This window comes from Pseudomonas sp. EggHat1 (genome assembly GCF_014892995.1).
GTDB lineage: Bacteria > Pseudomonadota > Gammaproteobacteria > Pseudomonadales > Pseudomonadaceae > Aquipseudomonas > Aquipseudomonas chaetocerotis.
This window is the reverse complement of sequence record NZ_JACKQK010000002.1, coordinates 281,538-336,333: the sequence shown is the minus strand read 5'-3', so window position 1 is coordinate 336,333 and position 54,796 is coordinate 281,538. Positions and strand designations below refer to the sequence as shown.

Annotated in this window: 58 protein-coding genes and 1 riboswitch (2 of these 59 only partly in view); of the genes, 35 read left to right on the top strand and 23 right to left on the bottom strand. The window is 63.5% G+C overall.

The window, feature by feature from the left end; all coding sequences use genetic code 11:
• Positions 1-143, top strand: the 3' portion of a protein-coding gene (locus INS93_RS05835) for an acetyl-CoA C-acyltransferase (protein ID WP_192980646.1). Its footprint begins 1,033 nt before the window's first position; 143 of the gene's 1,176 nt are visible here — the last part of the coding sequence; its start codon lies beyond the left edge, outside the window; the stop codon is at positions 141-143.
• 67 nt (positions 144-210) lie between these two features.
• Here INS93_RS05835 and INS93_RS05830 read toward each other — a convergent pair whose 3' ends face one another.
• Positions 211-840 carry a LysE family translocator gene (locus INS93_RS05830; protein WP_192980645.1) on the bottom strand — a complete coding sequence of 210 codons (630 nt, stop codon included), beginning with the start codon at positions 838-840 and terminating at the stop codon, positions 211-213.
• A gap of 79 nt (positions 841-919) precedes the next feature.
• Here INS93_RS05830 and INS93_RS05825 point away from each other — a divergent pair, with 79 nt between their 5' ends.
• From INS93_RS05825 to INS93_RS05810, 4 genes are all read left to right on the top strand, one after another.
• Positions 920-1,885 carry a 2-hydroxyacid dehydrogenase gene (locus tag INS93_RS05825; protein ID WP_192980644.1) on the top strand — a complete coding sequence of 322 codons (966 nt, stop codon included), beginning with the start codon at positions 920-922 and terminating at the stop codon, positions 1,883-1,885.
• Between the two features lie 124 nt (positions 1,886-2,009).
• Entirely contained in the window at positions 2,010-3,005 is a 996-nt protein-coding gene (locus INS93_RS05820; protein ID WP_192980643.1) for a class I SAM-dependent methyltransferase, read from the top strand.
• Between the two features lie 37 nt (positions 3,006-3,042).
• Positions 3,043-3,230: riboswitch (yybP-ykoY riboswitch) on the top strand.
• Positions 3,231-3,257: 27 nt separating this feature from the next.
• Positions 3,258-3,839: a TMEM165/GDT1 family protein gene (locus INS93_RS05815; protein ID WP_160018874.1), complete on the top strand. Its 582-nt coding sequence runs from the start codon at positions 3,258-3,260 to the stop codon at positions 3,837-3,839.
• Between the two features lie 106 nt (positions 3,840-3,945).
• Positions 3,946-4,389, top strand: a complete 444-nt coding sequence (locus INS93_RS05810; protein WP_160017236.1) for an ester cyclase — start codon at positions 3,946-3,948, stop codon at positions 4,387-4,389.
• 53 nt (positions 4,390-4,442) lie between these two features.
• Here the strand turns inward: INS93_RS05810 and INS93_RS05805 are convergent, their stop codons facing one another.
• Positions 4,443-5,264 carry a M48 family metallopeptidase gene (locus INS93_RS05805; RefSeq protein ID WP_192980642.1) on the bottom strand — a complete coding sequence of 274 codons (822 nt, stop codon included), beginning with the start codon at positions 5,262-5,264 and terminating at the stop codon, positions 4,443-4,445.
• A 194-nt stretch (positions 5,265-5,458) separates the two neighbouring features.
• Here INS93_RS05805 and INS93_RS05800 point away from each other — a divergent pair, with 194 nt between their 5' ends.
• The gene (locus INS93_RS05800) at positions 5,459-7,609 is read left to right on the top strand and encodes a methyl-accepting chemotaxis protein (protein ID WP_160017234.1); all 2,151 of its coding nucleotides are present in this window, start codon (positions 5,459-5,461) and stop codon (positions 7,607-7,609) included.
• 94 nt (positions 7,610-7,703) lie between these two features.
• Here the strand turns inward: INS93_RS05800 and INS93_RS05795 are convergent, their stop codons facing one another.
• Genes INS93_RS05795 through INS93_RS05785 form a run of 3 tightly spaced genes read right to left on the bottom strand, consistent with a single transcriptional unit; the run spans position 7,704 to position 8,791 of the window.
• On the bottom strand, positions 7,704-8,321 hold the full coding sequence (locus tag INS93_RS05795) for an SOS response-associated peptidase (RefSeq protein ID WP_192980641.1): 618 nt from the start codon (positions 8,319-8,321) through the stop codon (positions 7,704-7,706).
• Between the two features lie 27 nt (positions 8,322-8,348).
• Entirely contained in the window at positions 8,349-8,609 is a 261-nt protein-coding gene (locus INS93_RS05790; protein ID WP_160017232.1) for a putative signal transducing protein, read from the bottom strand.
• Positions 8,609-8,791, bottom strand: coding sequence for a CPXCG motif-containing cysteine-rich protein (locus INS93_RS05785; protein WP_160017231.1), 183 nt, complete (start codon positions 8,789-8,791; stop codon positions 8,609-8,611). The genes INS93_RS05790 and INS93_RS05785 overlap by 1 nt, the downstream gene beginning before the upstream one ends.
• A gap of 99 nt (positions 8,792-8,890) precedes the next feature.
• On the opposite strand from INS93_RS05785, the gene INS93_RS05780 reads away from it, so the two are divergent.
• Positions 8,891-10,054 (top strand): 1-acyl-sn-glycerol-3-phosphate acyltransferase, encoded by a 1,164-nt coding sequence (locus INS93_RS05780; RefSeq protein WP_192980640.1) that lies wholly within the window; start codon positions 8,891-8,893, stop codon positions 10,052-10,054.
• Positions 10,055-10,118: 64 nt separating this feature from the next.
• Here the strand turns inward: INS93_RS05780 and INS93_RS05775 are convergent, their stop codons facing one another.
• The gene (locus INS93_RS05775) at positions 10,119-10,394 is read right to left on the bottom strand and encodes a hypothetical protein (protein WP_160017229.1); all 276 of its coding nucleotides are present in this window, start codon (positions 10,392-10,394) and stop codon (positions 10,119-10,121) included.
• 274 nt (positions 10,395-10,668) lie between these two features.
• Here INS93_RS05775 and INS93_RS05770 point away from each other — a divergent pair, with 274 nt between their 5' ends.
• Positions 10,669-10,875: a hypothetical protein gene (locus INS93_RS05770; RefSeq protein ID WP_004424534.1), complete on the top strand. Its 207-nt coding sequence runs from the start codon at positions 10,669-10,671 to the stop codon at positions 10,873-10,875.
• A gap of 61 nt (positions 10,876-10,936) precedes the next feature.
• Here the strand turns inward: INS93_RS05770 and INS93_RS05765 are convergent, their stop codons facing one another.
• Positions 10,937-11,521: a YajG family lipoprotein gene (locus tag INS93_RS05765; RefSeq protein WP_192980714.1), complete on the bottom strand. Its 585-nt coding sequence runs from the start codon at positions 11,519-11,521 to the stop codon at positions 10,937-10,939.
• Between the two features lie 166 nt (positions 11,522-11,687).
• Between INS93_RS05765 and INS93_RS05760 the strand changes: the two genes are divergently transcribed.
• Both INS93_RS05760 and mqo read left to right on the top strand, forming a co-directional pair.
• Complete coding sequence (locus tag INS93_RS05760) at positions 11,688-11,918, top strand: hypothetical protein (protein ID WP_160017227.1); 231 nt, start codon at positions 11,688-11,690, stop codon at positions 11,916-11,918.
• A gap of 461 nt (positions 11,919-12,379) precedes the next feature.
• On the top strand, positions 12,380-13,879 hold the full coding sequence (gene mqo / locus INS93_RS05755) for a malate dehydrogenase (quinone) (RefSeq protein WP_192980639.1): 1,500 nt from the start codon (positions 12,380-12,382) through the stop codon (positions 13,877-13,879).
• 56 nt (positions 13,880-13,935) lie between these two features.
• On the opposite strand, the gene INS93_RS05750 is transcribed toward mqo, so the two are convergent.
• From INS93_RS05750 to rplU, 5 genes are all read right to left on the bottom strand, one after another.
• Positions 13,936-14,397 carry a CreA family protein gene (locus tag INS93_RS05750; RefSeq protein ID WP_017675395.1) on the bottom strand — a complete coding sequence of 154 codons (462 nt, stop codon included), beginning with the start codon at positions 14,395-14,397 and terminating at the stop codon, positions 13,936-13,938.
• Positions 14,398-14,406: 9 nt separating this feature from the next.
• On the bottom strand, positions 14,407-15,525 hold the full coding sequence (gene proB / locus INS93_RS05745; protein WP_192980638.1) for a glutamate 5-kinase: 1,119 nt from the start codon (positions 15,523-15,525) through the stop codon (positions 14,407-14,409).
• 81 nt (positions 15,526-15,606) lie between these two features.
• Positions 15,607-16,827, bottom strand: a complete 1,221-nt coding sequence (gene cgtA / locus INS93_RS05740; RefSeq protein WP_055986966.1) for an Obg family GTPase CgtA — start codon at positions 16,825-16,827, stop codon at positions 15,607-15,609.
• A gap of 242 nt (positions 16,828-17,069) precedes the next feature.
• Positions 17,070-17,327, bottom strand: coding sequence for a 50S ribosomal protein L27 (gene rpmA / locus INS93_RS05735; protein WP_004424545.1), 258 nt, complete (start codon positions 17,325-17,327; stop codon positions 17,070-17,072).
• 36 nt (positions 17,328-17,363) lie between these two features.
• Positions 17,364-17,675 (bottom strand): 50S ribosomal protein L21, encoded by a 312-nt coding sequence (gene rplU / locus INS93_RS05730; RefSeq protein ID WP_004424548.1) that lies wholly within the window; start codon positions 17,673-17,675, stop codon positions 17,364-17,366.
• A 246-nt stretch (positions 17,676-17,921) separates the two neighbouring features.
• Between rplU and INS93_RS05725 the strand changes: the two genes are divergently transcribed.
• Positions 17,922-18,890: a polyprenyl synthetase family protein gene (locus INS93_RS05725; RefSeq protein ID WP_192980637.1), complete on the top strand. Its 969-nt coding sequence runs from the start codon at positions 17,922-17,924 to the stop codon at positions 18,888-18,890.
• A 133-nt stretch (positions 18,891-19,023) separates the two neighbouring features.
• Here INS93_RS05725 and INS93_RS05720 read toward each other — a convergent pair whose 3' ends face one another.
• Positions 19,024-19,782, bottom strand: a complete 759-nt coding sequence (locus tag INS93_RS05720) for an SDR family oxidoreductase (RefSeq protein ID WP_106733578.1) — start codon at positions 19,780-19,782, stop codon at positions 19,024-19,026.
• 108 nt (positions 19,783-19,890) lie between these two features.
• On the opposite strand from INS93_RS05720, the gene INS93_RS05715 reads away from it, so the two are divergent.
• The 8 genes from INS93_RS05715 to INS93_RS05680 all read left to right on the top strand — a co-directional run bounded on the left by INS93_RS05715 (position 19,891) and on the right by INS93_RS05680 (position 27,664).
• Positions 19,891-20,625: a HugZ family protein gene (locus INS93_RS05715; protein ID WP_192980636.1), complete on the top strand. Its 735-nt coding sequence runs from the start codon at positions 19,891-19,893 to the stop codon at positions 20,623-20,625.
• Positions 20,626-20,690: 65 nt separating this feature from the next.
• Positions 20,691-21,140: an FxsA family protein gene (locus tag INS93_RS05710; RefSeq protein WP_160017221.1), complete on the top strand. Its 450-nt coding sequence runs from the start codon at positions 20,691-20,693 to the stop codon at positions 21,138-21,140.
• A 323-nt stretch (positions 21,141-21,463) separates the two neighbouring features.
• Positions 21,464-21,757, top strand: coding sequence for a co-chaperone GroES (locus tag INS93_RS05705; RefSeq protein WP_017675400.1), 294 nt, complete (start codon positions 21,464-21,466; stop codon positions 21,755-21,757).
• 49 nt (positions 21,758-21,806) lie between these two features.
• Positions 21,807-23,453 carry a chaperonin GroEL gene (gene groL / locus INS93_RS05700; RefSeq protein ID WP_125875036.1) on the top strand — a complete coding sequence of 549 codons (1,647 nt, stop codon included), beginning with the start codon at positions 21,807-21,809 and terminating at the stop codon, positions 23,451-23,453.
• Between the two features lie 278 nt (positions 23,454-23,731).
• The gene (locus tag INS93_RS05695) at positions 23,732-24,436 is read left to right on the top strand and encodes a lipopolysaccharide kinase InaA family protein (protein WP_192980635.1); all 705 of its coding nucleotides are present in this window, start codon (positions 23,732-23,734) and stop codon (positions 24,434-24,436) included.
• Positions 24,437-24,794: 358 nt separating this feature from the next.
• The gene (locus INS93_RS05690) at positions 24,795-25,031 is read left to right on the top strand and encodes a hypothetical protein (protein WP_192980634.1); all 237 of its coding nucleotides are present in this window, start codon (positions 24,795-24,797) and stop codon (positions 25,029-25,031) included.
• A 305-nt stretch (positions 25,032-25,336) separates the two neighbouring features.
• Complete coding sequence (locus INS93_RS05685; protein ID WP_319017538.1) at positions 25,337-26,068, top strand: carbonic anhydrase; 732 nt, start codon at positions 25,337-25,339, stop codon at positions 26,066-26,068.
• An 84-nt stretch (positions 26,069-26,152) separates the two neighbouring features.
• Positions 26,153-27,664 carry a SulP family inorganic anion transporter gene (locus tag INS93_RS05680; protein WP_192980633.1) on the top strand — a complete coding sequence of 504 codons (1,512 nt, stop codon included), beginning with the start codon at positions 26,153-26,155 and terminating at the stop codon, positions 27,662-27,664.
• Between the two features lie 560 nt (positions 27,665-28,224).
• Here INS93_RS05680 and INS93_RS05675 read toward each other — a convergent pair.
• Positions 28,225-29,052 (bottom strand): arylamine N-acetyltransferase family protein, encoded by an 828-nt coding sequence (locus INS93_RS05675; RefSeq protein WP_192980632.1) that lies wholly within the window; start codon positions 29,050-29,052, stop codon positions 28,225-28,227.
• Positions 29,053-29,228: 176 nt separating this feature from the next.
• Between INS93_RS05675 and INS93_RS05670 the strand changes: the two genes are divergently transcribed.
• Positions 29,229-29,435 carry a hypothetical protein gene (locus INS93_RS05670; RefSeq protein ID WP_178094598.1) on the top strand — a complete coding sequence of 69 codons (207 nt, stop codon included), beginning with the start codon at positions 29,229-29,231 and terminating at the stop codon, positions 29,433-29,435.
• Positions 29,436-29,650: 215 nt separating this feature from the next.
• Positions 29,651-30,046, top strand: coding sequence for a hypothetical protein (locus INS93_RS05665; protein WP_192980631.1), 396 nt, complete (start codon positions 29,651-29,653; stop codon positions 30,044-30,046).
• A 288-nt stretch (positions 30,047-30,334) separates the two neighbouring features.
• Here INS93_RS05665 and INS93_RS05660 read toward each other — a convergent pair whose 3' ends face one another.
• Entirely contained in the window at positions 30,335-31,831 is a 1,497-nt protein-coding gene (locus INS93_RS05660; protein WP_192980630.1) for a CoA-acylating methylmalonate-semialdehyde dehydrogenase, read from the bottom strand.
• A gap of 107 nt (positions 31,832-31,938) precedes the next feature.
• Positions 31,939-33,285, bottom strand: a complete 1,347-nt coding sequence (locus INS93_RS05655) for an aspartate aminotransferase family protein (RefSeq protein ID WP_192980629.1) — start codon at positions 33,283-33,285, stop codon at positions 31,939-31,941.
• Between the two features lie 196 nt (positions 33,286-33,481).
• On the opposite strand from INS93_RS05655, the gene INS93_RS05650 reads away from it, so the two are divergent.
• The 14 genes from INS93_RS05650 (at position 33,482) to INS93_RS05585 (ending at position 48,155) form a co-directional block, all read left to right on the top strand.
• Positions 33,482-34,399 carry a LysR family transcriptional regulator gene (locus INS93_RS05650; protein ID WP_017675412.1) on the top strand — a complete coding sequence of 306 codons (918 nt, stop codon included), beginning with the start codon at positions 33,482-33,484 and terminating at the stop codon, positions 34,397-34,399.
• Between the two features lie 170 nt (positions 34,400-34,569).
• A complete protein-coding gene (locus INS93_RS05645) occupies positions 34,570-35,232 on the top strand; it encodes a TetR/AcrR family transcriptional regulator (RefSeq protein ID WP_160017211.1) in 663 nt (220 codons plus the stop codon).
• Positions 35,232-35,816, top strand: a complete 585-nt coding sequence (locus INS93_RS05640) for an IMPACT family protein (RefSeq protein WP_192980628.1) — start codon at positions 35,232-35,234, stop codon at positions 35,814-35,816. Before INS93_RS05645 ends, INS93_RS05640 begins: the two co-directional genes overlap by 1 nt.
• The gene (locus INS93_RS05635) at positions 35,813-36,379 is read left to right on the top strand and encodes a DUF922 domain-containing protein (protein ID WP_192980627.1); all 567 of its coding nucleotides are present in this window, start codon (positions 35,813-35,815) and stop codon (positions 36,377-36,379) included. The genes INS93_RS05640 and INS93_RS05635 overlap by 4 nt, the downstream gene beginning before the upstream one ends.
• A 368-nt stretch (positions 36,380-36,747) precedes the next feature.
• Entirely contained in the window at positions 36,748-37,434 is a 687-nt protein-coding gene (locus tag INS93_RS05630) for an SDR family oxidoreductase (protein WP_192980626.1), read from the top strand.
• A gap of 203 nt (positions 37,435-37,637) precedes the next feature.
• Positions 37,638-38,198 (top strand): MFS transporter permease, encoded by a 561-nt coding sequence (locus tag INS93_RS05625; protein ID WP_192980625.1) that lies wholly within the window; start codon positions 37,638-37,640, stop codon positions 38,196-38,198.
• 250 nt (positions 38,199-38,448) lie between these two features.
• Positions 38,449-39,996 carry an ABC transporter ATP-binding protein gene (locus tag INS93_RS05620; RefSeq protein ID WP_192980624.1) on the top strand — a complete coding sequence of 516 codons (1,548 nt, stop codon included), beginning with the start codon at positions 38,449-38,451 and terminating at the stop codon, positions 39,994-39,996.
• An 11-nt stretch (positions 39,997-40,007) separates the two neighbouring features.
• Positions 40,008-41,105 (top strand): ABC transporter permease, encoded by a 1,098-nt coding sequence (locus tag INS93_RS05615; RefSeq protein ID WP_192980623.1) that lies wholly within the window; start codon positions 40,008-40,010, stop codon positions 41,103-41,105.
• 95 nt (positions 41,106-41,200) lie between these two features.
• On the top strand, positions 41,201-42,127 hold the full coding sequence (locus INS93_RS05610; protein WP_192980622.1) for an ABC transporter permease: 927 nt from the start codon (positions 41,201-41,203) through the stop codon (positions 42,125-42,127).
• A gap of 144 nt (positions 42,128-42,271) precedes the next feature.
• Positions 42,272-42,721: an REP-associated tyrosine transposase gene (locus tag INS93_RS05605; RefSeq protein ID WP_192980621.1), complete on the top strand. Its 450-nt coding sequence runs from the start codon at positions 42,272-42,274 to the stop codon at positions 42,719-42,721.
• A gap of 215 nt (positions 42,722-42,936) precedes the next feature.
• Positions 42,937-44,292 carry an 8-oxoguanine deaminase gene (locus INS93_RS05600; protein WP_192980620.1) on the top strand — a complete coding sequence of 452 codons (1,356 nt, stop codon included), beginning with the start codon at positions 42,937-42,939 and terminating at the stop codon, positions 44,290-44,292.
• 338 nt (positions 44,293-44,630) lie between these two features.
• The gene (locus tag INS93_RS05595; RefSeq protein ID WP_160017199.1) at positions 44,631-45,713 is read left to right on the top strand and encodes a BMP family ABC transporter substrate-binding protein; all 1,083 of its coding nucleotides are present in this window, start codon (positions 44,631-44,633) and stop codon (positions 45,711-45,713) included.
• A 180-nt stretch (positions 45,714-45,893) separates the two neighbouring features.
• Positions 45,894-46,853 (top strand): 2-oxoglutarate and iron-dependent oxygenase domain-containing protein, encoded by a 960-nt coding sequence (locus INS93_RS05590; RefSeq protein WP_160017198.1) that lies wholly within the window; start codon positions 45,894-45,896, stop codon positions 46,851-46,853.
• A 354-nt stretch (positions 46,854-47,207) separates the two neighbouring features.
• Positions 47,208-48,155, top strand: coding sequence for an adenosine deaminase (locus INS93_RS05585; protein ID WP_192980619.1), 948 nt, complete (start codon positions 47,208-47,210; stop codon positions 48,153-48,155).
• Positions 48,156-48,230: 75 nt separating this feature from the next.
• Here the strand turns inward: INS93_RS05585 and INS93_RS05580 are convergent, their stop codons facing one another.
• The 7 genes from INS93_RS05580 to INS93_RS05550 form a co-directional block, all read right to left on the bottom strand.
• The gene (locus INS93_RS05580; protein ID WP_192980618.1) at positions 48,231-48,767 is read right to left on the bottom strand and encodes a cytochrome b/b6 domain-containing protein; all 537 of its coding nucleotides are present in this window, start codon (positions 48,765-48,767) and stop codon (positions 48,231-48,233) included.
• On the bottom strand, positions 48,767-49,033 hold the full coding sequence (locus INS93_RS05575; protein ID WP_192980617.1) for a PepSY domain-containing protein: 267 nt from the start codon (positions 49,031-49,033) through the stop codon (positions 48,767-48,769). Before INS93_RS05575 ends, INS93_RS05580 begins: the two co-directional genes overlap by 1 nt.
• 244 nt (positions 49,034-49,277) lie before the next feature.
• Entirely contained in the window at positions 49,278-51,368 is a 2,091-nt protein-coding gene (locus INS93_RS05570) for a TonB-dependent copper receptor (protein WP_192980616.1), read from the bottom strand.
• Between the two features lie 62 nt (positions 51,369-51,430).
• On the bottom strand, positions 51,431-51,805 hold the full coding sequence (locus INS93_RS05565; RefSeq protein ID WP_192980615.1) for a DUF2946 domain-containing protein: 375 nt from the start codon (positions 51,803-51,805) through the stop codon (positions 51,431-51,433).
• Positions 51,805-52,299 (bottom strand): copper chaperone PCu(A)C, encoded by a 495-nt coding sequence (locus tag INS93_RS05560; protein WP_192980614.1) that lies wholly within the window; start codon positions 52,297-52,299, stop codon positions 51,805-51,807. The genes INS93_RS05565 and INS93_RS05560 overlap by 1 nt, the downstream gene beginning before the upstream one ends.
• 74 nt (positions 52,300-52,373) lie before the next feature.
• Positions 52,374-53,750 (bottom strand): PepSY-associated TM helix domain-containing protein, encoded by a 1,377-nt coding sequence (locus INS93_RS05555; protein WP_192980613.1) that lies wholly within the window; start codon positions 53,748-53,750, stop codon positions 52,374-52,376.
• 42 nt (positions 53,751-53,792) lie between these two features.
• A protein-coding gene (locus INS93_RS05550; protein WP_319017537.1) for a hypothetical protein crosses the window boundary here: on the bottom strand, positions 53,793-54,796 show its 3' portion. 442 nt of this gene lie beyond the right edge of the window; only the last 1,004 of its 1,446 coding nucleotides appear in the window; the start codon falls outside the window, past its right edge; its stop codon occupies positions 53,793-53,795.

Sequence of the window (54,796 nt, the reverse complement as noted above, 5' to 3'; positions counted from 1 at the left end):
AGGGCCATCCGGTTGGCTCCACCGGCTCGCGGATCATCCTCACCCTGATCAACGCCCTGCAGAAGAAAGGCGGCAAACGCGGCGTCGCCTCGCTGTGTATCGGTGGCGGCGAAGCCACCGCAGTCGCCATCGAACTGCTGTAAACCAGCCCACTACGAAAGAGCCCCGCAACTGCGGGGCTCTCGTTTAGCAGGCGTTGAGGACGACCAGCTAGCGCATCTCGCTCAGCGCCAGCTTCACACCGATCCCCACCAGTACCGCCCCCATCAGTCGATCGAACCAATGCCCCATACGGGCGAAACCGGCGCGCACGCGTGGCTGGCTGAACAGCCAGGCCACCAGGCAGAACCAGAAAGCCGTGGCCAAGGCCAGATAGAGACCATAGCCGGCCTGAACGGCCACCGGGGTATGCGGATTGATCACCACGGTGAACAGCGAAAGAAAGAACAGCGTCGCCTTGGGATTCAGGCCATTGGTGATGAACCCCGTGACGAAGGCGCCACGCCCGCTGCGCTCGCCTGCTGCCAGATTCAGCTCGGCGCTGGCCGGGTCGGCCGGGCGCGCGCGCAGGGCCTTGATGCCGATATACAGCAGATAAGCAGCTGCCAGCCATTTCAGCGCGTTGAACAGGACGATGGACTGCGACACGATCAGGCCGATACCCAGCAACGAATAAGTCACGTGGACCAGAATTCCGGTACCCACACCAAAAGCGGTGAACAACCCAGCGCGTCGACCGTAGCCGACGCTCTCGCGCACGACGATGGCGAAATCCGGTCCCGGGCTGGCCACCGCCAGCAGGTGAATCAGGGCAACGGTGAGAAATTCAGTCCAGTACATGGTGGCTCCGCATCGACGCTGAAGGTCTGGTAGGCTCGCCAATCTACTCTTGTGACCCTCCTGCGAAAAGGTACAGCTGATGAGCAACAGCCCACGCGCCGTCTTCCTCGACCATGCCTCCCTCGACCTTGGCGACCTCGACATGCAACCGCTGCATCAGGCGTTCGCCGAGCTGACCCTGCACGCGCACACGCGTCCGGATCAGGTCGCCGAACGCCTGCAAGGTGCCCAGGTCGCCATCAGCAACAAGGTGCCGCTGGACGCCACCACCTTCGCCGCCTGCCCTGACCTGAAACTGGTTCTGGTAACCGCTACCGGCACCAACAACATCGACCTGAAAGCCGCCAGTGCCCATGGCGTGACCGTCTGCAACTGCCAGGGCTACGGCACCCCGTCCGTGGCACAACACACCTTGATGCTGCTGCTGGCCCTGGCCACGCGCCTGCCCGATTACCAGCGCGACATCGCCGCAGGTCGTTGGCAGCAGGCCAGCCAGTTCTGCCTGCTCGATCACCCCATCGTCGAACTCGAAGGCAAGACTCTGGGCATGCTCGGCCATGGCGAACTGGGCGGCGCCGTCGCCCGTCTGGCCGAAGCCTTCGGCATGCGCGTGCTGCTTGGCCAACTGCCCGGCCGCCCGGCGCGAGCCGATCGCCTGCCGCTGCACGAACTGCTGCCGCAGGTCGATGCCCTGACCCTGCACTGCCCACTCAACGAACAGACGCGCAACATGATCGGCGCCGAGGAGCTGGCACTGATGAAGCCGCGCGCCTTCCTGATCAATACCGCACGCGGCGGTCTGGTCGATGAGCAGGCGTTGGCCGATGCCCTGCGCCGTGGCCATCTGGGCGGCGCGGCGACCGACGTGCTGCTGCAGGAGCCGCCGAAGGACGGCAACCCGCTGCTGGCTGCCGACATTCCCCGCCTGATCGTCACCCCGCACAGCGCCTGGGGCAGCCAGGAAGCGCGCCAGCGCATCGTCGGCCAGGTCGTGGAAAACGCCGCTGGTTTCTTCGCCGGTGCGCCGCTGCGAGTCGTCGGGTAAGCTGCGCAGCTTTTTCAGGGAGCGACGGGCCAGCGCTGCGCATTAACAGCGATGCCCAGATTTCGCGAGCCGAGATCGCTCCCGCCCCTCTTACTTTTCCGCATCACAGATTTCAGGAAGCACCATGGACCCGCGAAGCGAAGTTCTCCTGCGTCAGGCCGAGTTGTTCGGTGGCGAGCTGTTGCTGGCTGGCCTGCCGGCTGACGACCTGCTCGGCGCCCTGCCGCAGGCGCGCGGCTGGAACTGGCATGCGGGCGATCAGGCACTGCTCGCTGCGCGCTTTGCCGGTCGCAGCCACTTTGACACACGCATGCCGGAAGGCGACTACCGCGCCGCTGTGCTGTTCCTGCCCAAGTCACGCGAGCTGACTGACTACCTGCTTCAAGCACTGGCCTCACGCCTGGCAGGCAAAGCGCTGTACCTGGTCGGTGAAAAACGTGGCGGTATCGAACGCGCGGCGAAACAGCTGGCCGCCTATGGCAAGCCGCGCAAGCTCGACAGCGCGAGACATTGCCAACTCTGGTGCGTCGAGGTGGAACAGGCGCCAGCAGTACCCGACCTGCACGCTCTGGCGCAGAGCTATCCATTGCAGTTGGCCGACGATGCACTGGAGATCGTTACCCTGCCCGGTGTATTCGCCCATGGCCGCCTGGATCGCGGCAGCGCGCTGCTGCTCGAACACCTGGATGACCTACCGAGCGGCCACCTGCTGGACTTCGGCTGCGGCGCTGGCGTGCTCGGCGCCGCGCTCAAACGACGTTATCCAGACAGCGAGCTGAGCCTGCTGGATGTCGACGCCTTCGCCCTGGAAAGCAGCCGACTGACCCTCGCGCGCAATGGCCTGTCAGCCAACCTGATCGCCGGCACGGGCATCGAATCGGCGCCCGAGGGACTCAGCGCCATCGTCAGCAACCCGCCGTTCCATCAGGGCGTGCATACCGACTACCAGGCCAGCGAGAACCTGCTGAGCCAGGCGGCTCGCCACTTGGTAAAAGGTGGCGAGCTGCGCCTGGTGGCCAACAGCTTCCTCAAGTATCCCCCCCTGATCGAGCGTCATCTCGGCCCCTGCCGCACCCTGGCAGACACCGATGGATTTCGCATCTACAGCGCCAGACGCTGAATTGAGGTTGCTCCCAACGCGGCGCTTGGGCACAATTGCGCCCGTCCTAGGGGAGTAGTCTCCCGCGAGCGCCCTGCTCGCCCGGTATACGTCAACACACTTGCTCCGCAGAGCATGGCGTATACGACCCAAGGCCTTCACAGAGAGGCCTGCGGTTTGACAAGACCTATGACACGCACAACCTATACCCGGGGCGGGAAGGTCGTTCGTGTCATAAGCCGTGTTGACCCGCCCCCGTTAGGAAACCTGATGCTGGAATCGCTGTTCGTCCCCACCCTGATCGTTGCCCTCGCCGAAATCGGTGACAAGACCCAGTTGCTCGCCCTGCTGCTGGCAGCCCGCTTTCGCAAACCCTGGCCGATCATCTGGGGCATAGTCGTCGCCACCCTGGCCAACCACTTCGCCGCTGGCGCAGTCGGTAACTGGGTCGCCAGTTTCTTCTCCCCCGCCACTCTCAGCTGGATTCTCGCTGCCAGTTTCGTCGCCGTGGCAGCCTGGACCCTGGTACCGGACAAACTCGACGACGACGAGGCATCCGGCCTGAAGAAATATGGCCCCTTCCTCACCACCCTGATCGCCTTCTTTCTCGCCGAGATGGGCGACAAGACCCAGGTCGCGACCGTGATGCTGGCCGCGCAGTACCCGCACTTCATCCTGGTGGTGGTCGGCACCACCCTGGGCATGTTGATCGCCAACGTGCCGGTGGTACTGGCGGGCAATTTCGCGGCCGATCGCCTGCCGCTGACCCTGATCCGGCGTCTGGCCGCATGCGCCTTCGCCGCTCTGGCAATCTATGCCGGCTACCAGGCGTTGAAGCTGAGCGGCCTGACCTGACGAATCGCCGACGTCAACAGACCGGCACTTCGGCCAATCCCAGCCCCCTCCTGCCTGATGCTAAAGTGCCACATCACTGGTTCAGGCCTGCAGTCAGGAGGGCAGCATGTCATTGGATGATCGCAAGAAGGTGGTGTGCCAGCACATCGACCTGACCTGGAACAAGGGACGCCTGGCGCTGGCTGAACAACTGCACAGCCGCGATTTTCTCTATAAAAGCTCATTCATTGGCCGGCCACTTGGCAGCGCCGGCTTCGTGCAGATGGTGCAGGAAATCCGCCTTGCAATGCCGGACCTGCAGGTGGTGGTCGAAGAGTGCATCGCCGAGGGCTACAAGGTGGTGACCTGGAGCACGCTGATCGGCACTATCCAGAAACCAGCGCTGGGCTACCCGCCCAGCGACAAGGTGCTGAGCATCTCGGCCATGGCGTTCTGGACGCTCACCCCCGCTAACGAGGTCCAGGAAATCTGCACCATGTTCGACATGGAGAGCTTCCGCGCCCAGTTGGGCCTGCAAACCCGCCCACTTGCCGAAACCGCCCTGCCCTGAAACGCAAACGGCGCGCCGTGAGCCATCACGTCGCGCCGTTCCTTGGTCCGAAATTAACGCCCGGCTCTGGCCTGCTCGTACAGCGGCATCACCTTGGGGATCGCCGCCTGCAGTGCAGCGATTCGACTGCTGGACGATGGGTGAGTACTCATGAACTCGGGCGGCGCACCACCACCGGCGGCCTCCATCTTCTGCCACAGGCTGATGGCCGCATTCGGGTTGTAACCCGCACGGGCAGCCAGTTCCAGACCGATCAGGTCGGCTTCGTTCTCGTTACCCCGACTGTTGGGCAGGGTCAGGCTGTACTGCACCACGGTATCGGCCAGTGCCATGCCACTCTCACCCAGTCCGAGCAAGGCACTGGCGCCCTGTTTGGCCACCTCGATACCGTAAGCCTTGGACATAGCCTCACGGCTGTGCTCACGCAGGGCATGCGCCATCTCGTGGCCCATGATCGCTGCGATTTCATCGTCAGTCAGCTTTAGCTGCTCGATGATGCCGCTGTAGAAAATGATCTTGCCGCCCGGACCGCAGTTGGCATTGAGCTCGGGGCTCTTGATCAGATTGACCTCCCACTGCCAGTTGGCCGCATCCGGACGAAAACGCGGCGCCTGCGGAATCAGACGACCGGCGACGGTCTGCAGACGCTTGGCGTTAGCGCTGCTCTTGTCCAGCACGCCCTTGCCCGAGGCCTCGCTCAGCGTTTGCTGATAGGACTGCGCGTACATCTGATTGACTTCTTCGGCTGACAGCATGCTGAACATGTACTGCTTGCGCTCCACACCAACCGCACCACCACTGGTGGTATTGACGGCCTGACAACCAGCCAGCAGCACCGCCACCGCCAAGCCACTCAGATATAGAACCTTGCTCATCGAGCTACCTCCTTGAATCGAACGTCCTATGCTAGGCCGCCCAGGTAGTCCGAGCAACCGCGTCACTTGCGCGATGGCCGTGCGCCATCTTTGCTGAATGCAGCATCAGCCAGATGTTTCGCATCAGCCCATTAAGGTTTTTCCCTGCCACGGCCGATAGCCCGTAACAGGACACACTGCGCTCGGGAGCTCCCATGAAGTTCAAGTCGATCCAGTTTTCCGTCGCATTCCTCGCCGGAGCCAGTGTGCTGGCGGTGGTCGCGGCGCTGGTGCTCTACGCCCTGTTCGCCAGCGACCGAACCCAGAATCTGGTACAGCAACGCACCCAGGCACTGCTCGAGCAGAGTATCGAACAGCGCCTTTCCTCACTGGCGCAGGCTCAGGTCAGCGAGATCCAGCGAGAACTGGAAGCGCCCCTGCAGATCACCGCCGATCTGGCGCGGGTCAATGCCATGCTCGGCATGACCGATACCGGCGGTAGCCCACTGCTCAGCATAAGCCGCGAAGAACTTGCCAACCTGGTACATGAAACCACGGCACAGAACCCCAAGCTGCTCGGCAGCTACCTGGGCTGGGAACCAAACGCCTTCGACGCCAGCGACGATATGTATGCCGGCAGCAAGGAGAATGGTTACGACGGCACCGGCCGCTTCCTGACCTGGTGGTACCGCAATGCCGACGGCAGCCTTGGTGTCGATGCCATTGGCTCGACCGAAAGCGAGGAGCTACTACCGACCGGTGTGCGCGCCGGCGAGTACTACCTGTGCCCCAAGGAACGTAAACGCCCTTGCGTGATCGATCCGGCTCCCTACGATGTCGGCGGCAAGATGACCATGCTCGCCTCCTTTACCTCGCCAATTCTGGTCAACGGCGAGTTTCGTGGTATCGCCGGCGCCGACCTGGCGGTCAACTTCATTCAGGAACTGCTGGTCAAGGCCGACGCCCTGCTCTATGGCGGCGCCGGCGAGATCGCCCTGATCGCCAGCAATGGCCGCATAGTCGCCTCGACCCAGGCACCGGAAAAACTCGGTGAGCCAGCCACCGAGCTGCTCGACGCCAACGAGCTGGCCAACCTGAGCAGCCTGCAGCCAGGCCTGCCGAAGTACGACGTGCATGTCGAGGATGATCCCGCCGACAGCCACATCGAGCTGTTTCTCAGCTTCACCATCGGCCAGACTGACACGCGCTGGGTGCTGATGCTGGTACTGCCGCTGGACACCGTGATGGCTGACCTGCGCCAACTGCAGGCTGAGCTTGTCACCCAACGCAACGGCGACACGCTGGGCATGGCGCTGGTGGGACTGCTGATCGCCGGCCTGGGCCTGCTGGTGATCTGGTTCGTCGGCTACGGCATCGCCCGCCCGCTGCGGCAGATGGTCGGCATGCTCGATGATATTGCCAAGGGCGACGGCGACCTGACGGTGCGTCTGCAAGTTGATCGCAAGGACGAACTCGGACAGATCGCAGCCGGCTTCAACGCCTTCCTGAGCAAGCTGCAAAGCATGATCGCCTCCGTGGTGACGTCGGTGCAGCAGGTCAGCGACTCCTCCGAGCACACTGCCGACATCGCCATCCGCACCAACCAGGGTGTACAGAAGCAACTGGCCGAGATCGAACTCGTGGCCACTGCCGTGCATGAGATGACTGCCACCGCCCAGGACGTCGCGCGCAACGCCACTCATGCTGCCGAGGCGGCCAACCACGCCGACCGCGCGGCCAATCAGGGCAAGCAGGTGGTACAGGAAACCTCCACGGCCATCGCCGCCCTGGCCAGCGAGATCGGCCGCGCTGTGGGCGTGGTGCAGAACCTGGCCAAGGACAGCGAGAACATCAACGCCATCCTCATCGCCATTCGCGGCATTGCCGAGCAGACCAACCTGCTGGCACTCAATGCCGCCATCGAGGCAGCCCGCGCCGGTGAACAGGGTCGCGGCTTCGCCGTGGTCGCCGACGAGGTGCGCAATCTGGCGCAGAAGACCCAGCAAGCCACCGAAGAAATCCAGAACATGATCCAGCAGCTGCAGCAAGGCACGCGCGAAGTGGTCAAGGTGATGGAGCAGAGCCAGAGCAAGACCGACGACAGCGTGGAGCACGCCAACCAGGCCGCTCAATCGCTGGAGTCCATCACCCAGGCGGTGTCGGTGATCAATGACATGAACACGCAGATCGCCAGCGCGGCAGAGGAGCAGAGCGCCGTGGCCGAGGATATCAACCGCAACGTCACCAACATCGGCCAGGTCGCCAACGAGGTGGCCGGCGGCGCCAACGAAGCCAGTCAGGCCAGCGCCCAACTGACCAAGCTGGCCGAACAGCAACGCCGGCTGATCAACCAGTTCAAGGTGTGAGGGAGGCACAGCCAGTAGGGCGCGCCGCGCGCACCGCTTTCGCATCAGTCGCAGTCCGCACGACCCGGGCTGTAACGCGACACCCTACGCAAGCTCAAGCCGGCGTCAGGCACTCCGGCGCATCCAGCTTTGGATCGTTGACCAGCGTTGCCAGCGCGCGCTCACGCAACGCTATCTGCGGCTTGGCCAATAAAGCTGTCAGCTGTTGCGGCGGCGTGTCATTGCTCAACCACAATGCCTGTTCGTGTTCACCAAGAATCAACGGCCGCCGAAGCGTAGCGGCTTCCTGAGTGATCAACGCCACGCTCAGGTACTCCTGCCCGCCCACCGGATAAAGCTCCCACAACGCCGCGAAATACATCAGCGGGTCACCGTTGCTCATCCAGTAAGGCCGCTTGCGTGCGCCCCCGCGCCATTCATAGAAGCCGTTGGCCGGCAGCAGCGCACGGCGCTGACGAAAGGGCTCGCGGAACATCGGCTGCTCGGCCAGGGTTTCGGCACGCGCATGGGCCGGTGTTTTGGACAGATCCTTGAGCCAGGCCGGCGTCAGCCCCCAACGCGCCGCTGCCGCTTGTAGCCCTTGCTCGCCAGCGCGCAGCATCAGCACCTGGCCACTGGGTGCCAGGTTCCAGTGGGGCTTCTGGTCAGCGGGAAAACCGGGCAACGCCGCAAAAGCGGGCGACCAGCGGAACAGGGCATAACGTCCACACATGACACGACTCGACAGGCAGGGGGCGCGTCAACAGAGCAACACACCCTGAAAGGACTCTGGCTCATCGCCAGGCACAGGTTGCGCCGCATTGTACTCAGCGATCAGGGTACGCGCCCGCTCGGCGTAAGGATCAGCGACGACCAAACCGAGCAGGCCGCACGCCGGCAACTCCCCCACCGCGCCAACCAGATGCTGCCCGAGCAGGTGCGCCTCGACGCCCTCACTGGCCAGCATGTCCAGCAGCATCTGCCCTTCCAGGAGGTTTTCCGGTTCGTAGATTCGTTGCATCAGTCGTTCTCCCCGCGAACGTCCAACTCCCATTCGGTGCCGTCCGTACGCAACTCGAACTGAATCGGCCGACAGCATACCGGACAGTCTTCGATGTAAGACTGGTCCCCGCCGGACAGATCCAGCAGCGCCTCGGCCGGTTCGCCGCAATAAGGGCAATAATATGACTCGCTTTCCAGCATCGCGGCCTCCTTGTGACTTGGCGGTATAATCGCCGGTCTACTGCTCACCCTGTTTAAGCAGACACCCTTTCAACCTTAGCCGTTCTAGAACAAGAGAGCATGATGGGCGCATTCGATGCCATCCGACCCTATGCCGATGCAGAAGTGCGCCCCGTACTGGCGCGCCTGCTCGCCGACCCGGCGTTTCTCGGCACCCTCACCCGTTTTCGCTTCCCGCGCCTGGCCGGGCCGTTGGGCTGGCTGCTCAAGCCGCTGATCGCCGCACGCCTGCGCAGCGAGTTCGCCAGCGTCGATTCGGTCACCAAGCTACAAGAGAAGATCGAGCCCTACATCGACCGCACCATCGAGCACGCCAGTGATGGCATCAGCTATTCCGGCCTGGAACACCTGCAGCCCGGCAAGCCCTACCTGTACCTGGCCAACCACCGCGACATCGTCATGGACCCGGCCTTCGTCAATTACGCCGTCTACCATGCCGGCCTGCAGACGCCACGTATCGCCATCGGCGACAACCTGTTGCAGCGTCCCTTCGTCAGCGACCTGATGCGCCTGAACAAGAGTTTCATCGTGCACCGCTCGATCAGCGGGCGACGCGAGAAGCTGGCGGCCTATCAACTGCTCTCGGCCTATATCAACCACTCGATCCGCAATGATGGCGAGTCGATCTGGATCGCCCAGGCCGAGGGACGCGCCAAGGACGGTGACGACCGAACCGACTCGGCCATCCTCAAGATGTTCCACATGAGCCGCAAGGACGAGCCGTTCGCAGACGTGATCGCGTCGCTGAACCTGATCCCGGTATCGATCAGCTACGAGTACGATCCCTGCGACCTGGCCAAGGCCCGCGAACTCTGCGTGCGCGCTGCCACGGGCAGCTATACCAAGGCGCCGGGCGAGGACGACGCCAGCATCGCCCAGGGCATCACCGGTTACAAAGGGCGCGTGCATCTGCACTTCAGTCCGCCTGTCGCTGGCCTGGAAGACACCAAGCAGCTTGCACAGGAGATGGATCGTCACATTCTCGGCCAGTATCGCCTGTTCCCCGTACACTACCTGGCCTACGCCATGTGGGAAGGCCGCGAGGCCGAGCTGAACGTGCCAGCGGCAAGCGACATGTTCGATGCCGCGGAACTGGCCAAGGCCGAAGCTCAGTGGAACAAACGCCTGGTCGCCTGCAGCGCCGAAGAAAAACCATTCCTGATTCTTCAGTACGCCAATCCGGTGCGGAACCAGTACCGGATCAAGGCGGGGCTCCCCCTGTAAAAACCCTGCGCTACAAACGAAAACGGCAGCCATCAGGCTGCCGTTTTCGTTTATCGCTCAAGCATCAAAGCCGCGTGCTGGCCCAGGACAGTATCAGGGCTGCGCCCAGGCAGACGGCACCGAAACGATAGAAGAAGCGATTGATCCGCACGGTGCGCTCGTCCTGAATCTCGGCTTCATCCAGCTCGCCCTGAGCCAGCACTCGCGCCATGCCGCGCTGCTCACGCACGCGGGTCATCAGGCACAGCCAGGCACCCGCTACAGCGAAGAACAATGCCAACGAATTGACCGCTCCGGCCGGATGGGCGAGGAACAGCGACCACAACACCTGCAGCGACATGCAACACCTCGGGAACAGCATGGTGCAGCAACCTCGCCACTGCACCAGAATGGGGATTTCGACCGAGAAACGGTGCGTCTCAGCCCTCGAAAAGTCGTCGCGCAGTGTACTGAAATACCGCTTTTATAAGGTTCGTTTCCGACGAACGCAGCCCGCTATCCCGAAATCGTCTGAAAACTGTCATATGCCTGGCCTAGGGTTTGTATCTCCAATAGTGACCAAACAGTCACGACTGTTACTGGAGCCAAAACCCAACGTCCCTGGAGGACCTGCCATGCTTAATTCACAACCGCTGGATCGCGATTACCTGATCGACTCGCTGGATGAAGTGGACGCCGTGGTCGACGAACTCTCCTTCAACGTGCAGGACCAGCACTGGCTGGTGTACTGCGCCCTTGGCGGCCATGAGCATTACGACCTGCCGGACATCGACAACCGTACCGGCATGAGCCTGCCAGAGTTCTACGCGGAAGCGGCATGAAGCCCCAGGGCAAATGAAAACGCCCCGCAATGCGGGGCGTTTTTCGTAGCGTCGCCAGCAATTACTGAAGCAGAACCTGGCCGATGGTCGGGTCCTTGAACGCGCGGGTCAGCGCGTCGCTGAGCACGTCACCCACCAGCTTGGTGTTGGTCTGCTGATTCGGTGCGGTGCCGAAGCGCTGGTTCAACGAGGCACCGTAACGGCCGGTATAACGGCGGCTGCCACCTTGCACGTCGGCACGAATGGAGGCCGAGATATCTGCCTCGGTGACGTACATACCCTCTTTGGGCGACTGATACTTCAGTTCCGCCAGGGTGATGGTCAACTGCGGCGCGTTGTAGGCGTTGGCCGACGGGGTGAAGCCGAGCAGGCGCACAGCAGCCTCGGCCTCAGCCTGCAGCCTGGGCAGCACATATTCAGGGCTGACGCTGATGGAACTGGTTTCCGGATACAGGCCGCCGCGGGTGCCAAGCACCGGCGAAGGACGGCCGTCGACCACGCGCACCACCACCGGCTGGCCCTGACCCACAGCGGTCAGCGAGCTGGTGAGCTTGGGTTGCGGGGTGAGTTGCTGAGGGCTGAGGGCGCAACCGGCCAGAGTCAGGCTGGCGGCAGCAAGCAAGGCGATCAACGCACGGTGCAGCATGCTCATCTCTCCGAGTGAGGTAAAAGTGGCCGGCAGTATACCCACCGCGGCCTGAGGCCGACAGTAGTGCCGCATAGGACCGTCAGCACAGCGTCGCGGTTCCTGTCATCAGCCTGTCACCGCGCCCTGGCATAAAGGCACCTGTCAATTCGCTGGAGCCTTCGCCATGCTTTTGCGCCGCCTGTTCAGCCGCGCTCGCCCGATACGCCACTTTGCCCTGATCGATGGTGAGGGTCTTTGCCGCGCCCTGCGGCAGATGCAGGAACACCCGAGCCAGGCTGGCTGGGTGGAAGTTCACGAGCCGAGCATCACCTGGTTGGGCTGCCACCTGCCCGCCGGTGCCCGGATCACCCCGGTCGTCACACACGCACCAGCCGCTCGCCCGTTGGCGGCCTGACCGGCGGAAGAATAAAAGTCACGCAGGGGCGACCAATTTCCCCTCATTCACCGTTATAATCGCGCCCCGATTATAAGGACGTCTCCTGATCGGGCCGCACGACCTCGCCGATGCAACGTCATCGCCCCGCCCCAGAGAGTCGCCCACTTCGAGCTGCCGCTTCCGGCCAGCCGCTTTCAGCCCATATGCAGAGCCGATAGCAGCCATGCGTTGCATGATTTGCACGGGCAAAAGCGTGCCGAGGCAGTCGAGCTTTTGAGGTTCACCGCTCCAAAAGAGCGTGAAAAAACGGTTTTTACAACTTCACAAGAGTGTGGCGAACAAATGAACAGTTTTGCGTCCGCAAATCCCAGCCTTGACCCTCCCCGCCGAACGACAGGGCATCACGCCTGAGTCTGCCGGTATCGCCCTGAAAGGCCGAACGGCCGTCCATCTGGTGCAGTTTTCTTGGAGAGAGGTTAATGGCGCATAACGATTACCAAAGCGTAGATGTGGTGCTGGTTGGCGCTGGCATCATGAGCGCGACCCTGGGCGTGTTGCTCAAGGAACTCAACCCCGGCATCACGCTGGAAGTGGTAGAGCTGCGCGAGTCCGGCGCAGTGGAAAGCTCCAACCCCTGGAACAACGCCGGCACCGGTCACGCCGCGCTGTGCGAGCTGAACTACACCCCGGAAGGCGCTGACGGCAGCATCGACATCAAGAAGTCGGTGAACATCAACGCCCAGTTCGAGGAGTCCAAGCAGTTCTGGGCTTACCTGATCGAAAAAGGCGCGATCAACTCGCCGAAGTCCTTCATCAATCCGGTCCCGCACATGAGTTTCGTGCGCGGCAACAGCGGCATTGCCTTCCTCAAGAAGCGTTTCGAGGCGCTGCGTCAGCATCACGCCTTCACCGAGATGGAGTACACCGAGGATCGCGCCACCATCGCCGAATGGGCGCCGCTGCTGATCCCGGGCCGCGACACCAACGAGCCGCTGGCGATGACCCGTGTGCAGGCCGGTACCGACGTCAACTTCGGCGCGGTCACCGAGCAGATGCTCGCCTACCTGACTACCCAGCCCGACGCCAAGGTCACCTGCAACCAGAGGGTCACCGACCTCAAGCGCGACGGTGAAGGCTGGCTGGTGGACATCAAGGACACCCGCTCCGGCGCCACGCGCAAGCTCAAGAGCAAGTTCGTCTTCCTCGGTGCTGGCGGCGGCGCGCTGCCGCTGCTGCAGCTGTCCGGCATCCCGGAAGGCAAAGGCTTTGGTGGCTTCCCGGTGAGTGGTCAGTGGCTGCGTTGCGACAACCCGGAGATCGTCAAGCAGCACCAGGCCAAGGTCTACAGCCAGGCCGCCGTGGGCTCGCCACCGATGTCCGTGCCGCACCTCGATACGCGCGTGGTGGACGGCAAGAAATCCCTGCTGTTCGGCCCCTACGCCGGCTTCACCACCAAGTTCCTCAAGCACGGCTCGTTCCTCGACCTGCCGCTGTCGGTACGCCCCAACAACCTCGGGCCGATGCTGGCGGTGGCGCGCGACAACCTGGACCTGACCCGCTACCTGATCAAGGAAGTGATGCAGTCCGAGGAGCAGCGCCTGAACACCCTGCGCGGCTTCTACCCCGAAGCCAAGGCCGAGGACTGGCGCCTGGAAGTCGCTGGCCAGCGCGTGCAGATCATCAAGAAGGACAGCAAGAACGGCGGCGTGCTGCAGTTCGGCACCGAACTGGTGGCTGCAGTCGACGGCACCATCGCCGCATTGCTCGGCGCCTCGCCGGGCGCATCGGTCACCGTGTCGATCATGCTCGACCTGATTCGCCGTTGCTTCCCCGAGCAGGCCAAGAGCGACGACTGGCGCAGCAAGCTGGACGAGATCTTCCCGGCCATGGCCGATGTTCTGTCCAGCGACGCCGCGCGTTACCACGAAGTGCAGACGCAATCGAATCAGCGCCTGCAGCTCGACATCCCCAGCGCCTGATCGTCACGCACAAAAAACCGCCCTTCGGGGCGGTTTTTTTATAGGTGTTGATCGGGTTACGGCTGACCCCAAGGCAGGATCGGAATGGCCGTCACCGCATTCTGCGGGCTACCCTCGATCACCCGGTCGCTGTAGACCAGATACACCAGGGTGTTGCGCTTGCTGTCGAAGAAACGCACCACCTGCATGGTCTTGAACACCAGCGAAGTGCGCTCCTTGAACACCTCCTCGCCGTCCTTGAGCGTGCCCTTGAATGCAATGGGACCGACCTGGCGGCAGGCAATGGAAGCCTCGGCCCGATCCTCGGCCAGGCCCAGACCACCCTTCACCCCGCCGGTCTTGGCACGCGACAGGTAGCAGGTCACGCCCGATACCTTGGGGTCATCGAAGGCCTCGACGACGATCTTGTCGTTCGGCCCAACCCATTTGAATACCGTCGACACCTCGCCGATGGTTTCGGCCAGCGCCAGGCTGGGCAGCATCAGCAGGCTCAGCACATATCCCTTGAACAGACGCATACATGCTCCTTAGACGAGAATCAGATTGTCGCGATGCACCAGCTCCGGCTCATCGACATAGCCCAGCAGCTTCTCGATGGCATCCGACGGCTGGCCGATGATCTTCTGTGCTTCCAGCGCACTGTAGTTGACCAGGCCACGGGCGACCTCACGGCCGTCAGGCGATACGCAGACCACCATCTCGCCGCGGCGGAAACTGCCCTGCACAGCCTTCACGCCGACCGGCAGCAGGCTCTTGCGATCCTGGCTCAGCGCCTTCACTGCACCGGCGTCCAGCACCAGGGTGCCACGGGTTTGCAGGTGGCCAGCCAGCCACTGCTTGCGCGCCGCCAGCAAGCCACGCTCGGGGGCCAGCAGCGTGCCCAAACGTTCGCCAGCCTTGAGCCGCGCCAACACCTGCTCGATCGCGCCACCGACGATCACCGTGTGCGCGCCGGAGCGCGCAGCCAGACGCGAGGCGCGCAACTTGGTCTGCATGCCGCCACGCCCCAGCGCACCACCGACGCCACCGGCCACCGCATCCAGTGCCGGATCATCGGCGCGGGCTTCGAAGATCAGCTCGGCATCGGGGTTGTGGCGCGGGTCGGCGTTGTACATGCCGTCGCGGTCGGTGAGGATCACCAGCAGATCGGCTTCCACCAGGTTGGCCACCAGCGCGGCCAGGGTGTCGTTGTCGCCGAAGCGGATTTCATCGGTGACCACAGTGTCGTTCTCGTTGATCACCGGGATCACATCGAGATTCACCAAGGTGCGCAAGGTGCTGCGCGCGTTGAGATAGCGCTTGCGGTCGGAGAGATCGTCGTGCGTCAGCAGCACCTGTGCGGTACGGCGGCCGTGTTCGGCAAAGCTCGACTCCCAGGCCTGCACCAGGGCCATCTGGCCAATGGCGGCAGCAGCCTGCAACTCATGCATCGCACTGGGTCGGCTGGTCCAGCCCAGGCGACTCATACCGGCCGCCACAGCGCCGGAGGACACCAGCACCAGCTCCACGCCCTGCTCACGCAGCGCGACCATCTGCTTGACCCACACCGCCATGGCCGCACGATCCAGGCCACGCCCGTCGGCGGTCAGCAGCGCACTGCCGATCTTCACCACCCAGCGCCGTGCGCCGGTCACCTTGTCACGCATGATCTTCCAACCTTAGCCAGAAAATGATGGGGTCCACCCCACCTACAAAAACGCCGCAATTAAGCGGCGTTGGAAATTTGCTTAATCCCGGACGTAAATGATTTCCGGGCCATCGTCGTCTTCTTCGTCGAGGAAGTCATCGTCCTCGTCGATATCATCGACACTGCGCACACCGGATTTACGCAGCGCACGCTGATCGTCCAGCGCCTGCAGACGGGCACGCGCCTCGTCTTCGATGCGCTGATCCAGCTCGGCCAGCTCCTCGGCGAATACCGGGTCCTCGGCGATGCGCTCGGCACGTACTTCCAGGTAATGCATGATGTCGCGGCTGATACGCTCGGTGCCGTCGCGGCTGATGGCCGAAACCACGTAAACCGGGCCCTGCCAGTTCAGACGGGCAACGATATCGGCCTTGCGCGCCTCACGCTCGTCCTCGGGCACCTGGTCCATCTTGTTCAGCACCAGCCAGCGATCGCGCTCGGCCAACGCCGGGCTGAAGCGCCCGAGCTCGTCGATGATGACCTGTGCAGCCTCGGCCGGATCGCTCTCGTCCAGCGGCGCCATGTCCACCAGGTGCAGCAGCAGGCGGGTACGCGCCAGGTGCTTGAGGAAGCGAATACCCAGGCCGGCACCGTCCGAAGCGCCTTCGATCAGCCCCGGAATGTCGGCGACGACGAAGCTCTTGAAGCGATCGACGCTGACCACGCCCAGGTTCGGCACCAGGGTGGTGAAGGGGTAATCGGCGACTTTCGGCTTGGCAGCGGAAACGGCGCGGATGAAGGTGCTCTTGCCGGCATTGGGCAGACCGAGCAGGCCGACGTCGGCCAGCACTTTCAGCTCGAGCTTGAGATCGCGCGACTCGCCCGGCTTGCCCGGCGTGGTCTGGCGCGGCGCACGATTGGTACTGGATTTGAAGCGGGTGTTGCCCAGGCCGTGCCAGCCGCCCTGGGCGACCATCAGGCGTTGACCGGCCTTGACCAGGTCACCAATCACTTCCTGAGTCGCCACGTCGATCACCGTGGTGCCAATCGGCACCGGCAGAATCAGGTCTTCGCCCTTGGCGCCGGTGCAGTCGGTGCTGCCGCCCTTCTCGCCATTCTGCGCGTTGAATTTACGCGTGTAGCGGTAATCGATCAGGGTATTGAGGTTGGCGGTGGCCTCGAGGAATACCGAGCCACCGTCGCCACCGTCGCCACCGTTGGGGCCGCCCTTCTCGATGAATTTCTCGCGACGGAAGGCCATCATGCCGTTACCGCCGTCACCGGCTTTTACAAAAATCGAAACTTCGTCGACAAATTTCATGGATACGCCTCCCGCAAGCGCTGCGGGTCAACAGAACAACGTAAAGGCCCTTGCCGGATGACCCCACGCAAACAGCGTGGCGTTACGGGTGATCGGGCAAGAACCCAAGGATACAGAAACAAAAAAAACGCCTGGAGCGTTTTTTAACGTCGCTTGCGACGGCCCGGAGGGTTGCCGCCATGGACGGCGGGCCAATAAAAAAGCCCCGTCCTACGGACAGGGCTTTTCCAGCGCGTAGGCGATTAGGCCTGAACGACGCTCACGTAGCGACGGCCGAAAGCGCCCTTCACTTCGAACTTGACCACGCCTTCGACTTTAGCGAAGAGGGTGTGGTCTTTGCCCATGCCCACGCCGAAACCGGCATGGAACTCGGTGCCGCGCTGACGAACGATGATGTTGCCGGCCTTGATGACCTGACCACCATACATCTTCACGCCAAGGCGTTTACTTTCGGAATCGCGGCCGTTACGGGTAGAACCGCCAGCTTTTTTGTGTGCCATGAGTCAATACTCCTATAAAGGATCGGGGCCGACGAATCAGGCCTGGATACCGGTGATTTTGATCTCAGTGAACCACTGACGGTGGCCCTGACGCTTCATGTGGTGCTTACGACGGCGGAACTTGATGATGCGCACTTTGTCGTGACGGCCTTGCGAAACGACTTCGGCAACCACTTTAGCGCCGTCTACGACCGGAGCGCCGATCTGAACGTCGTCGCCATTGCCGATCAGCAGAACGCGATCGAAAGTCACGGCTTCGCCAGTGGCGACTTCGAGCTTCTCGATCTTGAGGAATTCGCCTTCGGTGACTTTGTATTGCTTGCCACCAGTAACAATTACTGCGTACATGGTAAATCTCCGTTGATCCTGCTCACCCAGCGCTTTAGAAAAGTCGTTATTGGCTGGCATGGCTGCTTGGGGCCGGAAGTGACACCCTTGCAATTGCGTAAGGCAGGGAAATGCCCAGGGGGAAGTTCAGGGTGCGCGATTGTACGCAAGCGCAGACCGCTTCGCAAGGCCCACAGGCACTTGCCTTGACAGCCCCCACCCCGCCACCTAGCATGCCGCGCAACCTCAAAGGAGCACCTGTCGCCGATGCAACCCCAGGCTTTCTACCGCGTGGTAGCGGACGATTTCACCGCCGTCGATGGCATCATTCGCCAACAGGTGGTTTCCCGCGTGCCGCTGGTGGAAAAGATCGGCGACTATATCATTTCCGCTGGCGGCAAACGCCTGCGCCCGCTGCTGGTGCTGCTCAGCGGTCGTGCGCTGGGCTACCAGGCCGACGACCTGCGCCTGCTGGCCGCCACCATCGAGTTTCTGCATACCGCCACCCTGCTGCATGATGACGTGGTCGACATGTCCGACATGCGCCGTGGCCGCAGCACCGCCAATGCCCAGTGGGGCAACGCACCGAGCGTACTGGTGGGCGACTTCCTTTATTCACGCTCGTTCGAAATGATGGTCGAGCTTGGCTCCATGCCGGTGATGAAGATTCTCTCCCACGCCACCCGCGTGATCGCCGAAGGCGAAGTGCTGCAACTGTCCAAGGTACGCGACGCCAGCACCACGGAAGAGACCTACATGGAAGTCATCCGCGGCAAGACCGCGATGCTGTTCGAAGCCTCGACTCACAGCGCCGCCGCGCTGGCCGGCGCCAACGAAGCACAGCGCGAAGCCCTGCGCACCTTCGGCGATCACCTGGGCATCGCCTTCCAACTGGTCGACGACCTGCTCGACTACAAGGGCGACGCAGCCGAGCTGGGCAAGAACGTCGGTGATGATCTCGCCGAGGGCAAGCCGACGCTGCCGCTGATCTACACCATGCGTGAAGGCACCGAGGAACAGGCAGCACTGGTGCGCCGCGCGATTCAGAAAGGCGGTATCGAAGACCTGGAAAGCATCCGCGCCGCCGTGGATGCCGCCGGCGCTCTGGATTACACCGCCAGACTCGCTCGCGACTACGCCGAACGCGCAATTGCCTGCCTGGAAGTGCTGCCGGCCGGGGAATATCGCGAGGCGCTGGTCGAGCTGAGCCGTTTCGCTGTCGCTCGCACGCATTGAAAGCTGCGGTGCGCACGGCGGCACCCTACGGAAAGCAAACAGAACGCCGCCAGTAGGGTGCGCCTTGCGCACCAGCTGTCGGAAACGAAAACGCCCCGAATCAGTCGGGGCGTTTTCGTTCAGGCCGGGTGGATTACAGGCGCAGGCCGCCGTCCAGCTCCAGAATGCGACCGGTGTAATAGTCGTTTTCCAGAATGTAGGCCACCGAATGCGCGATCTCGGCCGGCTTGCCCATGCGCTTGAGCGGAATGCCCGAGGTCATCTTCTCCAGGGCTTCCGGCTTCATGCTGCCGGTCATCTCGGTTTCGATGAAGCCCGGCGCCACGCCCGCTACGCGGATGCCGTAACGCGCCAGCTCCTTGGCCCAGACCACGGTGTCGGCAGCTACGCCCGCCTTGGCTGCGGAGTAGTTTGCCTGCCCCATGTTGCCGGCACGCGAGATCGAGGAAATGTTGACGATCGCGCCTTCATTCTTCAGTTCGATCATCTTCGCCGCCACTTCGCGAGTGCAAAGGAATACGCCGGTCAGGTTGACATCGATCACCGCCTGCCACTGCGCCAGGCTCATCTTGGTCATCTCGCCATCCTTCACGCGGATGGTCAGGCCATCGCGCAGGATGCCGGCGTTGTTGACCAGACCGTTGATGGCACCGAAGTCATCGGCCACCTGGGCGACCATATGGGTCACCTGCTCTTCATCGGCCACGTTGCACAGGTAGCTGCGGGCATCGCCACCGGCGGCCTTGCAGGCAGCCACGGCTTCGTCGAGTTTTTCCTGGTTCAGATCGACCAGCGCCAGCTTGGCGCCCTTGGCTGCCAGGTACTCACCCATGGCGCGGCCCAGTCCCTGGCAACCGCCAGTGATGATGATGACTTTGTCTTTCAGTTGCATCGCTTTATCCCCTCAAGGTGCAGCATTTACCGACCCCGCTGATGCCCGCTAACCGCTATGCTAGGGCGTCTGTCCGTTTCTGACGGATTCTTTGCGAGGAGTCATAAGGTGAGCGTGAAAGCCGGCAAGCATGCACGAGAATTGCTGCTCAAGGAATACCGTGGCGTGCTCAGCACCCACTCCAAGGCCATGCCGGGTTTCCCTTTCGGATCGGTGGTGCCCTACTGCCTGGACGCCGAGGGCCGGCCGCTGATCCTGATCAGTCGCATCGCCCAGCACACCCATAATCTCGGGCAGGACGCCAAATGCTCGCTATTGGTCGGCGAACGTGGCGCAGAGGATGTGCAGGCGGTTGGCCGCCTCACTTTGCTCGCCGAAGCACGACAGTTGCATGACGAAGACGCAATCGAAGCGGCCGCACAGCGTTACTACCGCTTTTTCCCCCAGTCGCGCGACTACCATCGGGCGCATGATTTCGATTTCTGGCGCCTGGAGCCAGTGCGCTGGCGTTTCATCGGCGGTTTCGGCGCCATTCACTGGCTCGACCACGTCGCCCTGGCCAATCCCTTTGCGACAGACGGCAGCGAAGCGAGCATGGTCGAGCACATGAACGACGACCACGCCAGCGCCATCGCGCATTACGTCGAACTGGCCGGCCTGCCGCAACACGAACCCGCGCAGATGGCCGGTGTCGACAGTGAAGGTTTTCATCTGCGCATCGGCCAGAGCCTGTACTGGCTGCCCTTTCCCGCACCCTGCAGCAATCCCGGCGCCGTGCGCCAGGCATTGGTGCAGCTGGCTCGAGCCGAAAGCTGGCCGACCAGCGGTACGCCTTCAGCTTGAATTCAGGCCATTACCCCATACTTAATTCCTACTGGAAGCTCGCTTCCGTCAAGGACCCTCTGAAAATGCGCGCGTTTCTATTCCTCTTCCTGCTGTTTCCGATCATCGAACTGGCCCTGCTGATCAAGGTCGGCAGCGCCATTGGCGTGCTGCCCACGCTCATGCTGGTGATCGGCACCGCCATCCTAGGTAGCGTGTTGCTGCGCGTTGCCGGCGTCGCCACTGCCTGGCGCGCCCGTGAAAAACTCTCGCGTGGCGAGCTGCCTGAGCAGGAAATGCTCGAAGGCCTGCTCATCGCCGTCGGCGGCGGCCTGCTGCTGCTGCCGGGCTTCATCAGCGACATCTTCGGCGTGCTCTGCCTGATCCCGTTCACCCGCCGCCTGTTGGTCGGCAAGATTCGTCGCCGCGCCGAGGAGCAGGCCCTGCGTCAACGTGCCTTCTTCGACGATGCCGCCGCTCGCTCCGGACAGACTAGGCCCAACGTGCTCGAAGGCGATTACGAGCGCCGCGACTGATCCCTACAGCACCTGCAGGAGCCGGCTTGCCGGCGATCTCTCTCTGGCTGATCGCCGACAAGCCGGCTCCTACGCAAAGTCGTCAGGCTGCGGTGCTTGCCGCGAGTGCCGCCCCCCTCTGCAGCGCAAAAAATTTCACCCCACCCCTTGAAATGCCCTTGCCCGCCCACATGTAGCAGTCACCGCAAGGTGCCTGCCCTCTGAGGCAATCCGACTTTCGCGGTGCGCCCAGCGTGCCGCGCCCGGCCTCGCCGGATTTTACAAACCCGCCGACCAATCAAGAGTCGGCAAGTTGGCCATTCAATTGTTAGGAGAGATCGACAATGAAGCTTCGTCCTCTGCATGACCGCGTCGTGATCCGTCGCAGCGAAGAAGAGACCAAAACCGCAGGCGGCATCGTGCTGCCGGGTTCGGCCGCCGAGAAGCCGAACCAGGGTGAAGTCGTTGCCGTCGGTACCGGTAAGGTTCTGGATAACGGCGAAGTCCGTCCGCTGGCCGTCAAGGTCGGTGACAAGGTGGTATTCGGCCCTTACTCCGGCAGCAACACCGTCAAGGTCGACGGCGAAGACCTGCTGGTAATGGGCGAGAACGAAATCCTCGCTGTCGTCGAAGCCTGATTCCCACGAATCTCCGTTTTAACCTTCAAGAATTTGAGGACTGATCAACATGGCTGCTAAAGAAGTCAAGTTTGGCGATTCCGCCCGCAAGAAAATGCTCATTGGCGTCAACGTACTGGCCGACGCCGTCAAAGCCACCCTCGGCCCGAAAGGCCGTAACGTGGTGCTGGCCAAATCCTTCGGCGCGCCGACCATCACCAAAGACGGTGTGTCGGTTGCCAAGGAAATCGAACTGAAAGACGCCTTCGAAAACATGGGCGCCCAGCTGGTCAAGGACGTCGCGTCCAAGGCCAACGACGCTGCCGGTGACGGCACCACCACCGCTACCGTTCTGGCTCAAGCCATCGTCAACGAAGGCCTGAAATCCGTCGCTGCCGGCATGAACCCGATGGACCTGAAGCGCGGCATCGACAAGGCCACCATCGCCATCGTTGCCCAATTGAAAGAGCTGGCCAAGCCGTGCACCGACACCAAGGCCATCGCTCAGGTAGGCACCATCTCCGCCAACTCCGACCACTCCATCGGTGACATCATCGCCGAAGCCATGGAAAAGGTCGGTAAAGAAGGCGTCATCACCGTTGAAGAAGGCTCGGGCCTGGAAAACGAACTGTCCGTCGTAGAAGGCATGCAGTTCGACCGTGGCTACCTGTCGCCGTACTTCATCAACAAGCCGGACACCATGGTTGCCGAGCTCGAAGGCCCGCTGCTGCTGCTGGTCGACAAGAAGATCAGCAACATCCGCGAACTGCTGCCTGTTCTGGAAGCCGTTGCCAAGGCTGGCCGTCCGCTGCTGATCGTGGCTGAAGACGTCGAAGGCGAAGCCCTGGCTACCCTGGTCGTCAACAACATGCGTGGCATCGTCAAAGTCGCTGCCGTCAAGGCTCCTGGCTTCGGCGACCGCCGCAAGGCCATGCTGCAGGACATCGCCATCCTGACCGGCGGTACCGTGATCTCCGAAGAAGTTGGCCTGTCCCTGGAAAGCGCCACTCTGGAGCACCTGGGTAACGCCAAGCGCGTCGTGCTGAACAAGGACAACACCACCATCATCGATGGTGCTGGTGCCCAGGTCGACATCGAAGCCCGCGTTGCACAGATCCGCAAGCAGGTCGAAGAAACCTCTTCCGACTACGACAAAGAGAAGCTGCAAGAGCGCCTGGCCAAACTGGCTGGCGGTGTTGCCGTGATCAAGGTTGGCGCTGCCACCGAAGTCGAGATGAAAGAGAAGAAGGCCCGCGTTGAAGACGCCCTGCACGCTACCCGCGCTGCTGTGGAAGAAGGCGTGGTACCTGGCGGTGGCGTGGCCCTGGTTCGCGCTCTGCTGGCCATCGACGAGCTGAAAGGCGACAACGAAGACCAGAACGTCGGTATCGCTCTGCTGCGCCGCGCTGTCGAAGCGCCGCTGCGTCAGATCGTTGCCAACGCCGGCGGCGAGCCGAGCGTAGTGGTCGACAAGGTCAAGCAGGGTTCGGGCAACTTCGGCTTCAACGCTGCTACCGACACCTACGGCGACATGATCGAGATGGGTATTCTCGACCCGGCCAAGGTCACCCGTTCGGCCCTGCAGGCTGCTGCCTCCATCGGCGGCCTGATGATCACCACCGAGGCTATGGTTGCCGAAGCGGCTGACGACAAGGCTCCGTCCATGCCTGACATGGGTGGCATGGGCGGCATGGGTGGTATGGGCGGCATGATGTAAGCCCCCCCCACGCAGCACAAAGAACCCCGCGCCAGTCGCGGGGTTTTTTTTGGCCTGTCATCCATGACGGCCACCCTGCGGGCCGTCGCTACGCAACGTTAAAAATTTCTCCCGGAAATTTTTTATTCCCGATGAAAAGCGATACAGGTCGAAAAATTCGATGTCATTGCCGGTGGACTCGGGAACGTTGCTTGCATATGTTTCGTTACCACCCTGAACGACGTAGCAGCCGTTCACGAGACGGGCGCTGCGCCAACCTCCAATAGAAGAACAAAAATATGGCCCTTTGCAGTACGAGCGAAATCCCTCAGCAGGCATTCCAACACTGGTGGCAACAGCAAGGTGATTGGGTCGAAGAGCCCAACGTTCGCCGTGGCGGCGAGAGTGGCGTGCAGCGCCTACTGGATGAAACCGGCGTGCTCTACGCCAAGAAACAGATCGGCCACATCTATCGCAGCCTGCTGCACCCAAAAGGACGCCCGACCGTACTGCGCGAACGCAGTGCATTGCTGGCTCTGGATGCACTCGGCGTGCCCGTACCCCAGCTGATCTACTGCGGCGTCCAACACGACCCACAGCAAGGCTGGCGCGGCCTGCTGGTGACCGCAGAGCTCGAAGGCTTCATGGATATCGAAAGCTGGTACGCCAAAGGCGGCCGCGAAGCCTGTGGCGAAGCCGTACATGCCCGGCTGCTGCAACTTGTTGGCGCGACTCTGGCGCGTATGCATCTGGGGCGCTGGCAGCACGGTTGCCTGTATGCCAAACATATCTTCGTCAACCTTGCAGGCGAAACGCCGCAGGTTGCCCTGCTGGATCTGGAGAAAAGCCGGCGCCGCCTGACTCGCGCCCGGGCGGCTCAGCACGACCTGTCTCAACTACGACGCCACAGCCCCTGGTCCGACGACGACTGGCAGCGACTGCTGCAGGGCCATCGCCAGATTTTCGCCGGCGGCGTCAAAGGCCTCGGCACGGCTATTGCCTGAGTAAACGGCTGCCGGCCCAGGGCCGGCAGTGTTTTATCCGCAACACCTCGTTCCATCCGCATCATCCCCACCAGGAAGTGGCTCTACCTTGCACCTTTGCGCTGGGTAGCAAGAAAAGCTGCAGGCGACTGCAACTGCCAGGGCCGGCTGTTACAGGGAGCCTTAACAGGCACTTAAGGTTACGTCGATACGTTACCCGCACCATTGTTGAACCACCCAACAAGGCCCGTGTCCCAGCACAGCCCCGGCTGGTGTCAGCTACGCGCCAAGACCGTTCGTCGCATGAGACGACGACAAGGCAATGGGTGATCTAGGTTTAGCGAACAGCGTTTGGCAGCGCTTTCAAGGGGTTAGCAAAATGAAATTAGAAATAGCACGAGGTTTGTTCCTTGGCCTCGCACTCAGCGTAACGGCAATCGCTGCCGCAGCCTGGCAGGAGCCCGGCCCGCGCGTGCTGGAAGCGCAGGCCTGCACCGCTGTGCAACCCTGCTCAACCGCGCCTTTGCGCAAGCAGGTGCAGCCCTCCGCAACCCCGGACGCCAACCTGCTGGTGCTGATGTTCGGCCTCAGTGGCGCGATGAAGGGCGAGCACTGAGCCCCCACGATCAGGCCTCGCCAAGCGGGCTGATCTGCATCTGCAGGTGGCCCGCCAGGCGTCAGCTCCTGACACTGGCACCCATGCAGCTCGCGCAACCGCACTGCTCATTCGTATCCCCCATTGCCCGCCCGGCAGCCACAAGGGCCACCCCTGAAAGTGCCCGCATAGTGGCGTTTTAGAGCCTCTCGTTCAGTTTTGATTAAGTAAGAATCCTTATCGTTGCCCTGGAAGTGACCGACTGGTCACAGGCGTTTGGCTGGCAGTCGAGAACGTCACCGATGAAAATCACAGGAGATGCAACGATGAACTCAACCGCTTCCCGAACCGGCAACACCCTGCGCCCCGTCGCCAAGGACAACGCTCAGGCCGCCCTGCAACAACTGCTGCAGGGTTTTCGGCGTTTCCGCCAGGAGGTTTACCCGCAGCAGCAGGCGCTGTTCAAGCGTCTTGCCTCGGCGCAATCGCCCAGCGCGATGTTCATCACCTGCGCCGACTCGCGGATCGTGCCGGAACTGATCACCCAGAGTGACCCCGGCACTCTGTTCGTCACCCGCAACGTGGGTAACGTGGTCCCGCCCTACGGACAGATGAACGGCGGCGTATCCACCGCCATCGAGTACGCCGTACTGGCGCTCGGCGTACAGCACATCATCGTCTGCGGCCATTCCGACTGTGGCGCGATGAAGGCGGTGCTCAACCCGGATAGCCTCGACGGCATGCCCACGGTACGCGCCTGGCTGCGTCACGCCGAGGTGGCCCACAGTGTGGTAGCGGACAACTGCAACTGCGGCAGCGCCCATGAAACCCTCGGTGTGCTGACCGAAGAGAACGTGGTGGCCCAACTCGACCACCTGCGCACTCACCCTTCCGTCGCCGCCCGTCTGGCCAGCGGCCAGTTGCAGATCCATGGCTGGGTCTACGACATCGACAGCGGCGGCATCCGCGCCTACGACGCCGCCTCGGGCCACTTCCTCGCGCTCGATGGCGACGAGCAGCCCTGCGCCACACCGCAACCGCGCTACGCCAGCGCCTGATCTATCCGTTTCCCCCGAGCCTGCGCGAACAGAGCGCGCGGGCACGGGCTGCTTTTGCCCGCGAGACGGGCAAGGAGATTCCCCATGAATGTATTTCGCACACTGCCACGGGACGCGCTGGCGTCCGTGGTGGTCTTTCTCGTCGCCCTGCCGCTGTGCATGGGCATCGCCATCGCCTCCGGCATGCCACCGGCCAAGGGACTGATCACCGGCATCATCGGCGGCCTGGTAGTCGGCTTCATCGCCGGAGCGCCACTACAGGTGAGCGGCCCGGCTGCCGGCCTCGCCGTACTGGTGTTCGAACTGGTGCGTACTCACGGCATGGCCGCGCTAGGCCCGGTATTGCTGCTGGCCGGACTGATCCAACTGGTCGCCGGCGCCTTGCGCCTGGGCGGCTGGTTTCGCGTCACCGCGCCTGCAGTGGTCTACGGCATGCTTGCCGGCATCGGCATCCTCATCGTGTTGTCGCAGGTGCACGTGATGATCGATGCCGCGCCCAAGGCCTCCGGCCTGGACAACCTGCTGGCCTTCCCGGGCGCCGTGCGTGATGCGCTGAGCCTGCTCGGCAGCAACGCCATGATCGCCGGTGCAGTGGGCCTCGGCACCATCGCCAGCATCTGGCTGTGGGAGCGTTTTCGTCCGGCACCGCTACGTTTTCTGCCTGGCGCACTGGTCGGCGTGACACTCGCCACCCTGGCCAGCCTGTGGCTAGCGTTACCGGTCAAGCGCGTGGAACTGCCAACCAATCTCGGCGATGCCATCGACTGGATCACCCCACAAGGGCTGGCCAGCCTGGCCGATCCGCAACTGCTGGTCGCGGCACTGGCGCTGGCCTTTATCGCCAGTGCCGAGACGCTGTTGTCTGCCGCCGCCGTCGACCGCATGCACGATGGCCCGCGTGCGCGCTTCAACCGCGAGCTGTCCGCCCAGGGCATCGGCAACATGCTCTGCGGCGCGGTCGGCGCCCTGCCGATGACCGGCGTAATCGTACGCAGCTCGGCTAACGTCCAGGCCGGCGCTCGCGGCCGCACCTCGACCATCCTCCACGGCGCCTGGCTACTGGCCCTGGTCGCTCTGCTGCCCGTCGTACTGCAGAGCATCCCGGTGGCCAGCCTCGGCGCGGTACTGGTGTACACCGGCTGCAAACTGGTCGACCCCAAGGCCATGCGCAACCTCGGCCAGTACGGCCGTGCCCCGGTGTTCATCTACGCCGCCACGGCGCTGTGCATCGTCTTCACCGACCTGCTGACCGGCGTGCTGGTGGGCTTCGGCCTGACGCTACTGAAACTGGTCTGGAGCGCCTCGCGCCTGCGCGTGAAACTGGTACCCACCGGCCCGAACAGCGCCGAACTGCGCATGAGCGGCGCCGCCACCTTCCTCCGTGTGCCACAACTGGCCAAGCTGCTGGCCAGCGTCGAACCGGGCACACGCCTGCATCTGAGCCTAGCGCGAGTCAGTTATATCGACCACGCCTGCATGGAACTGCTGGAAGACTGGGACCGCTCCGCCCGCGCCCAAGGTGGTGGGCTGGAGATCGTCGAAGGGGCGGCGCTGAAGCGCCGGGTGGAAGGTCGGCAGCGTACGGCGCTGGCCTGATTGCCAGGGCCAGGCGAAAGCCAAGAGTGCATGCAGCTGGAGCGGGGGGCAGGTGTGTCTGCAACACCAGACCAACCGACTGGGCGAACGCGTCCTGTCCCTGAATGAAACGGTGGACAAGCTTCGCGTTGTCCACCCTACGTAAATCCGGGCTACTTGCTTTTGGTTCCATTTGGGGCGTTTGCCAAAAGAGACTCGCCGTAAGGGCGATACGAAGCGAAGCGTAGTAACAGCCGCAGGCTGGCCCGGAGGGTGAGCGAAGCGAATCAACCGTAATTTCAGACAACGAATGTGCGGCGGCGGAGTGCAAAAGCCAAGAGCGCCCTCTCCCCTAGCCCCAGCCCTTCGCAGAGCTCAGGGCGCTTCAGCGGGCGAAGCAGTGCTTCGCTATCTCCGCTTACGCCCCGCAAGCGGGAGAGGGGAACTGATCGCTGTTCCGTCAGCAATCTCGGTTGGCTGAAAGATTTTCGCGGCTGAAGCCGCTCCTACAATTTGGTTGGCTTCGGGTCGCGGCTGAAGCCCCTCCCACAAGAGCATGGCGCTATCAGCCGCCCTTGCCTTCACACCCCCGCGATCAGCCGCTCGATGATCTCCCGCCGCTCAGGATGCTCCGGCACCTGAATACCAAACTCCTCGCGCAACACCCTCAGCACGTCATCGACACTCTGCAACTGCACCCGCTCACTCGCCTGCCCCAGGCGGTGAATGGCGAAGCTGCCGTTATTCAGGGTCTTGCGCAAGCCTGGGCCGGTGCGCGCAGCGATCATCTGGCCGAGGAAGGGCGAATCCGGGTGGGTGCACACGTACCAGTTGCCCACCACGTAATCGATATCCGCCACCTTCTGCAGATCGAACACGTACATTGCCCGCCAGCTACCCGCCACCAATGCGCGCAGGGTGTAGGTGCCGTCCACCAGCGTCAGCCGATAGGGCTCATGCGGCGTGGCCTGTTCGGCCTCGCTATCGAGCAGCAGGGGACCGGTCGGCACCATGCCGCCGAAACCAACGTCGGAGATGTAGCGCACGCCATCGATGGTCACCAGCACAAGCATATGGGTGCGCGCTGGCAGGGCATCTTCCGGGCCGCCCATGACCACGCGGCCGGTCAGCCCGCGCGCGTCGAAGCCCAGAGCCTGCAACAGCAGCAAGTACAGGCGGTTGAGTTCGAAGCAGTAACCGCCACGGCCCTGGCGCAGCAGCTTGTCCTGAATCGCGGCGGGTTCGACCTCGACCGGCACGCGCAGCATGCTCGCCAGGGTTTCGAAGGGGAACTCGGCGGTGTGCCGCGCCTGCAGTTCGCGCAAGGTGTCGAGAGTCGGTGGCGGCGCCGACGAGTAACCCAGGCGCTCGAGGTATGTGTGTAGATCCAGCATGAATGGCTCGGTCATCGTGCATCTCCCTTTTCTATCTGCCGGCTGTTTTACCAGAGGGCGTGGATGGACGATATGCAACGAACGGCATGGCGAACTCGAATCAGCACTTTCGGTTTGCGGCAGCCGGCACACACAAACCGGCATGAATGCGCCAATCTATCGCTTACCGCACGAGCTTGCCCGAGGACTCCATGATGCACCTGCGCCGTTTCTGTACCTTTTCCCTGTTACTCACCCTGGGCGGCTGCGGCGCTGGTGAGACGGCCGCTACGGCGACGCTCCAGGCTGAGCAGGCCAAACTGGCTCAGCAGCAGATGGAGCAGCTCAAGCAGCAGATCGACCAGGCCAATGCGGCGAACACGCAGCGCCTGCAGGAGGCCATCGATCAGGCGCAGTGACCGGCGCCTCGTGCAGGGCGCAGCTCCATCCAGCGGCGAGGGCTTGCAGCGAATAACACGTTCGCCTGAAAACAGGGAGGCCGGTCACAAGACTGGTCTTTTTCTTTAATGCCCTGCAGTTATCCACCTGTAGTGGACATTCGGCACTTCCATGATGGCTATAAGCCTTTATAGTACGCGCCCCTATCAGCACTCACGACAAGGATGTAATCCGGATGTCTTCCCTCAAGTCTGCCGCCATGCTGGCAGCCGCGCTGATCGTCAGCGGTTGCTCCACTGCCACCTGGGTCAAGCTCCCCGACGATAGCGCGCTCATCGTCAATGAGCGCCCAACTCTCCACAACCAGGGCCTGATCAAGACGCGCCCATTTTCATGGGGTGCAGCAGGAGGCGTACCTTATCGGCTGGAGGACAAGCAATCCCATGTCATCCAGAGTGGCCGCCTGAAAACACGCTTCCGCGTTGCCTCGATCTTCTGGCCCCCGGTCGGCATCGCTTATTGGCCGATGGGCTTCGGCCAGCGTTGCTATGACCTGACTGGACCGGCGCCACAAACCTGCACCTATCAGGATCTGGTCGACCTGCGGAAGAACCATCGCCTCTCCCGCTGACGGTTTAACCAGATAAGGCTTCCACAGCAGCGTTCGTAGGAGCCCCAACCCGGGGCGAAGCTTTTCGAAGCCTCGCAGCGCCGCTCCTACAGGTTCTGATCGTTCCCACGCTCCTCGTGGGCATGCAACCCGTGACGCTCCGCGTGGGAACGATCACGCAACTCCCAAGTGGCTGCCAGATTTTTCGCGGCTGAACGCGCTCCTGCCGGAAGCCCGATCACCACGACACTGCAACCAATAAAAAGGCCGATCTCGTGATCGGCCTTTTCGTTCAACGCATCAGCTCACTCAGCCATTGCTGGGGAAGGCGAACTGCGCCGCTTCGTGGCTCTTGCGTGCCGGCCAGCGCTGGGTGATGGCCTTCTTGCGGGTGTAGAAGCGCACGCCATCCGGGCCATAGGCATGCAGGTCGCCGAACAGCGAGCGCTTCCAGCCGCCGAAGCTGTGGTAGCTCACCGGCACCGGCAGCGGCACGTTGACGCCGACCATGCCCACTTCGATCTCGTCGCAGAACAGGCGCGCGGCTTCACCGTCACGAGTGAAGATGCAGGTGCCGTTGCCGTACTCGTGATCGTTGATCAGCTGCATGGCTTCTTCCAGGCTGCCAACGCGGACGATGCACAGCACCGGGCCGAAGATTTCGTCGGTGTAGATGGTCATCTCCGGTGTCACCTCGTCGAACAGGGTGCCGCCGACGAAGTAACCGTTCTCGTTGCCAGCGACCACCAGGCCGCGGCCGTCGACCACCAGCTTGGCGCCCTGCTCGACCCCGGCATCGATGTAGCCCTTGACCTTGTCACGTGCAGCCGCGGTGACCAGCGGGCCCATGTCCAGGCCGCAGGAGGTGCCGGCACCGATCTTCAGTGCCTGGATCTGCGGGACGATCTTCTCGACCAGCGCGTCAGCGATCTGGTCGCCCACGCACACGGCCACGGAGATGGCCATGCAGCGCTCGCCGCAGGAGCCGTAGGCCGCGCCCATCAGCGCGCTGACAGCGTTGTCCAGGTCAGCGTCGGGCATCAGCACGGCGTGGTTCTTGGCGCCGCCCAGGGCCTGCACGCGTTTGCCGCGCTTGGTGCCTTCGCTGTAGATGTATTCGGCGATCGGCGTCGAGCCGACGAAGCTCAGGGCCTTGACCTCGGGCGCTTCGATCAGCGCATCGACCGCATCCTTGTCGCCGTTGACCACGTTCAGCACGCCCTTGGGCAGGCCGGCCTGGTTCAGCAGTTCGGCGATGAACAGGGTGGAGCTGGGATCACGCTCGGACGGTTTGAGGATGAAGCAGTTACCGCAGACGATGGCCAGCGGGTACATCCACAGCGGCACCATGGCCGGGAAGTTGAACGGGGTAATTCCTGCCACGACACCGATAGGTTGCAGGTCGGTCCAGGCGTCGATGTTCGGGCCGACGTTGCGGCTGTACTCGCCCTTGAGAATTTCCGGGGCGGCGCAGGCGAACTCGACGTTCTCGATGCCGCGCTTGAGTTCACCGACGGCGTCTTCGAGGGTCTTGCCGTGTTCGGCGCTGATCAGCGCGGCGATCTCGTTCTCGTTCTGCTCCAGCAGTTGCTTGAAGCGGAACATGATCTGCGCGCGCTTGGCCGGCGGGGTATTGCGCCAGGCCGGGAAAGCGGCCTTGGCGGCGTCGATGGCCAGTTGCATGGTGGCGCGATCAGCCAGGCCAACGGCGCTGGTGGAGTCGCCGGTGGACGGGTTGTACACCGGGGCACTGCGACCGTTGCCGGCAACGCGCTCACCGTTGATCAGGTGCGGAATGTGGCTCATAGGGAAGCTCCTAGACGTAATTATTGTGGGTAGGAGCCGGCTTGCCGGCGATCCGTTTTACAACATCGCCCGCAAGCGGGCTCCTACATAAATGGGTGCGTTCGCTCTTAATCCAGCTTGTTCAGCACGTCGCCAACGGCGTTGAACACGCGGTCGAGGTCTTCCATCTTGGCGTTGAAGGTTGGGCCGAACTGCAGGGTGTCGCCACCGAAGCGTACGTAGAAACCCGCCTTCCACAGGGCCATGCCGGCCTCGAACGGACGGATCACCGCGTCGCCATCACGCGGGGCGATCTGCAGGGCGCCAGCCAGGCCGCAGTTGCGGATGTCGACGATGTGCTTGGTGCCCTTCAGGCCATGCAGCGCAGCCTCGAACTTCGGCGCCAGCTCGGCGGACTGCTGGATCAGGTTCTCGCGCTTGAGCAGCTCCAGGGTCGCCAGGCCAGCGGCGCAGGCAACCGGGTGCGCCGAATAAGTGTAGCCGTGGGTGAACTCGATCATGTGCTCCGGCGACGGCTGCTGCATGAAGGTGTTGTAGATCTCGCTGCTGGCGATGACGGCACCCAGCGGGATGGCGCCGTTGGTGATCTGCTTGGCGACGTTCATCAGGTCCGGGGTCACGCCGAAGAACTCTGCGCCGCTCCACTTGCCCATGCGGCCGAAGCCGGTGATCACTTCGTCGAAGATCAGCAGGATGTTGTGCTGCGTGCAGATCTCGCGCAGGCGCTGCAGGTAGCCCACCGGCGGCACGATGGCACCGGCCGAGCCGGACATCGGCTCGACGATCACCGCGGCGATGTTGGAAGCGTCGTGCAGTTCGATCAGCTTGAGCAGCTCGTTGGCCAGCTCCACACCGCCGGTCTCGGCCATGCCCCTGGTGAAGGCCATGCCCGGTTGCAGGGTGTGCGGCAGGTGGTCGGCGTCCATCAGCTGGCCATACATCTTGCGGTTGCCGCCGATACCGCCAAGGGCAGTGCCGGCGATGTTGACGCCGTGGTAACCACGGGCACGACCGATGAAGCGGGTCTTGGAGGCCTGGCCCTTGAGGCGCCAGTAGGCTTTGGCCATCTTCACCGCAGTGTCGGCGCACTCGGAGCCGGAGCTGGTGAAGAACACGTGGTTGAGCTCACCCGGCATCAGGTCGGCGACCTGCTCGGCCAGCTTGAACGACAGCGGATGGCCGTACTGGAAGCCCGGCGAATAATCGAGGGTGCCGAGCTGCTTGGCCACGGCTTCCTGGATTTCCTTGCGCGAGTGACCGGCGCCACAGGTCCACAGACCCGACAGGCTGTCGTAGATCTTGCGGCCCTGGTCGTCGGTCAGCCAATTGCCCTCGGCCGCCACGATCAGGCGCGGGTCGCGCTGGAAGTTGCGGTTGGCGGAGAACGGCATCCAGTGCGCATCCAGCTTGAGCTGGCTGGCCAGGGACGGGGTTGCGGTCTGCGGCATGTTCATTGGGGTGGCCTCGGCAGTGGCGGCGTGTTCGGGGGCAATGTGGGAGGGGCTTTAGCAGCGACAAACAGGAGACCGACAACAGTCGCGGCTAAAGCCCCTCCCACAGGAGTTGAATCAGTTGCCAGCAAAGGTGCCACGAGCATAGAGTCAGTAAAACAACACTCTTCTTATCTTCAGTTCAAGGCCCACTAAACAGATGAGCAGCCGTCGTCCCGATCCGCTGGCCCAGGTCAGCGACTTTGAAATCCGCCTGCTCAAGCTATTTCGCAGTGTGGTGGAATGCGGCGGTTTTTCCGCGGCGGAAAGCGCGCTGGGCATCGGCCGCTCGGCCATCAGCCAGCAGATGAGCGACCTCGAACAGCGTCTTGGCCTGCGCCTGTGCCAGCGTGGCCGTGCCGGCTTCGCCCTGACCGAGGAAGGCCGCGAGGTGTACCAGAGCACGCTGCAGCTGCTGGCGGCGCTGGAGAGCTTTCGCACCGAGGTCAACGGCCTGCACCAGCACCTGCGCGGCGAGCTGAACATCGGCCTGACCGACAACCTGGTGACCATCCCGCACATGCGCATCACCAATGCCCTGGCACGCCTCAAGGTGCAAGGGCCGGACGTGCGCATCCACATCCGCATGACGCCGCCCTCGGAAGTGGAACAGGGCGTGCTCGACGGCCGCCTGCATATCGGCGTTGTGCCGCAGGTCGGCGCCCTCTCCGGCCTGGAATATCAGGCGCTGTACGACGAGCGCTCACTGCTCTACTGCGCCGTCGGCCACCCGCTGTTCTACGTCGATGATCTGCAGCTCGAGGACGAACGACTCAACGCCCAGGAGGCGATCGCCCCGACCTTTCGCGTGCCGCCCGAGGTGCAGAGCCATTACCAGGCGCTGAACTGCACGGCCAGCGCCTCGGACCGCGAGGGCATGGCCTTTCTAATTCTGACCGGGCGCTATATCGGCTACCTGCCCGACCACTACGCCCAGGCCTGGGTGCAACAGGGTCGCCTGCGCGCGCTCAAGGCGTCCACGCGCTACTACGACATCAACCTGGCAGCGGTCACGCGCAAGGGCCGCCGCGCACACCTGGTGCTGGAGAGTTTTCTCGACGCCCTGGCCGAAGCCTGAGGTGCGGACTGGCAAATGCCCCATCTCGAAGAGAAAAAGCGGGCAGATCGCCTGTCCAGGGTCACGCGCCCGGCGCAAACGGGCTTTTTCACACCGTAATGCTTGTCACCCAGCCAAGGCTGGGGTATCTGTGCAATCGCTCGGCTCCCTGATCAGTTCGGAATCACCCCATGACCTTCGAAGTCCCCGCCCACAGCGCCAACGGCAAGCCCGCCGGGCGCATTCGCCAGAAGAACGAAGAAGCCATCATCAAGGCTGCCGAGGAAGAGTTCGCCCGGCACGGCTTCAAGGGCACCAGCATGAATACCATCGCGCAGAACGTCGGCCTGCCCAAGGCCAATCTGCACTACTACTTCAACAACAAGCTGGGGCTGTACCTGGCAGTGCTGAGCAACATCCTCGAACTGTGGGACAGCACCTTCAACAATCTGAGCGTCGATGACGACCCGGCCGAAGCGCTGGAGCGTTACATCCGCGCCAAGATGGAATTCTCCCGGCGCCAGCCGAAGGCTTCGCGCATCTTCGCCATGGAAGTGATCAGCGGCGGCGAGTGCCTGTCGCAATACTTCAACCAGAACTACCTGGACTGGTTCCGTGGCCGTGCCGCTGTGTTCGAAGGCTGGATCGCCGCAGGCAAGATGGACCCGGTCGACCCGCTTCACCTGATCTTCCTGCTATGGAGCAGCACCCAGCACTATGCCGACTTCGCCTCGCAGATTTGCCGCGTGAAGCAGAGCTCGCGCCTGACCAAGCAGGACTTCGAGCAAGCATCCGACCAGCTTGTGCAGGTCATCCTCAAGGGCTGCGGCCTGACACCTGCCGCCAAAGCCTGATGGCGTTCACCCTGCTCGGCCCTTGCGAATACCGTGAGGAGATTCGCAAGAGCCGCTTCATCGCCCTCGCCGCGCCGGTTGCCAGCGCGGCCGAGGCGCAAGCCTTCATCGACAGCCACAGCGACCTGGCCGCCTCGCACAACTGCTGGGCGTGGAAGGTCGGCAACCAGTACCGCTTCAACGACGACGGCGAACCGGGCGGCACGGCTGGCAGGCCGATCCTCGCCGCCATCGAGGGGCAGGACTGCGATCAGGTGGCGGTGCTGGTGATCCGCTGGTACGGCGGTATCCAGCTCGGCACCGGCGGCCTGGCTCGCGCCTACGGCGGCAGCGCGGCCAAATGCCTGCAGGCCGGCGAGCGGCGCGAACTGGTGCTGCGCCAATCCTTCACCTGTCATTTGCAGTTCGCCGAGCTGCCCGTGTTCAAGGCGCGCCTGAACGAGTTCGACAGCCTGATCGAAAGCGAGGACTACGACGCCACTGGCGCGCGCCTGCAACTGGCCGTCGTGCCGGCCGAGCGTGCCACGCTGGAACGCTTGCTGGGCGACATCAGCCGGGGCCGCGAAAGCCTGAAGGCTCCATGAAGCGGACGATCCTTACAGTTCTGTCGCTGCTGTGGCTCTGCCTGCCGGCCCATGCCGAGGTGCAAGAACGTGTGCAGGAACAGTATTACGACCTGCAGGTGGACTCTGGCCAATCCCTCAGCCGCGCCCTCAACCAGGCCTCGCCGATTCGCCAGAACGGCCAGATCTACCACGCCTACACCCGCTGGCAGGTGCAGTGGAATTTCTGGTGGCGCGAGCAACGTGACGGCCGCTGCCAGATCGACCTCACCCGTACCCGGTTGAACGCCACCATCACCCTACCCCGTCTCGGCGGCGGCGACGCCCAGCAGCGCCAGCGATTCGAGCAGTACCTCGGTGCACTGCGCGAACATGAGCTGGGCCATTACCGCATCGGCCAGGCTGCCGCCGCCGAGATCGACGCCGCCCTGCTGCAGGCGTCCGAATACCCCAGTTGCGCCGAGCTGCAACAGCAAGCCAACCAGCGCGCCAACGCCATCCTGCGGCGCCATGCCGAACAGGAGCGGCAGTACGACCAGCAGACTGGTCACGGCCGCAGCCAGGGTGCCTGGCTGACGGAATAACACTGCCACAACATGCAGGGGCCGCGCCCCGCCGCGAATCGTGGCTGGACGCATTCGAAAAGCTTCGCCCCTGGGCATGATGCTGTTCACTTAAGGTTGCACACGTTTGGCTTCCCTCTCCCATTTATGGGAGAGGGGCTGGGGGAGAGGGCAGAAAACACCGCAAATCTGCCAGTTCCCCCCTCGCCGAACGCGGCCCGCCCTAACCCTCTCCACGGAGGGGTGAGGGGACTGATCGAGCTCGACCGTTTCCTAAGTGAACAGCACTACGCCCCGAGGCGGGGCTCCTGCAGAGGATTACCGTGCCGGGCTTATCGGATCGACATTCGCTATGCTGATCTTCTTTCTCATCCGCCATGGAGCCTTACATGACTGCGCCCCGATCCATCCTGATCATTGGAGCCTCACGTGGCCTCGGCCTTGGTCTGGCCGGTGAATTCACCGCCCAGGGCTGGGCCGTCACTGCTACCGTGCGCAGCGCCGCGCAGCAGGCACCGCTGCAGGCACTGCCTGGCGTGCGCGTAGAGCAACTGGAAATGACCGACCCGGGCAGCCTGGAACAATTGGCCAATCGCCTGAGCAACCAGCAGTTCGACGTCATCTTCGTCAACGCCGGGGTTGCCGGCCCCGAGCACCACAGCACTGCACAGGCCAGCGCCGAGGAAATGGGTCAGCTGTTCCTGACCAACGCCGTCGCCCCGCTGCGCGTGGCCGAGCGCCTGCTACCGAACCTGGCCGCCGAGCATGGGCTGATCGTGTTCATGAGCTCGATCCTCGGCAGCATCGAGGCGGGTGCCGGCCTGGGCATGCCGCTGTACGGCGCCAGCAAGGCCGCGCTCAACCACCTCGTGCAGTGCTTCGTGCGCACTCAGGACAACCCAAAACTCGGCGTGCTGCTGATGCACCCGGGCTGGGTACGCACCGATATGGGCGGCGCCGACGCTCCGCTGGATATCGACAGCAGTTGCAAGGGCATGGTCGAACAAGTCAGCTCCGCCGTCGGCCAACCCGGTCTGCGCTATCTGGACTTCGAGGGCAACCCGCTGCCCTGGTAAGTATCCGCACTGGAGATCGGCGTGCTGCCTGCGCAACAAGCACGATGGCTCCCACGCTCCAGCGTGGGGGCGATTTGCCTGAGTGAGCGAGCCATTTCGCGCCATAACGCACGCCAAAAACATCCTGACATTCGTATACTCTGCCGCGCTCCGAACACTCGCAGGATGCGAGCCTCCCACAACCGCTATCCGGGACTAGGTCAATGGACAACCTGTATCAGCCCCCCAACGCCGAGCTGCTCGACACACAATCCCACACCCGCAGCGCATTCTTCGTCACCTCACTGAAGAAGTTCTACCTGCTGTACTTCACCACCTTCAGCCTGTACTCCTTCTATTGGTTCTACAAACAATGGGACAACCAGCGCAGCGCAATGCTGCCGAAAAAGATCTGGCCAGCGGCGCGCTCGATCTTTCAGATATTTTTTACCCATTCGCTATGCAGGCTGATCAGCGAACACAAGCAGAGCCTGGGTCGGCCGGCCTGGAGTTACTCGGGCACTGCCTGGGCGTACGTGTTGCTGACCATCGTCACCAACCGCCTGTCGCGGATCGATGGCCCAGGCGGCGGTCTTGAATGGCTAATGCTGTTCGCCATCATCATGGCGCCAGCCGTGCCCCTGGCGCTGATCCAGCAACAGGCAAACCAGGCGAGCGGCGATGACGATGGACAGAGCAACGCCTCTATCAGCGGTCTCAACCTGCTGTGCATGGCCCCCGGCGCCTTGCTATGGCTGTTCCTGATGGGTGCATTCTTCGTCTGAGAACCCCAGCGCGTCCCGGTATCCAACGAGCGGGCACTTCAGACATGGCGCCTCTTTTCCCGGGTTGCATCGTCGCCAACCTCGGTTCGCTCGAATGCGGTGCGCACGGCGCACCCTACGGGCTGGGTCGCACCAATCCTGCGCATGAACCAGGACTGGCGGCAGACGCAAACGCCCGCCGCCAGCTTTTCTGACCTCCTGGCCAAGTTTTTGCTTTAGCCCCGCTCAGTTATTGCCATGAGCGTTTTCCATGTCTGCCTCACCCGATTCTCCACGCCTGCAACTGACAGCCATCAGCAAGCAATACCCCGGCTGCCTGGCCAACGATCGTATCGACCTGGCTATCGCCCCCGGCGAGATCCGTGCCCTGCTGGGCGAGAATGGTGCCGGCAAGAGCACCCTGATGAAGATCATCTACGGCGTCACTCAGCCCAGCAGCGGCGAGATTCGCTGGCAGGGCGAGCGGCTGGCGATGCGCGATCCGGCCATGGCGCGTGGCCTGGGCATCGGCATGGTGTTCCAGCATTTCTCGCTGTTCGAGACCCTGACCGTCGCCGAGAACATCGCCTTGGCCATGGGCGCGCAGGCCGGGACGCCGAAGCAGCTTGAGCCGAAAGTTCGCGAAGTGTCGCAGCGCTACGGCATGGCGCTGGAGCCGACGCGCCTGGTGCACAGCCTGTCCATCGGCGAGCGCCAACGCGTGGAGATCGTTCGATGCCTGATGCAGGACATCAAACTGTTGATCCTCGACGAACCGACCTCGGTACTCACCCCGCAGGAGGCCGACGAGCTGTTCGTCACCCTCCGCCGCCTGGCCGCCGAGGGCTGCAGCATCCTCTTTATCAGCCACAAGCTCGGCGAGGTGCGTGCCCTGTGCCAGAGCGCCACGGTGCTGCGCGGCGGCCGGGTGTCCGGTCATTGCGTACCGGCCGAGTGCTCGGACCTGGAGCTCGCGAGACTGATGGTCGGTGATGCCGAGGGACTGGAAAGCAGCTACCCGAAGGTCAGCGGCGGCCTGCCACGGCTACGCGTCGATGACCTCAGTTGGCATAACCCTGACCCGTTCGGATGCTCGCTCGAGCGCATTCGCCTGGAGGTGCGCAGCGGCGAGATCGTCGGCATCGCCGGCGTGGCTGGCAATGGCCAGGACGAGCTGCTCGCGCTGCTCAGCGGCGAAACTCGCCTGCCGCGTAGCGAACGTGAGCGAGTGAGCCTGGATGCCGCGCCGGTGGCCAATCTGCACCCCGATGCGCGGCGCCAGCTGGGCCTGGCCTTCGTCCCCGCCGAGCGCCTCGGCCATGGCGCAGTGCCGGAGATGAGCCTGGTGGACAACGCCCTGCTCACCGCCTTCGGCCAGGGCCTGGTCAAGGGCGGCCTGGTGCAGCGTGGCAAGGTGCGCGCACTGGCCGAGGAGATCATCCGCCGCTTCGCGGTGAAAACGCCGAATGCCGACACCGCCGCACGCAGCCTGTCCGGCGGCAACCTGCAGAAATTCATCCTCGGCCGGGAAATCCTGCAACAACCCAAGCTGCTGGTGGCCGCGCACCCGACCTGGGGCGTGGACGTCGGCGCTGCCGCCGCCATCCACCGCGCGCTGATCGCCCTGCGCGATGCCGGCGCGGCGATCCTGGTGATCTCCGAAGACCTCGACGAGCTGTTCCAGATCAGCGACCGCATTGGCGCGCTGTGCAGCGGGCGGTTGTCGCCGCTGGTCGACACCGCACAGGTCAATACCGTGGAAGTCGGCCGCTGGATGGCCGGTGAATTCGATCAACCCCCCGCTGCTGCGGCCTGCTGACGGAGCCCGTCATGCTGTTATCCCTGGAACCGCGCGGCCAGGAGTCGCGCCCCATGCTCTGGCTGTCGCCGCTGCTGGCCGCCGTACTGACCTTGATCAGCGGCATGCTGCTGTTCACCCTGCTCGGCCATGACCCGCTGGAAACCCTGCACACCCTGCTGATCGCCCCGGTCAGCGACTGGTACGGCGTGTCCGAACTGCTGGTCAAGGCGCTGCCGATCCTGCTGTGCGCCCTCGGCCTGGCGGTGGCCTACCAGGCGCGCATCTGGAACATCGGTGCTGAAGGCCAACTGCTGATCGGCGCCCTGGCCGGTAGCGCCACAGCCCTGCAACTGATCGACTGGGACAGCCGCTGGGCGCTGGCCTGGGTAGTGCTGGCCGGCACCTGCGCCGGCGCGGCCTGGGCCGGGCTTACCGCCTGGCTGCGCACACAGTTCAACGCCAACGAAATCCTCACCAGCATCATGCTCAACTACATCGCGCTGAACCTGCTGCTGTTCTTCGTGCATGGCCCATTGAAGGATCCCGCTGGTTTCAACTTCCCCGAGTCGGCCATGTTCGGCGATGCCAGCCGCCTGCCACTGGTCAGCGAGGACGGGCGCCTGCACGGTGGCCTGTACCTGGCGCTGCTGGCCCTGGTGGCGGTGTGGGTGCTGCTGCACAAGAGCTTTCTTGGTTTCCAGATCAAGGTGCTCGGCCTGGACAGCCGCGCCGCCGGTTTCGTCGGCTTTCGCGAGAAGCGCCTGGTGTGGTTCGCCCTGCTGGTCAGCGGCGCCCTGGCCGGCATGGCGGGTGTCGGCGAAGTGGCCGGGCCGATTGGTCAACTGGTGCCACAGGTCTCGCCCGGCTACGGCTACGCGGCGATCACCGTGGCCTTTCTCGGGCGGCTCAATCCGCTCGGTATTCTATTTGCCAGCCTGCTGATGGCGCTGCTGTACCTGGGTGGCGAGAACGCGCAGATGAACCTGAATCTGCCGCAGGCGATCACCCAACTGTTCCAAGGGATGATGCTGTTCTACCTGCTGGCCTGTGACGTGTTGATCCTCTATCGGCCACGGCTGAAGTGGAAATGGGCGAAGCGCGAGAAGCTCACCGAAGCGACAACCTGACGGTGGGAGTGGCTGGGCGGCATTCCGCTTTAGCCGCGACAAAAACTCGCCGCTGAAGCGCCTCCCACAAAGAGCATGAATGCAAAGGAATCCCCATGGATCTCGATCTGTTGACCAATATCTTCTACGCCATGGCACGCACCGGCACGCCGCTGCTGCTGGTGGCTCTCGGCGAGCTGGTGTGCGAGAAGAGCGGCGTGCTCAACCTCGGCCAGGAAGGCATGATGCTGTTCGGCGCGGTGATCGGCTTCATCGTCGCCTTCAGCACCGGAAGCCTGTGGCTCGGCGTATTGCTGGCCATCGTCGCCGGCATGCTGTTGTCGCTGCTGTTCGCTGCCGTGGCGCTGGGTTTCAACGCCAACCAGGTGGCCACCGGCCTGGCCCTGACCATCTTCGGCGTCGGCCTGTCGACATTCGTCGGCGCCGCCTGGGTGGGCAAGCCGCTGTCCGGCTTCGAGCCCATCGTCATTCCGCTGCTGTCCGATATCCCGCTGATCGGGCGCATGCTGTTCGCCCAGGACGTGCTGATCTACCTGTCCTTCGCCCTGTTCGCGCTGGTGGCCTGGGTGCTGCTGAAAAGCCGCATCGGCCTGATCATCCAGGCCGTCGGCGAGAACCCCGACGCTGCCAGCGCCATGGGCCTGCCGGTGCTGCGCGTACGCACCCTGGCGGTGCTGTTCGGCGGCGCCATGGCGGGCCTGGCAGGTGGCTACCTGTCGCTGGCCTACACGCCGATGTGGGCGGAGAACATGACCGCCGGGCGCGGCTGGATCGCCCTGGCGCTGGTGGTATTCGCCAGCTGGCGTGTGCTGCGCGTGCTGCTCGGCGCCTACCTGTTCGGCCTGGCCAGCATCCTCCACCTGGTGGCGCAGGGCATCGGCCTGTCGATCCCGTCTAACCTGCTGGCCATGCTCCCCTATGTCGCCACCATCGTGGTGCTGGTACTGCTGTCGCGCGATGCGATCAAGACCCGGCTGTATGCGCCGGTGTCGCTGGGCCAGCCGTGGCAGCCGGGGCATTGATGCTCGACAGTTATTAGTCGCGGCTGAAGCCCCTCCCACAAAAGCCCCCTCCCACAGACTGCACGGGTGCTGTGGGAGGGGCTTTAGCCGCGACAAGAGATTTTCGGCTATACCTGTGTCACACCCTGATCGAGAGGCAAAGGAATGCCCAACTCAGCTCGCTTGCGTGCCGGCCGGTTCTCGGAAACACAACGCATCTATCTACTCAATGCCACGACCGAAAACCGCGAAACGCTTTTTTCGAACTTCACTGTGGGTCGAATCGTCGTCACAGAACTCAAAGCTGCGCAGCAAGACGGCCTGGCCAAATCACTGGCCTGGGTGCTCATGCCCGATCACCTTCACTGGCTCATCGCCCTGCAGCAAGGCTCACTGAGCGGACTGATGCGCCGCATCAAAGGGCGCAGTGCCAAGCGAATCAACGCGTTGGTCGGCCGTCAGGGAAAGCTCTGGCAGGATGGTTTTCATGACCGAGCGCTGCGCCGGGAAGAGGATATTCTGCCCGCCGCACGTTACATCGTCGCCAATCCCCTGAGGGCTGGCTTAGTCAACCGGGTGGGCGATTATCCATTGTGGGATTCGGTATGGCTTTGAGCTTGGGAGAGTCGCGGCTGAAGCCCCTCCCACAAAAGCCGATCCCACAGACAAGTGCCATTCTTGTGGGAGGGGCTTCAGCCGCGACAGGCTTGTTGCTCCTGACTCCAGAGTCAGCTATCGTGCCCCGCACGTCGATTCCGACGCACCTGGATCAGCAGACAGGGTCAACACTGAGCTGGCTTACCTGACATCAACCTCAGAGGAGCCTGCTTATGGCAGCTACCCGTATCTGGATCAAGAACCCTCTCGCCATCTTCACCGCCAACGACCTGGACGCTACCGGCGGCCTGGTGATCGAAGATGGCCGTATCGCCGAAGTGCTCAGCAAAGGCCAGCAGCCGTCGACACCCTGCGACCAAACCTTCGATGCCCGCGAGCACGTGGTGCTGCCGGGCCTGGTCAACACCCACCATCACTTCTACCAGACCCTCACCCGCGCCTGGGCGCCGGTGGTCAACCAGCCGCTGTTCCCCTGGCTGAAGACGCTCTACCCGGTATGGGCGCGCCTCACACCGGAGAAACTCGCCCTGGCCAGCAAGGTGGCGTTGGCCGAGCTGCTGCTGTCCGGCTGCAGCACGGCTGCCGATCACCATTATCTGTTCCCCGGCGGCCTGGAGAATGCCATCGATGTGCAGGTCGAGGCAGTGCGCGAACTGGGCATGCGCGCCATGCTCACGCGCGGTTCCATGAGCCTGGGCGAAGCCGACGGGGGCCTGCCGCCGCAACAGACGGTGCAGCAGGGCGAGGTGATCCTGGCCGACAGCCAGCGTCTGATCGGCCAGTACCACCAGAGCGGCGACGGCGCGCAGATCCAGATCGCCCTGGCGCCCTGCTCGCCCTTCTCGGTGACCCAGGACATCATGCGCCAAAGCGCCCAACTGGCCGACGAACTGGACGTGCGCCTGCACACCCACCTGGCCGAAACCCTCGACGAGGAAGACTTCTGCCTGCAACGCTTCGGCCTGCGCACGGTGGATTATCTGGACAGCGTCGGCTGGCTCGGTCCGCGCACCTGGCTGGCCCACGGCATCCACTTCAACCCCGACGAAATAGCCCGTCTTGGCGCTGCCGGCACCGGCATCTGCCATTGCCCCAGCTCCAACATGCGCCTGGCTTCGGGCATCTGCCCCAGTGTCGAGCTGGAAGCCGCCGGTGCGCCGCTGGGCCTGGGTGTCGACGGCTCGGCCTCCAACGATGCCTCGAACATGATCCTCGAAGCGCGCCAGGCGCTGTACATCCAGCGCCTGCGCTACGGCGCCGAACAGATCACCCCGCAACGCGTGCTTGGTTGGGCCAGCAAGGGTTCGGCGAAGCTGCTGGGCCGCAACGATATCGGCGAGCTGGCGGTGGGCAAGCAGGCCGACCTGGCGCTGTTCAAGCTCGATGAGCTGCGCTTCTCCGGCAGCCACGATCCACTGTCCGCGCTGCTGCTGTGCGGCGCCGACCGTGCCGACCGGATGATGATCGGCGGCACCTGGCGCGTCATCGATGGGCAGATCGAGGGGCTGGATGTGGCGCAGTTGATAGCTGATCACCGTCAGGCCGCGCGTGAGCTGATCGCAGGCTGACATCGGTTGCGTAGGCTGGGTCGAGCGCAGCGATGCCCAGGCTACCGTCTGAGTCGCGGCTAAAGCCCCCTCCCACAAAGGCCCCCTCCCGCAAGAACAGCGCCAGCCTGTGGGAGGGGCTTCAGCCGCGACCGTCGTTTCATCGGTGCAAGGGTGAGAGCGACGCACCACAAAATCCCATACGCGCCTGCCGCGCACCAATACCGCCCCCACTCCTGAGCAGGCGCACAGGCAGAACGCCGTCGCCTCGCCTATCTGTCCTTTTGGTCAGCTTTTTGCAGTCAGGGGATCAGCCAACCAACGGCCACCCCAACACCAAGACTGGAGCTGCACCCACCATGCACAAGAAGAGCAAGAAACCGCTGCTGCGCACCCTCGTCGCCGCCCTGGGCTTTGGCGCCATGCTCAGCGCCTCCGCCGCCGATCCGCTGAAGGTCGGCTTCGTCTACATCGGCCCCATCGGCGACCACGGCTGGACCTACCAGCACGAGCAGGGCCGGCAGATGCTGATCAAGGAAATGGGCGACAAGGTCACCACCAGCTTCGTCGAGAACGTACCGGAAGGCGCCGACGCCGAGCGGGTGATCCGCAACATGGCCAAGGGCGGTTTCGACCTGATCTTCACCACCTCCTTCGGCTACATGAACCCGACCATCAAAGTGGCCAAGCAATTTCCCAAGGTCACCTTCGAGCACGCCACCGGCTACAAGCAGGACAAGAACGTCGGTACCTACCTGTCGCGCTCTTATGAAGGTCGCTACGTCGGCGGCTTCCTCGCAGCGAAGATGACCAAGACCAAGAAGGTCGGCTACGTCGCCTCCTTCCCGATCCCCGAAGTGATCCGCGATATCAACGCCATCCAACTGGCGCTGGACAAGTACAACCCGGGCACCGAGATCAAAGTGGTGTGGGTCAACACCTGGTTCGATCCGGGCAAGGAATCCGATGCCGCCAATGCGCTGATCGATCAAGGTGTGGACGTGATGTTCCAGCACACCGACAGCCCGGCGCCGATCCAGACCGCCGAGCGCCGTGGCATCTACTCCGTCGGCTACGCCTCGGACATGGCCCACTTCGGGCCGAAGGCCGTGCTCACCTCCATCGTCAACGACTGGGGCCCGCACTACGTCAAATCCACCCAGGCGGTGATCGACGGTACCTGGAAATCCGAAGATTTCTGGGGCGGCCTGGCAGAAGACACAATCGAACTGCCGATCAGCGACCTGGTGCCGGCTGATGTGAAGAGCGAGGCCGAGCAGATCATCGCCGACATTCGCAGCGGCAAGTTCCACCCCTTCACCGGCCCGATCAAGGATCAGAGCGGCGCGGTGCGCATCGCCGAAGGCGTGAGCGCGACCAACGCAGAACTGGCCTCGATGAACTACTACGTGGAAAACGTGAAGGCCGAGATACCGAAGTAATTGGCTGGCGGGTTGCACCTTCCCTACATGCGATCGTAGGGCAGGTGAAACCCGCCGCCCGGCAACTACCGATGCCGTCCCTGCCATTGGCAGAACCGCATCAAGGGGACGCTTCACCAGAAGCGTCCTTTTTCGCTGCCCTGGGTACGAGAAGACTCGCAGCAACACCCCGGAGCTTTTATGAACAGCCTCCCCATCATCGACATCGCCCCTCTCTACGCCGACGACGCCTCGGCCTGGCCCGCCGTGGCCGAGCAGATCGACCGCGCCTGCCGCGACTGGGGCTTCTTCTACATCGTCGGCCACCCCATCGGCAGCGAGCGCATCGACGCCCTGCTCGGTGCAGCGAAGCGCTTCTTCGCCCTGCCCGCCGAGGAAAAACTCAAGATCGATATCACCCAGACCACCCACCACCGTGGCTACGGGGCGATTGCCACCGAGCAGCTCGACCCAAGCAAGCCGAGCGACCTCAAGGAAACCTTCGACATGGGTTTCCACATGCCCGCCGATCACCCCGAGGTGCTGGCCGGCAAACCTCTGCGCGGGCCGAATCGCCACCCGGACATACCCGGCTGGGCTGCGCTGATGGAACAGCATTACGCCGACATGCACGAGCTGGCCAAGACCCTGCTGCGCGCCATGGCCATGGCGCTGGACATCGAGCACGACTTCTTCGACGCGCGCTTCCATGAGCCGATCAGCGTGTTGCGCCTGATCCACTATCCACCGCGCCACACCGCCAGCTCGGCCTCCCAGCAAGGCGCCGGCGCGCATACCGACTACGGCTGCATCACCCTGCTCTACCAGGACGATGCCGGTGGCCTGCAGGTGCGCGCGCGCGAAGGCGAGTGGATCGACGCGCCGCCGATTGCCGGCAGCTTCGTGGTCAACATCGGCGACATGATGGCCCGCTGGAGCAACGACCGTTACACCTCCACGCCGCATCGGGTGATCAGCCCTCTAGGGGTGGATCGCTACTCCATGCCGTTCTTCGCCGAACCGCATCCCGATACGCTGATCGACTGCCTGCCGAACTGTTCCAGCACGGACAACCCGGCCAAGTATTCGCCGGTGACCAGCGCCGCGTACCTGCTGTCGCGCTTCGCCGACACCTACGCCTATCGGCGTGAGGAAGCGTAGGGCTGATGATGGCTCCCACGCTCCGGCGTGGGAGACCAGCCTGGGACGCTCTGCGTCCCTCAGACGCAGAGCATCTGCAAGGGCATTCCCACGCRGAGCGTGGGAACGATCAGTCCACCTACGCTGCCGGTCCGTAGACGCAGCACRATCCTGTGATGATGGCTCCCACGCTCCGGCGTGGGAGACCAGCCTGGGACGCTCTGCGTCCCTCAGACGCAGAGCATCTGCAAGGGCATTCCCACGCAGAGCGTGGGAACGATCAGTCCACCTACGCTGCCGGTCCGTAGACGCAGCAAAATCCTGTCCCACCGGTTAAACTTTGCCAATTACAAAGCCTGACAACGAGAACCGACCATGCCCGAATGGCTGAATGCCCTGCCCAAGGCCGAACTGCACCTGCACCTGGAGGGCTCGCTGGAGCCCGAGCTGCTGTTCGCCCTGGCCGAACGCAACCAGATCGCCCTGCCCTGGGCCGATGTCGAGACCCTGCGCGCAGCCTACGCCTTCAACAACCTGCAGGAATTTCTCGACCTGTATTATGCTGGCGCCAACGTGCTGCGCACCGAGCAGGACTTCTATGACCTGACCTGGGCCTATCTGCAACGCTGCAAGGCGCAGAACGTCATCCACGTCGAGCCCTTCTTCGACCCGCAGACCCACACAGACCGTGGCATTCCCTTCGAGGTGGTGCTGCGCGGTATTCAGCAGGCGCTGCTCGACGGCGAGAAGCAACTGGGCATCAGCCACGGCCTGATCCTCAGCTTCCTGCGTCATCTACCCGAAGAAGAAGCCTTCAAGACCCTGGAACAGGCCATGCCGTTTCGCGACGCCTTCATCGGCGTCGGCCTCGATAGCTCGGAGAAGGGCTTCCCGCCGCGCCTGTTCGAGCGGGTGTTCGCCAAGGCACGTAGCGAAGGCCTGCACGCGGTGGCGCACGCTGGCGAGGAAGGCCCACCCGAATACATCTGGGAGGCGCTGGACCTGCTCAAGATCAAGCGCATCGACCATGGTGTGCGCGCCATCGAGGATGAACGCCTGATGCAGCGCATCATCGACGAGCAGATCCCGCTGACCGTCTGTCCGCTGTCGAACATCAAACTCTGCGTATTCGAGCACATGAGCCAGCACAACATCCTCGAGATGCTCGAACGCGGCGTGAAGGTGACGGTGAACTCGGATGACCCGGCCTACTTCGGCGGCTACGTCGGCGAGAACTTCGCCGCCCTGCACGAACACCTGGGCATGACCGAAGACCAGGCCAAGCGTCTGGCGCAGAACAGCCTGGACGCGCGACTGGTCTGAGCAAGAGCGTCGCGGCTGAAGCCCCTCCCACAGTGCCCATGAGTTGTGGGAGGGGCTTCAGCCGCGACTGTGGTATCAGTGTTCCGAGAGCTTGCGCCGCTTGCCAGTCACCATCGACAGCGGCAGGTTCTCACGCAGCCGATAACTCTCGAACAAGGCCGCGGCGATATGCAGGCCGACCAGCGCCATCAGGCCGTTGGCACAGAGTTCATGGATCTGCAGCGGCAGGTCCGCGCCCCAGAAATAATCGACCTCCTCCATCAGAAAGCCGGTCACCCCCAGGCCGAGCATCAGCGCCATCATCAGAAGCATCACCAGCGCGCCCAGCGGCGAATGCCCCAGGCGGTGATACGGCTGCCTGGAAACCAGTGCGCGCAGGTGCTCGCTCAAACGCGCACGGCTCGGCCAGAAATCCGCCCAGCGCGCCGCCGGCGTACCGACGAAGCCCCACACCAGGCGAATCGCCAGCCAGGCTAACGCGTAGTAGCCGAACCAGCGATGCCAGTCCTCACCCTCTTCGGTGAAGAAGTAGTTGGCCAGGAAAGCGCCGGCCAAGGACCAGTGGAACAAGCGCACCACTGGGTCCCACAAGCGCGTGGTCGGTGCGCTCATCAGCTTTCCACGTCACTCTTGACGGCGTTACCGCTGACCGGGTCGAAGTAGATCTCGACCTTCTTGCCGTCCTTGTTGAAACCGTAGATTTCGTAGCAGTTGCCGTCAGTGACCTTGAACTTGTTGATCTCGTAGCCCTGGGCCTTGAGGTCGGCCTGGAACTTGTCCTGATCCTGCCACTGAGCCTTGTCGGCGGTGGTGCATTCGGTGGCGGCGAAGGTCAGCGGGCTGGCCAGAGCCAGGGACAGCAGAAGCAGTTTACGCATGGTGGAGTCCTCTTCGATGCAGGGGAAAGTGTGTCTGCGGGGACTACTCTGGCGCCTGAACCTTAAGACTCTATTAGCCCACGCAAAATCGTAGCCCGGATGCAATCCGGGAAAGGTGGGCGCCGTGCCCGGCCAAACGTAGGAGCCCGCTTGCGGGCGATCCGCATTGTGCAAGCGCCAACCGCCCGCAAGCGGGCTCCTACGAGAGGATCGCTACGGTTCGTAGCGCCGGGCTAGCGAAGGCTTAGAAGTCGAAATCGACCTTGGCCCAGAGGGTGCGGCCCGGCTCGTCGATACGGGTTTCGGCCGGGAAGCCGAAGCCTGCGTCGCCGGCCAGGTTGAGGTGCTCGGCGTAGCGCTTGTCGAGCAGGTTATCCACACCGGCGCTGAGCTTGACCTGCTGGCTCACGCGGTAGGCGCCATTGAGCGAGAGCACGCCGAAGCCGGCACTGTCGCCGAAGTCCTGCCCCACCACGTTGCCGCGCCCTTCGGCGATGCGGCCCTGGCCGTCGACCACACGCCACAGCGCGCCGACGCTCCAGTCGTCACGCTGGTAGGTCAGGCCCAGACGCGCTTCCAGCGGCGGCATCTGCGGCAGCGCCTCACCGTCGCTGCTGTTCTTGCCCCAGGCGTAGGCCAGGGTCGCGTCGGCCTTCCAGTTGGAATCGAAGGCGTAAGCCACGCCCAGCTCGCCACCCATGATGCGCGCATCGACGTTGTCGGCCTGGGTGCTCATGCCACGGTAGTCGAACAGGATGTAGTCGCGGATCTGCCCGGCATAGGCGGAGGCCCAGGCCTGCAGCTTGTCGTCCTGATACTGGATGCCGATATCGAGCTGGGTGGTCTTCTCCGGCTCGATGCCAGCGAAGGCGTTGTCCGCGCCGGCCGGGCCGTTGAGGCCGGCAGAGAACAGCTCCCAGTAATCGGGGAAGCGCTGCACGTGGCCGATGCCGGCATAGACGGTGGTCGGCGAGGCGGACAGGTCGTGCTCGTAGCGCACGAAACCACTGGGCAGGGTATCGGCACGGGTCTCGCCCGCCGTCGGGTTGGCCGTGGTCATGCCCATCATGTTGCTGAAGTTCTGCCGGTAGTCCTTGGCCGAGGCACGATCAAGGCGTGCGCCGGAGATCAGCCGATCACGCTCGGCCAGGCGCCAGGTGGCTTCGGCGAACACGCCATAGTTGTGCATCAGCGCGTCCTTGTCCCAGGGGAAGCGATCGGCGTCGACATAGGGCATGCCCATCATGCCGCCACTGGAACTGCGCTGGCGGTGCTCACTGTGCTGCGCATCGACGCCGGTGATCAGCTCGACGTCGTCCCACTTCCAGGTCGCAGCCAGGCGTGCGCCCAAGGTACGACGGTCGACCTGCGAAGCCATGGGCCCGGCCATCATGCTGCTCGGGTCCGGCACGCGCAGGCGGAAGTTGTCCATGATGTGGTCGGCGTAGTTGTAGTAGACCTTGGCCTCGAGCTTATCCAGTACGCCGCCGACGTTGCTGCGCTCGATGCGCAGGCCGAGGCTTTCGCGCTTGAACTGGGTGCCATCCATGCCACGACCGCCGTAGCGCGCCTCGCCATCGCCACGGCCGGCGCTGAATTCGATCAGGGTATCGGCATCCGGCGTCCAGCCCAGGGCCACGTCACCGTTCCACTTGTCCCAGCGCGAGGCGATGGTGTCGCCGTCACCGTTGTCGTAATCGTCCGACTGCGAGCGGTTGCCCATCACCCGCAGGTAACCCTGATCGCTGCCGACGGCGCCATCGATCAGGCGGTCGAAGCGGCCATTGGAGCCGGCCAGCACACTGGCATGCAGCCGCGTGCCCAGCTCTCCGAAACGTTCCGGCTCGCGATCGAAGCGCACCACCCCAGCCGAAGCGCCCGGGCCCCAGATCACGGTTTGCGGACCCTTGGTGACGGTCAGCAGATCGTAGGTTTCCGGCGAAATGTAGGAACTGGGCGCGTCCATCCTGCCCGGGCAGGCGCCGATCATCTGCCCGCCATCGGTGAGCAGCAGCAGGCGCGAGCCGAACAGGCCGCGCAACACCGGATCGCTGTTGCTGCCGCCGCTGCGAATCGCGGAGAAACCGGGAATGGTCTTGAGGTAGTCGGCCGCATCGCTGGCCGGCACCGGCTGGCGTGGGTCCTTGGGATCGGCCACCACGGTCAGCGGCGAGCTTTGCTGGATTGCCGTGATCACACTGGGTGGCAGTTCGTGCACAGGCGCCTCGGCAGCCTGCAGGGCCGTGATGGAACACAGGCTGCAGGCGACAGCCAAGACGGACAGGGGAAAACGAGGGCGCACGGAAACAGCGCCCGAAACGAAGGAAACGGACATGCGAATACCTGAAAAGTCGATTGGCGAAGAGGCTTGCTCATTGCCTCATGGGAAGGGTGACTTCAGGCGCGCATCGGCGGTGCGCGTGACAACGCATGTGGGAAGTTGGCGCCCGGCAGCGGTCGCTCAGGCAACCCCAGGGTAGTATCGCGAGATAACACCAGGCGGCTCGCGAGCACCGAGCCATTGTCGGCCAGCACCGGACAATGCGAGAGCAGCGAACAGTAGCCGCAAGCATCAACCTGCAGCACCGGGCTGGAGCTGCTCGTTGGGGCTGGTACGCTACCTGCCCCGTCATGACAGTTGAGCTCGCTCAGCCAGCGCCAGTCAGCCGGCTCGGCACGCAGTTGCGACGCCAGGGGCGCCAGCACGATAAGGACGAACGCCAGCAGCCCAAGCTGGGCGGCGAGCGTGCGCCTGCGTGCCGTGAACAGCATCAGTGCTGATGCTTGCCGTGGTCGTGAGCGTCGCCATGTTCATGGCCTGCCGGTGCATCTTTCTGCACGGCAACTTCGACCTCGACAGAACCGGCCTTCTCGAAAGTCAGGGTCAGCGGGAAGCGCTCACCGTCCTTGGCCTGCTGCTTCAGGTTGAACAGCATGACGTGGTAGCCCATGGGTTCGAACTTCACCTCGCCCCCAGCGGGGATGGCCACGTCCTGCACCTGCTGCATCTTCATCACACCGTCGGCATGCACGTGCTCGTGCAACTCGGCCTTGCCGGCTACCGGGGTGCTCACGGCGAGCAGGCGATCCGCTTCGCTGCCCTTGTTGTGGATGACGAAGTAGGCGGCGGCAGTCGGCGCCACCGGCGGCATCTCGCGCGACCAGGGATGGTCGATATGTAGTTGGCCGGCTTCGTACTCGTGGGCCTGCACCAACAGCGTCGGCAGCAGCAGGGTCAAGCCGAGCAGGGTTTTCTTCAGGGTCATGGGGTGTTGCCTCCTGGTTTGAAATCGAATCATGGGGCGAGCCTATAACGTCTTGCGACGATCAAACTGTTCACTCATGCCAGCGGCCGGGTCGATGGCCGCAGTTGGCGAAAGCGCGAGAGTAGCCAGTCAAGAACGAAGACCAGCAGCAGCGAAGCGCCGACCAGCGGGAAGATCGCGCCGAGCACGATCATCACGCCGATGGCGGTCTTCCAGCGCGGCAGGTCGTGGCGCAGCGGCGGCACACCGAAGCGTCCGGCCGGGCGGCGTTTCCACCACAGCACCAGGCCGCTGACGGAACTGAAGATGATCAGCAGGCAGACCGCCGCCATCAGCAGTTGGTTGGCCAGGCCGAATAGCTTGCCTTCGTGCAGCATCACCCCGGTTTCCACGGTTTTCGCCACTGGGCCGTAGTCCTGCCAGCGCACATCGGCGAGTACCGCACCGCTGTATTGATCGAAGTGCAGGGTGGCATCGTTGCGTGGATCGTCGGCGAACAGCGCGACGGTGTAAACGCCCTGCTCGCCCTGGGGCAGGCTGATGCTGTAGCCGGGCTGAACACCGCGCTCGGCGGCGCTGTCGACCACATGCTGCAGCAGGCTGGTGGAGGCCGCTGCGGCCTGATGCCCGGCATGGCCGTGATGCGCGGCATGCGGGTCGGACGCTGGCAGCGGCGTGACCTCCACCGCCCAGGCCACGGTTTGCTGGCTGCTGCTGTTGAGGCTGCCGGTCAGTTGCCCGGACTTGGGCACGTCATCCCACATGGCGGCGGGAAAGTGATTCCAGGCACCGGCGAACTGCGCGCCCCAGTAGCCCGTCCAGGTCATGCCGGTGAGCAGCATGAACAGCAGCAGCGCGCTGCCCCAGAAGCCGGTCACCGCATGCAGGTCGCGCCACCACAGGCGCCCTCGCGCGCTCAGACGTGGCCACAACACACCCGCCCCACTGCTGCCGCGTGGCCACCACAGGTACATCCCGGACACCACCAGCACGATGCCCCAGCCAGCGGCCAGTTCGATCAGCCGGTCACCAACGGTGCCGATCAGCAGATCACCGTGCAGCTTGCGCACCACCGCCTGCAGGTTCCACAGGGCGTCCTGGGCGCCGAGAAGGCTGCCGTTGTAGGGATCGACGAACAGGTTCAGCTCCTGGCCGTCCCGATTGATCACAAACTGCGCACTGCGATCCTGTGCAGCGGGCGGCAGGTACTTGCTGACCGTCGCCTGCGGATAGGCTTCGCGGACGATAGCCAGTTGCTGATCGGCACTGAGGCGCTGCTCGGCGACCGGCACCTGCATCAGGTCGGCATACATCCAGGTATCGAGCTGCGGTTTGAACAGGTAGATGATCCCGGTGATCGACAGCAGGATCATGAACGGGATGACGAACAGCCCGGCATAGAAGTGCCAGCGCCAGGCCAGGTTGTAGAACGAGACATTATTCATTTCCATCTCCAGTCGGTGAGGGTGGCGGAAGGAATTCGCAGGTCACCATCAGCGCACTCTCCGACGCAGCAGGCTCAGGCCGACCAGCGCCAGTAGCACATGCGCCAGCGCAACCAGACCCAGCAGCAGATGCTTGTAGCCATTACCCAGGCCGGCGAGAAACTCCCATTTGTGCAGGTAGGCGAAGATCCAGCCTTCGCGCCGGTCGGCGTCCTGGACGCGGCTGGCCAGCGCGCCGTCCAGCGGGTCGACATACAAAGCGGTGTGTCGCACGTCGGTGTAAGTGGCCTTGAACACCGGCAGGCGTTTGAAGACGAAGCCGTATTCGTGATCGAACTGCGATTGCAGCTCAAGGCTCTGCATTTCGCCCAAGCCGAGGCCGGCAGCGTAATGATCGAGGCGTTGGCGAGCATGACGACGCGCCGCATCGATATCCAGCTCACGCCCGTCGGCATCCAGATAGTGCAGGCTCGGCATCAGGCCAAACTGCTGCCCCTGAGCCCGCCAGACCGGTCTGCCGTCCAGCTCCAGCAGGCTCAGGCCGAACAGTGTCTCGCCCTGCAGCAGCCACTCGGCATTGGGGGCCTTATCCAGCCGGGCCACGTCGAAGCTAGGGGCATAGGCGACCGGCCACGGCTCGGCCATCTGTTTGTGCAGCAGGTGCCAGGCGCCACTACTGGCGAAGCTCAGGGTCGCGGCCGCCAGCCCCAGGCCCCACCAGCCGTGTAGCCGGCGACTGAAGCTGCGGGCGCGGCGACGCGCGACGAACAGCGTGATGCCGAACAGCGTCGCACTGAGGATAGAGGCCAGCAGCAGGACCATCAGTAGCGGCCGCAACGGCCCCGCCGCATCCAGCCAGCGAAAGCTGTGCAAGGTCTGGAAGAAGGCGCTGAACCAGGCCTTGCGCTGATCCACCAGGGTGCCTAGACGGTCATGGAACAGGTCGACATACACCCGCAGTCGATCATCGCGCTGGGTATCGACCCGCGCGACCGGCAACAAGCGGTTGATAAAGGCGTACTCGCTGGTAAAGCGCTCGACGCTGTCGACAT

Excerpts from the sequence above, each read along its gene's own strand:
- INS93_RS05635 (WP_192980627.1), top strand. The coding sequence starts at position 35,813 with ATGAAGCGGACGATCCTTACAGTTCTGTCGCTGCTGTGGCTCTGCCTG.
- INS93_RS05675 (WP_192980632.1), bottom strand. The coding sequence starts at position 29,052 with ATGACCGAGCCATTCATGCTGGATCTACACACATACCTCGAGCGCCTG.
- INS93_RS05670 (WP_178094598.1), top strand. The coding sequence starts at position 29,229 with ATGATGCACCTGCGCCGTTTCTGTACCTTTTCCCTGTTACTCACCCTG.
- rpmA (WP_004424545.1), bottom strand. The coding sequence starts at position 17,327 with ATGGCACACAAAAAAGCTGGCGGTTCTACCCGTAACGGCCGCGATTCC.
- INS93_RS05555 (WP_192980613.1), bottom strand. The coding sequence starts at position 53,750 with ATGGAAATGAATAATGTCTCGTTCTACAACCTGGCCTGGCGCTGGCAC.
- proB (WP_192980638.1), bottom strand. The coding sequence starts at position 15,525 with ATGCGTGACAAGGTGACCGGCGCACGGCGCTGGGTGGTGAAGATCGGC.
- INS93_RS05650 (WP_017675412.1), top strand. The coding sequence starts at position 33,482 with ATGAGCAGCCGTCGTCCCGATCCGCTGGCCCAGGTCAGCGACTTTGAA.
- INS93_RS05695 (WP_192980635.1), top strand. The coding sequence starts at position 23,732 with ATGGCCCTTTGCAGTACGAGCGAAATCCCTCAGCAGGCATTCCAACAC.
- INS93_RS05705 (WP_017675400.1), top strand. The coding sequence starts at position 21,464 with ATGAAGCTTCGTCCTCTGCATGACCGCGTCGTGATCCGTCGCAGCGAA.
- mqo (WP_192980639.1), top strand. The coding sequence starts at position 12,380 with ATGGCGCATAACGATTACCAAAGCGTAGATGTGGTGCTGGTTGGCGCT.
- INS93_RS05775 (WP_160017229.1), bottom strand. The coding sequence starts at position 10,394 with ATGTCGCTGCAGGTGTTGTGGTCGCTGTTCCTCGCCCATCCGGCCGGA.
- INS93_RS05605 (WP_192980621.1), top strand. The coding sequence starts at position 42,272 with ATGCCCAACTCAGCTCGCTTGCGTGCCGGCCGGTTCTCGGAAACACAA.
- INS93_RS05660 (WP_192980630.1), bottom strand. The coding sequence starts at position 31,831 with ATGAGCCACATTCCGCACCTGATCAACGGTGAGCGCGTTGCCGGCAAC.
- INS93_RS05570 (WP_192980616.1), bottom strand. The coding sequence starts at position 51,368 with ATGTCCGTTTCCTTCGTTTCGGGCGCTGTTTCCGTGCGCCCTCGTTTT.
- INS93_RS05760 (WP_160017227.1), top strand. The coding sequence starts at position 11,688 with ATGCTTTTGCGCCGCCTGTTCAGCCGCGCTCGCCCGATACGCCACTTT.
- rplU (WP_004424548.1), bottom strand. The coding sequence starts at position 17,675 with ATGTACGCAGTAATTGTTACTGGTGGCAAGCAATACAAAGTCACCGAA.
- INS93_RS05625 (WP_192980625.1), top strand. The coding sequence starts at position 37,638 with ATGGACAACCTGTATCAGCCCCCCAACGCCGAGCTGCTCGACACACAA.
- INS93_RS05770 (WP_004424534.1), top strand. The coding sequence starts at position 10,669 with ATGCTTAATTCACAACCGCTGGATCGCGATTACCTGATCGACTCGCTG.
- INS93_RS05665 (WP_192980631.1), top strand. The coding sequence starts at position 29,651 with ATGTCTTCCCTCAAGTCTGCCGCCATGCTGGCAGCCGCGCTGATCGTC.
- INS93_RS05685 (WP_319017538.1), top strand. The coding sequence starts at position 25,337 with ATGAACTCAACCGCTTCCCGAACCGGCAACACCCTGCGCCCCGTCGCC.
- INS93_RS05655 (WP_192980629.1), bottom strand. The coding sequence starts at position 33,285 with ATGAACATGCCGCAGACCGCAACCCCGTCCCTGGCCAGCCAGCTCAAG.
- INS93_RS05780 (WP_192980640.1), top strand. The coding sequence starts at position 8,891 with ATGATGGGCGCATTCGATGCCATCCGACCCTATGCCGATGCAGAAGTG.
- INS93_RS05795 (WP_192980641.1), bottom strand. The coding sequence starts at position 8,321 with ATGTGTGGACGTTATGCCCTGTTCCGCTGGTCGCCCGCTTTTGCGGCG.
- INS93_RS05690 (WP_192980634.1), top strand. The coding sequence starts at position 24,795 with ATGAAATTAGAAATAGCACGAGGTTTGTTCCTTGGCCTCGCACTCAGC.
- INS93_RS05765 (WP_192980714.1), bottom strand. The coding sequence starts at position 11,521 with ATGCTGCACCGTGCGTTGATCGCCTTGCTTGCTGCCGCCAGCCTGACT.
- INS93_RS05710 (WP_160017221.1), top strand. The coding sequence starts at position 20,691 with ATGCGCGCGTTTCTATTCCTCTTCCTGCTGTTTCCGATCATCGAACTG.
- INS93_RS05615 (WP_192980623.1), top strand. The coding sequence starts at position 40,008 with ATGCTGTTATCCCTGGAACCGCGCGGCCAGGAGTCGCGCCCCATGCTC.
- INS93_RS05645 (WP_160017211.1), top strand. The coding sequence starts at position 34,570 with ATGACCTTCGAAGTCCCCGCCCACAGCGCCAACGGCAAGCCCGCCGGG.
- INS93_RS05620 (WP_192980624.1), top strand. The coding sequence starts at position 38,449 with ATGTCTGCCTCACCCGATTCTCCACGCCTGCAACTGACAGCCATCAGC.
- INS93_RS05580 (WP_192980618.1), bottom strand. The coding sequence starts at position 48,767 with ATGAGCGCACCGACCACGCGCTTGTGGGACCCAGTGGTGCGCTTGTTC.
- INS93_RS05750 (WP_017675395.1), bottom strand. The coding sequence starts at position 14,397 with ATGCGTCTGTTCAAGGGATATGTGCTGAGCCTGCTGATGCTGCCCAGC.
- INS93_RS05725 (WP_192980637.1), top strand. The coding sequence starts at position 17,922 with ATGCAACCCCAGGCTTTCTACCGCGTGGTAGCGGACGATTTCACCGCC.
- INS93_RS05820 (WP_192980643.1), top strand. The coding sequence starts at position 2,010 with ATGGACCCGCGAAGCGAAGTTCTCCTGCGTCAGGCCGAGTTGTTCGGT.
- INS93_RS05785 (WP_160017231.1), bottom strand. The coding sequence starts at position 8,791 with ATGCTGGAAAGCGAGTCATATTATTGCCCTTATTGCGGCGAACCGGCC.
- INS93_RS05640 (WP_192980628.1), top strand. The coding sequence starts at position 35,232 with ATGGCGTTCACCCTGCTCGGCCCTTGCGAATACCGTGAGGAGATTCGC.
- INS93_RS05810 (WP_160017236.1), top strand. The coding sequence starts at position 3,946 with ATGTCATTGGATGATCGCAAGAAGGTGGTGTGCCAGCACATCGACCTG.
- INS93_RS05830 (WP_192980645.1), bottom strand. The coding sequence starts at position 840 with ATGTACTGGACTGAATTTCTCACCGTTGCCCTGATTCACCTGCTGGCG.
- INS93_RS05805 (WP_192980642.1), bottom strand. The coding sequence starts at position 5,264 with ATGAGCAAGGTTCTATATCTGAGTGGCTTGGCGGTGGCGGTGCTGCTG.
- INS93_RS05680 (WP_192980633.1), top strand. The coding sequence starts at position 26,153 with ATGAATGTATTTCGCACACTGCCACGGGACGCGCTGGCGTCCGTGGTG.
- groL (WP_125875036.1), top strand. The coding sequence starts at position 21,807 with ATGGCTGCTAAAGAAGTCAAGTTTGGCGATTCCGCCCGCAAGAAAATG.
- INS93_RS05800 (WP_160017234.1), top strand. The coding sequence starts at position 5,459 with ATGAAGTTCAAGTCGATCCAGTTTTCCGTCGCATTCCTCGCCGGAGCC.
- INS93_RS05595 (WP_160017199.1), top strand. The coding sequence starts at position 44,631 with ATGCACAAGAAGAGCAAGAAACCGCTGCTGCGCACCCTCGTCGCCGCC.
- INS93_RS05590 (WP_160017198.1), top strand. The coding sequence starts at position 45,894 with ATGAACAGCCTCCCCATCATCGACATCGCCCCTCTCTACGCCGACGAC.
- INS93_RS05790 (WP_160017232.1), bottom strand. The coding sequence starts at position 8,609 with ATGCAACGAATCTACGAACCGGAAAACCTCCTGGAAGGGCAGATGCTG.
- cgtA (WP_055986966.1), bottom strand. The coding sequence starts at position 16,827 with ATGAAATTTGTCGACGAAGTTTCGATTTTTGTAAAAGCCGGTGACGGC.
- INS93_RS05575 (WP_192980617.1), bottom strand. The coding sequence starts at position 49,033 with ATGCGTAAACTGCTTCTGCTGTCCCTGGCTCTGGCCAGCCCGCTGACC.
- INS93_RS05560 (WP_192980614.1), bottom strand. The coding sequence starts at position 52,299 with ATGACCCTGAAGAAAACCCTGCTCGGCTTGACCCTGCTGCTGCCGACG.
- INS93_RS05600 (WP_192980620.1), top strand. The coding sequence starts at position 42,937 with ATGGCAGCTACCCGTATCTGGATCAAGAACCCTCTCGCCATCTTCACC.
- INS93_RS05565 (WP_192980615.1), bottom strand. The coding sequence starts at position 51,805 with ATGCTGTTCACGGCACGCAGGCGCACGCTCGCCGCCCAGCTTGGGCTG.
- INS93_RS05610 (WP_192980622.1), top strand. The coding sequence starts at position 41,201 with ATGGATCTCGATCTGTTGACCAATATCTTCTACGCCATGGCACGCACC.
- INS93_RS05630 (WP_192980626.1), top strand. The coding sequence starts at position 36,748 with ATGACTGCGCCCCGATCCATCCTGATCATTGGAGCCTCACGTGGCCTC.
- INS93_RS05825 (WP_192980644.1), top strand. The coding sequence starts at position 920 with ATGAGCAACAGCCCACGCGCCGTCTTCCTCGACCATGCCTCCCTCGAC.
- INS93_RS05720 (WP_106733578.1), bottom strand. The coding sequence starts at position 19,782 with ATGCAACTGAAAGACAAAGTCATCATCATCACTGGCGGTTGCCAGGGA.
- INS93_RS05585 (WP_192980619.1), top strand. The coding sequence starts at position 47,208 with ATGCCCGAATGGCTGAATGCCCTGCCCAAGGCCGAACTGCACCTGCAC.